The sequence below is a fragment of the Flavobacterium profundi genome, from assembly GCF_006491645.1.
Lineage (GTDB): Bacteria > Bacteroidota > Bacteroidia > Flavobacteriales > Flavobacteriaceae > Flavobacterium > Flavobacterium profundi.
On sequence record NZ_VDCZ01000001.1, the window covers coordinates 288,358 to 345,645 of the forward strand.

The 57,288-nt window shown below is 31.6% G+C and carries 65 protein-coding genes (2 of these 65 cut by a window edge); 35 read left to right on the top strand and 30 right to left on the bottom strand.

Annotation, left to right across the window (positions count from 1 at the left end):
* The 4 genes from FHG05_RS01450 to radC all read right to left on the bottom strand — a co-directional run.
* A protein-coding gene (locus FHG05_RS01450; RefSeq protein ID WP_140996225.1) for an ABC transporter ATP-binding protein crosses the window boundary here: on the bottom strand, positions 1-390 show its 5' portion. It extends 240 nt beyond the left edge of the window; 390 of the gene's 630 nt are visible here — the first part of the coding sequence; its start codon is at positions 388-390; its stop codon lies off the left edge, out of view.
* A 66-nt stretch (positions 391-456) separates the two neighbouring features.
* Positions 457-915 (bottom strand): RES family NAD+ phosphorylase, encoded by a 459-nt coding sequence (locus FHG05_RS01455; protein WP_140996226.1) that lies wholly within the window; start codon positions 913-915, stop codon positions 457-459.
* A complete protein-coding gene (parS, locus tag FHG05_RS01460) occupies positions 915-1,418 on the bottom strand; it encodes a type II RES/Xre toxin-antitoxin system antitoxin (RefSeq protein WP_140996227.1) in 504 nt (167 codons plus the stop codon). Before parS ends, FHG05_RS01455 begins: the two co-directional genes overlap by 1 nt.
* A 54-nt stretch (positions 1,419-1,472) precedes the next feature.
* Positions 1,473-2,156, bottom strand: coding sequence for a RadC family protein (radC, locus tag FHG05_RS01465; protein WP_140996482.1), 684 nt, complete (start codon positions 2,154-2,156; stop codon positions 1,473-1,475).
* Positions 2,157-2,262: 106 nt separating this feature from the next.
* On the opposite strand from radC, the gene FHG05_RS01470 reads away from it, so the two are divergent.
* Entirely contained in the window at positions 2,263-2,925 is a 663-nt protein-coding gene (locus FHG05_RS01470) for a DUF1287 domain-containing protein (protein WP_140996228.1), read from the top strand.
* Between the two features lie 61 nt (positions 2,926-2,986).
* Here FHG05_RS01470 and FHG05_RS01475 read toward each other — a convergent pair whose 3' ends face one another.
* Together FHG05_RS01475 and FHG05_RS01480 are read right to left on the bottom strand one after the other, a co-directional pair.
* Positions 2,987-4,342 (bottom strand): UDP-N-acetylmuramate--L-alanine ligase, encoded by a 1,356-nt coding sequence (locus FHG05_RS01475; protein ID WP_140996229.1) that lies wholly within the window; start codon positions 4,340-4,342, stop codon positions 2,987-2,989.
* A gap of 36 nt (positions 4,343-4,378) precedes the next feature.
* Positions 4,379-5,065 (bottom strand): tetratricopeptide repeat protein, encoded by a 687-nt coding sequence (locus tag FHG05_RS01480; RefSeq protein ID WP_140996230.1) that lies wholly within the window; start codon positions 5,063-5,065, stop codon positions 4,379-4,381.
* Positions 5,066-5,286: 221 nt separating this feature from the next.
* Here FHG05_RS01480 and lysM point away from each other — a divergent pair, with 221 nt between their 5' ends.
* Positions 5,287-5,757 (top strand): peptidoglycan-binding protein LysM, encoded by a 471-nt coding sequence (lysM, locus tag FHG05_RS01485; protein ID WP_140996231.1) that lies wholly within the window; start codon positions 5,287-5,289, stop codon positions 5,755-5,757.
* A gap of 28 nt (positions 5,758-5,785) precedes the next feature.
* On the opposite strand, the gene FHG05_RS01490 is transcribed toward lysM, so the two are convergent.
* Entirely contained in the window at positions 5,786-6,067 is a 282-nt protein-coding gene (locus FHG05_RS01490) for a hypothetical protein (RefSeq protein WP_140996232.1), read from the bottom strand.
* A 112-nt stretch (positions 6,068-6,179) separates the two neighbouring features.
* Here FHG05_RS01490 and FHG05_RS01495 point away from each other — a divergent pair, with 112 nt between their 5' ends.
* On the top strand, positions 6,180-6,503 hold the full coding sequence (locus FHG05_RS01495) for a roadblock/LC7 domain-containing protein (protein WP_140996233.1): 324 nt from the start codon (positions 6,180-6,182) through the stop codon (positions 6,501-6,503).
* Positions 6,504-6,528: 25 nt separating this feature from the next.
* Positions 6,529-6,903: a hypothetical protein gene (locus FHG05_RS01500; protein WP_140996234.1), complete on the top strand. Its 375-nt coding sequence runs from the start codon at positions 6,529-6,531 to the stop codon at positions 6,901-6,903.
* A 57-nt stretch (positions 6,904-6,960) separates the two neighbouring features.
* Here FHG05_RS01500 and obgE read toward each other — a convergent pair whose 3' ends face one another.
* Together obgE and FHG05_RS01510 are read right to left on the bottom strand one after the other, a co-directional pair.
* Positions 6,961-7,977, bottom strand: a complete 1,017-nt coding sequence (gene obgE, locus FHG05_RS01505; protein WP_140996235.1) for a GTPase ObgE — start codon at positions 7,975-7,977, stop codon at positions 6,961-6,963.
* 280 nt (positions 7,978-8,257) lie between these two features.
* Complete coding sequence (locus FHG05_RS01510; protein ID WP_394344893.1) at positions 8,258-9,379, bottom strand: adenylate kinase; 1,122 nt, start codon at positions 9,377-9,379, stop codon at positions 8,258-8,260.
* A 101-nt stretch (positions 9,380-9,480) separates the two neighbouring features.
* Between FHG05_RS01510 and FHG05_RS01515 the strand changes: the two genes are divergently transcribed.
* The 8 genes from FHG05_RS01515 to FHG05_RS01550 all read left to right on the top strand — a co-directional run bounded on the left by FHG05_RS01515 (position 9,481) and on the right by FHG05_RS01550 (position 16,975).
* The gene (locus FHG05_RS01515) at positions 9,481-10,017 is read left to right on the top strand and encodes a hypothetical protein (protein ID WP_140996237.1); all 537 of its coding nucleotides are present in this window, start codon (positions 9,481-9,483) and stop codon (positions 10,015-10,017) included.
* A 92-nt stretch (positions 10,018-10,109) separates the two neighbouring features.
* On the top strand, positions 10,110-11,267 hold the full coding sequence (locus tag FHG05_RS01520; RefSeq protein ID WP_140996483.1) for a 5-(carboxyamino)imidazole ribonucleotide synthase: 1,158 nt from the start codon (positions 10,110-10,112) through the stop codon (positions 11,265-11,267).
* A 9-nt stretch (positions 11,268-11,276) separates the two neighbouring features.
* Positions 11,277-11,678 (top strand): hypothetical protein, encoded by a 402-nt coding sequence (locus FHG05_RS01525; protein ID WP_140996238.1) that lies wholly within the window; start codon positions 11,277-11,279, stop codon positions 11,676-11,678.
* Positions 11,671-11,949, top strand: coding sequence for a hypothetical protein (locus FHG05_RS01530; RefSeq protein ID WP_140996239.1), 279 nt, complete (start codon positions 11,671-11,673; stop codon positions 11,947-11,949). The genes FHG05_RS01525 and FHG05_RS01530 overlap by 8 nt, the downstream gene beginning before the upstream one ends.
* A 41-nt stretch (positions 11,950-11,990) precedes the next feature.
* Positions 11,991-12,473: a 5-(carboxyamino)imidazole ribonucleotide mutase gene (gene purE / locus FHG05_RS01535; protein WP_140996240.1), complete on the top strand. Its 483-nt coding sequence runs from the start codon at positions 11,991-11,993 to the stop codon at positions 12,471-12,473.
* A gap of 574 nt (positions 12,474-13,047) precedes the next feature.
* Entirely contained in the window at positions 13,048-15,075 is a 2,028-nt protein-coding gene (locus FHG05_RS01540) for a M3 family metallopeptidase (protein WP_140996241.1), read from the top strand.
* A 42-nt stretch (positions 15,076-15,117) separates the two neighbouring features.
* Positions 15,118-16,356, top strand: coding sequence for a peptidase T (pepT, locus tag FHG05_RS01545; RefSeq protein ID WP_140996242.1), 1,239 nt, complete (start codon positions 15,118-15,120; stop codon positions 16,354-16,356).
* Between the two features lie 46 nt (positions 16,357-16,402).
* Positions 16,403-16,975 (top strand): YdeI/OmpD-associated family protein, encoded by a 573-nt coding sequence (locus FHG05_RS01550; RefSeq protein ID WP_140996243.1) that lies wholly within the window; start codon positions 16,403-16,405, stop codon positions 16,973-16,975.
* Between the two features lie 72 nt (positions 16,976-17,047).
* Here FHG05_RS01550 and yajC read toward each other — a convergent pair whose 3' ends face one another.
* The 4 genes from yajC to FHG05_RS01570 all read right to left on the bottom strand — a co-directional run bounded on the left by yajC (position 17,048) and on the right by FHG05_RS01570 (position 20,020).
* Positions 17,048-17,323 (bottom strand): preprotein translocase subunit YajC, encoded by a 276-nt coding sequence (gene yajC, locus FHG05_RS01555; RefSeq protein WP_140996244.1) that lies wholly within the window; start codon positions 17,321-17,323, stop codon positions 17,048-17,050.
* A 10-nt stretch (positions 17,324-17,333) separates the two neighbouring features.
* Positions 17,334-17,870, bottom strand: coding sequence for a DUF1573 domain-containing protein (locus FHG05_RS01560; RefSeq protein WP_140996245.1), 537 nt, complete (start codon positions 17,868-17,870; stop codon positions 17,334-17,336).
* Between the two features lie 20 nt (positions 17,871-17,890).
* Positions 17,891-18,835 carry a transcription antitermination factor NusB gene (nusB, locus tag FHG05_RS01565; RefSeq protein WP_181369127.1) on the bottom strand — a complete coding sequence of 315 codons (945 nt, stop codon included), beginning with the start codon at positions 18,833-18,835 and terminating at the stop codon, positions 17,891-17,893.
* Positions 18,836-18,913: 78 nt separating this feature from the next.
* On the bottom strand, positions 18,914-20,020 hold the full coding sequence (locus FHG05_RS01570; protein WP_140996246.1) for a Glu/Leu/Phe/Val dehydrogenase dimerization domain-containing protein: 1,107 nt from the start codon (positions 20,018-20,020) through the stop codon (positions 18,914-18,916).
* A 189-nt stretch (positions 20,021-20,209) separates the two neighbouring features.
* Between FHG05_RS01570 and FHG05_RS01575 the strand changes: the two genes are divergently transcribed.
* Entirely contained in the window at positions 20,210-21,958 is a 1,749-nt protein-coding gene (locus FHG05_RS01575) for an ABC transporter ATP-binding protein (RefSeq protein WP_140996247.1), read from the top strand.
* A 70-nt stretch (positions 21,959-22,028) separates the two neighbouring features.
* On the top strand, positions 22,029-22,403 hold the full coding sequence (locus FHG05_RS01580; RefSeq protein WP_140996485.1) for a PUR family DNA/RNA-binding protein: 375 nt from the start codon (positions 22,029-22,031) through the stop codon (positions 22,401-22,403).
* A gap of 49 nt (positions 22,404-22,452) precedes the next feature.
* Here FHG05_RS01580 and FHG05_RS01585 read toward each other — a convergent pair whose 3' ends face one another.
* Complete coding sequence (locus tag FHG05_RS01585; protein WP_140996248.1) at positions 22,453-22,797, bottom strand: tRNA-binding protein; 345 nt, start codon at positions 22,795-22,797, stop codon at positions 22,453-22,455.
* Positions 22,787-23,248, bottom strand: coding sequence for an Mpo1 family 2-hydroxy fatty acid dioxygenase (locus FHG05_RS01590; RefSeq protein WP_140996249.1), 462 nt, complete (start codon positions 23,246-23,248; stop codon positions 22,787-22,789). The genes FHG05_RS01585 and FHG05_RS01590 overlap by 11 nt, the downstream gene beginning before the upstream one ends.
* Positions 23,249-23,368: 120 nt before the next feature.
* On the opposite strand from FHG05_RS01590, the gene FHG05_RS01595 reads away from it, so the two are divergent.
* Positions 23,369-23,923 carry a thioredoxin family protein gene (locus FHG05_RS01595; RefSeq protein WP_140996250.1) on the top strand — a complete coding sequence of 185 codons (555 nt, stop codon included), beginning with the start codon at positions 23,369-23,371 and terminating at the stop codon, positions 23,921-23,923.
* Positions 23,924-24,013: 90 nt separating this feature from the next.
* A complete protein-coding gene (locus FHG05_RS01600; protein WP_140996251.1) occupies positions 24,014-24,883 on the top strand; it encodes a cation diffusion facilitator family transporter in 870 nt (289 codons plus the stop codon).
* Between the two features lie 15 nt (positions 24,884-24,898).
* Here the strand turns inward: FHG05_RS01600 and FHG05_RS01605 are convergent, their stop codons facing one another.
* From FHG05_RS01605 to FHG05_RS01625, 5 genes are all read right to left on the bottom strand, one after another.
* Positions 24,899-25,396 carry a hypothetical protein gene (locus FHG05_RS01605; RefSeq protein ID WP_140996252.1) on the bottom strand — a complete coding sequence of 166 codons (498 nt, stop codon included), beginning with the start codon at positions 25,394-25,396 and terminating at the stop codon, positions 24,899-24,901.
* A gap of 53 nt (positions 25,397-25,449) precedes the next feature.
* Positions 25,450-25,749, bottom strand: a complete 300-nt coding sequence (locus tag FHG05_RS01610; RefSeq protein ID WP_140996253.1) for a cytochrome c — start codon at positions 25,747-25,749, stop codon at positions 25,450-25,452.
* A gap of 95 nt (positions 25,750-25,844) precedes the next feature.
* The gene (locus FHG05_RS01615; RefSeq protein WP_140996254.1) at positions 25,845-26,705 is read right to left on the bottom strand and encodes an acyl-CoA thioester hydrolase/BAAT C-terminal domain-containing protein; all 861 of its coding nucleotides are present in this window, start codon (positions 26,703-26,705) and stop codon (positions 25,845-25,847) included.
* Positions 26,706-26,775: 70 nt separating this feature from the next.
* Positions 26,776-27,348, bottom strand: coding sequence for a Crp/Fnr family transcriptional regulator (locus tag FHG05_RS01620; protein ID WP_140996255.1), 573 nt, complete (start codon positions 27,346-27,348; stop codon positions 26,776-26,778).
* Between the two features lie 82 nt (positions 27,349-27,430).
* Positions 27,431-28,363, bottom strand: coding sequence for a peptidylprolyl isomerase (locus tag FHG05_RS01625; protein WP_140996256.1), 933 nt, complete (start codon positions 28,361-28,363; stop codon positions 27,431-27,433).
* 117 nt (positions 28,364-28,480) lie between these two features.
* Between FHG05_RS01625 and FHG05_RS01630 the strand changes: the two genes are divergently transcribed.
* The 10 genes from FHG05_RS01630 to FHG05_RS01675 all read left to right on the top strand — a co-directional run bounded on the left by FHG05_RS01630 (position 28,481) and on the right by FHG05_RS01675 (position 37,419).
* Complete coding sequence (locus tag FHG05_RS01630; RefSeq protein ID WP_140996257.1) at positions 28,481-28,939, top strand: GNAT family N-acetyltransferase; 459 nt, start codon at positions 28,481-28,483, stop codon at positions 28,937-28,939.
* Positions 28,940-29,055: 116 nt separating this feature from the next.
* Positions 29,056-29,775, top strand: coding sequence for a 3-ketoacyl-ACP reductase (locus FHG05_RS01635; RefSeq protein WP_140996258.1), 720 nt, complete (start codon positions 29,056-29,058; stop codon positions 29,773-29,775).
* Between the two features lie 154 nt (positions 29,776-29,929).
* Positions 29,930-30,445, top strand: coding sequence for a DUF2975 domain-containing protein (locus tag FHG05_RS01640; RefSeq protein WP_140996259.1), 516 nt, complete (start codon positions 29,930-29,932; stop codon positions 30,443-30,445).
* A gap of 2 nt (positions 30,446-30,447) precedes the next feature.
* A complete protein-coding gene (locus tag FHG05_RS01645; RefSeq protein WP_140996260.1) occupies positions 30,448-30,654 on the top strand; it encodes a helix-turn-helix domain-containing protein in 207 nt (68 codons plus the stop codon).
* Between the two features lie 99 nt (positions 30,655-30,753).
* Complete coding sequence (locus FHG05_RS01650; protein WP_140996261.1) at positions 30,754-31,626, top strand: ABC transporter ATP-binding protein; 873 nt, start codon at positions 30,754-30,756, stop codon at positions 31,624-31,626.
* 6 nt (positions 31,627-31,632) lie between these two features.
* Complete coding sequence (locus FHG05_RS01655) at positions 31,633-35,109, top strand: ABC transporter permease/M1 family aminopeptidase (RefSeq protein ID WP_140996262.1); 3,477 nt, start codon at positions 31,633-31,635, stop codon at positions 35,107-35,109.
* A 64-nt stretch (positions 35,110-35,173) separates the two neighbouring features.
* The gene (locus FHG05_RS01660; RefSeq protein ID WP_140996263.1) at positions 35,174-35,620 is read left to right on the top strand and encodes a DUF1569 domain-containing protein; all 447 of its coding nucleotides are present in this window, start codon (positions 35,174-35,176) and stop codon (positions 35,618-35,620) included.
* Positions 35,621-35,700: 80 nt separating this feature from the next.
* Positions 35,701-36,378, top strand: a complete 678-nt coding sequence (gene trmD, locus FHG05_RS01665; protein WP_140996264.1) for a tRNA (guanosine(37)-N1)-methyltransferase TrmD — start codon at positions 35,701-35,703, stop codon at positions 36,376-36,378.
* A gap of 175 nt (positions 36,379-36,553) precedes the next feature.
* The gene (gene rplS, locus FHG05_RS01670) at positions 36,554-36,907 is read left to right on the top strand and encodes a 50S ribosomal protein L19 (protein WP_140996265.1); all 354 of its coding nucleotides are present in this window, start codon (positions 36,554-36,556) and stop codon (positions 36,905-36,907) included.
* A 38-nt stretch (positions 36,908-36,945) separates the two neighbouring features.
* Positions 36,946-37,419, top strand: coding sequence for a DoxX family protein (locus tag FHG05_RS01675; protein WP_232338039.1), 474 nt, complete (start codon positions 36,946-36,948; stop codon positions 37,417-37,419).
* 64 nt (positions 37,420-37,483) lie between these two features.
* Here FHG05_RS01675 and lpdA read toward each other — a convergent pair whose 3' ends face one another.
* The 3 genes from lpdA to FHG05_RS01690 all read right to left on the bottom strand — a co-directional run bounded on the left by lpdA (position 37,484) and on the right by FHG05_RS01690 (position 39,740).
* Positions 37,484-38,887 (bottom strand): dihydrolipoyl dehydrogenase, encoded by a 1,404-nt coding sequence (lpdA, locus tag FHG05_RS01680; RefSeq protein WP_140996266.1) that lies wholly within the window; start codon positions 38,885-38,887, stop codon positions 37,484-37,486.
* Between the two features lie 141 nt (positions 38,888-39,028).
* Complete coding sequence (locus FHG05_RS01685) at positions 39,029-39,226, bottom strand: hypothetical protein (RefSeq protein ID WP_140996267.1); 198 nt, start codon at positions 39,224-39,226, stop codon at positions 39,029-39,031.
* 46 nt (positions 39,227-39,272) lie between these two features.
* A complete protein-coding gene (locus FHG05_RS01690; protein WP_140996268.1) occupies positions 39,273-39,740 on the bottom strand; it encodes an Lrp/AsnC family transcriptional regulator in 468 nt (155 codons plus the stop codon).
* A gap of 148 nt (positions 39,741-39,888) precedes the next feature.
* Between FHG05_RS01690 and FHG05_RS01695 the strand changes: the two genes are divergently transcribed.
* From FHG05_RS01695 to FHG05_RS01725, 7 genes are all read left to right on the top strand, one after another.
* Positions 39,889-41,091, top strand: a complete 1,203-nt coding sequence (locus FHG05_RS01695; RefSeq protein WP_140996269.1) for an aminotransferase class I/II-fold pyridoxal phosphate-dependent enzyme — start codon at positions 39,889-39,891, stop codon at positions 41,089-41,091.
* 82 nt (positions 41,092-41,173) lie between these two features.
* Positions 41,174-42,526: a M28 family peptidase gene (locus FHG05_RS01700; RefSeq protein ID WP_140996270.1), complete on the top strand. Its 1,353-nt coding sequence runs from the start codon at positions 41,174-41,176 to the stop codon at positions 42,524-42,526.
* Positions 42,527-42,637: 111 nt separating this feature from the next.
* Positions 42,638-44,095, top strand: coding sequence for a Na+/H+ antiporter NhaC (gene nhaC / locus FHG05_RS01705; RefSeq protein WP_140996271.1), 1,458 nt, complete (start codon positions 42,638-42,640; stop codon positions 44,093-44,095).
* Between the two features lie 150 nt (positions 44,096-44,245).
* The gene (gene katG / locus FHG05_RS01710; protein WP_140996272.1) at positions 44,246-46,429 is read left to right on the top strand and encodes a catalase/peroxidase HPI; all 2,184 of its coding nucleotides are present in this window, start codon (positions 44,246-44,248) and stop codon (positions 46,427-46,429) included.
* 239 nt (positions 46,430-46,668) lie between these two features.
* Positions 46,669-47,304 carry a peroxiredoxin gene (locus tag FHG05_RS01715; protein WP_140996273.1) on the top strand — a complete coding sequence of 212 codons (636 nt, stop codon included), beginning with the start codon at positions 46,669-46,671 and terminating at the stop codon, positions 47,302-47,304.
* Positions 47,305-47,387: 83 nt separating this feature from the next.
* Positions 47,388-47,696 (top strand): thioredoxin family protein, encoded by a 309-nt coding sequence (locus FHG05_RS01720; RefSeq protein WP_140996274.1) that lies wholly within the window; start codon positions 47,388-47,390, stop codon positions 47,694-47,696.
* A 59-nt stretch (positions 47,697-47,755) separates the two neighbouring features.
* Positions 47,756-48,016 carry a DUF6952 family protein gene (locus tag FHG05_RS01725; RefSeq protein ID WP_140996275.1) on the top strand — a complete coding sequence of 87 codons (261 nt, stop codon included), beginning with the start codon at positions 47,756-47,758 and terminating at the stop codon, positions 48,014-48,016.
* 117 nt (positions 48,017-48,133) lie between these two features.
* Here FHG05_RS01725 and FHG05_RS01730 read toward each other — a convergent pair whose 3' ends face one another.
* The 5 genes from FHG05_RS01730 to FHG05_RS01750 all read right to left on the bottom strand — a co-directional run bounded on the left by FHG05_RS01730 (position 48,134) and on the right by FHG05_RS01750 (position 53,555).
* Positions 48,134-50,959, bottom strand: a complete 2,826-nt coding sequence (locus FHG05_RS01730) for a T9SS type A sorting domain-containing protein (RefSeq protein ID WP_140996276.1) — start codon at positions 50,957-50,959, stop codon at positions 48,134-48,136.
* Positions 50,960-51,317: 358 nt separating this feature from the next.
* Entirely contained in the window at positions 51,318-51,962 is a 645-nt protein-coding gene (locus FHG05_RS01735) for an MIP/aquaporin family protein (RefSeq protein ID WP_181369128.1), read from the bottom strand.
* Complete coding sequence (locus FHG05_RS01740; protein WP_140996278.1) at positions 51,952-52,569, bottom strand: arsenate-mycothiol transferase ArsC; 618 nt, start codon at positions 52,567-52,569, stop codon at positions 51,952-51,954. The genes FHG05_RS01735 and FHG05_RS01740 overlap by 11 nt, the downstream gene beginning before the upstream one ends.
* A gap of 158 nt (positions 52,570-52,727) precedes the next feature.
* The gene (locus tag FHG05_RS01745) at positions 52,728-53,201 is read right to left on the bottom strand and encodes a DUF6428 family protein (RefSeq protein ID WP_140996279.1); all 474 of its coding nucleotides are present in this window, start codon (positions 53,199-53,201) and stop codon (positions 52,728-52,730) included.
* 30 nt (positions 53,202-53,231) lie between these two features.
* On the bottom strand, positions 53,232-53,555 hold the full coding sequence (locus FHG05_RS01750; protein ID WP_140996280.1) for an ArsR/SmtB family transcription factor: 324 nt from the start codon (positions 53,553-53,555) through the stop codon (positions 53,232-53,234).
* A gap of 279 nt (positions 53,556-53,834) precedes the next feature.
* On the opposite strand from FHG05_RS01750, the gene FHG05_RS01755 reads away from it, so the two are divergent.
* Complete coding sequence (locus tag FHG05_RS01755; protein WP_140996281.1) at positions 53,835-54,740, top strand: hypothetical protein; 906 nt, start codon at positions 53,835-53,837, stop codon at positions 54,738-54,740.
* A gap of 63 nt (positions 54,741-54,803) precedes the next feature.
* Here FHG05_RS01755 and rpsA read toward each other — a convergent pair whose 3' ends face one another.
* Positions 54,804-56,570 carry a 30S ribosomal protein S1 gene (rpsA, locus tag FHG05_RS01760; RefSeq protein WP_140996282.1) on the bottom strand — a complete coding sequence of 589 codons (1,767 nt, stop codon included), beginning with the start codon at positions 56,568-56,570 and terminating at the stop codon, positions 54,804-54,806.
* A gap of 259 nt (positions 56,571-56,829) precedes the next feature.
* Between rpsA and FHG05_RS01765 the strand changes: the two genes are divergently transcribed.
* Entirely contained in the window at positions 56,830-57,225 is a 396-nt protein-coding gene (locus FHG05_RS01765) for a VOC family protein (protein ID WP_140996283.1), read from the top strand.
* On the opposite strand, the gene cmk is transcribed toward FHG05_RS01765, so the two are convergent.
* On the bottom strand, positions 57,222-57,288 hold the 3' end of the coding sequence (gene cmk / locus FHG05_RS01770) for a (d)CMP kinase (protein WP_140996284.1). 623 nt of this gene lie beyond the right edge of the window; only the last 67 of its 690 coding nucleotides appear in the window; its start codon lies beyond the right edge, outside the window; it ends in the stop codon at positions 57,222-57,224. The genes FHG05_RS01765 and cmk overlap by 4 nt on opposite strands.

Below are 57,288 nucleotides of genomic sequence, written 5' to 3' on the forward strand. Positions count from 1 at the left end.
ATTACTTTGGTTTACAATATCTAATTGTTCTAATAATTTTTTCGCTCTTACTGAATTCTTTTTCCCAGTTGCTAGCCAGCTGGCCATCTCTAGATTTTCAAGAACTGTTAAAGCACTAACGAAATGAGATTTTTGGAAAACAATACCAATATTTTTTCCTCGAAATGCATCATTCTGACGCTCTGAAAGGGCAACAATATCTGTTGTATCGATTAGTATACTACCTGTTTTAGGTCGTAATAAACCTCCTAAAATATGTAAATACGTGGTTTTTCCTTTTCCAGAATCGCCTGTAATTAATATGGTACTTCCTGCATCACAATGCAAATCTGGTAAAATAAAAGCTTGCTCTTTAGTATAGGAAAATGTAATGTTTTTTGTGCTTATCATCTTTGATATGCTGTTTTTTTTATGAGTTGCAAGATAACAAAATTGAGAAGAAATATTTCTTAATCTTTATTTAAAAATTCGCTTATCAAACGGAAAATCTTCTTGATGAATAATTTTTATTCGTTTAAAATCATCATGAAAAGGATTTAGCAAATAATTATAATCTCCTTGTACAACAGCGGAAGGCACTTTCAAAACAGCAGCTCTTTTGCTTCTTAAAAATTCATCACCAATTTTTTGAGTTTCTATGAGTTCAGGAAAACTATTCCATCCTAAGGGAAGTTGTTTTACATCAATAGTTTCTATAGTTATATCATCCGGAATAAAAACAGTTAACATGACAAATCCAGCTGGCAAGGTAGCTAGTGTTACATGTACTACTACTTCAGCCATAGCCAAAGCCCTACTTTGCGCAGTATAAACTACTTCAAATCCTTTTGTATTCCATCTTGCACCCGTTATAGATGCACCTACACCCGAAAGTTCTATTGGATATTTTTTATTAGCTAGCCGAAATACTTCCATTACACAAATATTCCGTATTGAATTTTATTCAATTCATTCATTACCATTTCCTTCCCATAGGAATCTTTAAGCAATTCAAAAGGTTTTAAATTACCTAATGCAAAGTTAGGTGTGTTTAACCAAAGATAAAATTGCTCTTTCGTATCAAAAACTTCTTTTCCTAAAGCTGTCACTTCTGCTAATTCTAAAATTTTTTCAGTAGGAATGGGATCAAAAACAAAATCTTTTTTAGACTTATTGCGTTGCAGTGTTCGAAGTGACACCCCTAAAAACTGAGCCCAATCTTCTTCATTAAAAGGCGTGCGTTCTTTGATTAAATCATAAATCTCATAAGGCAAACCTCTTCTTATTGAATGCACAATTAGCATTCTATTCGAAAGAAATTTTTTATAGGTAATATCTTTATCAACCAAACTCAAATCTGCCTCCTTTTCAACTTTAGAAACATACATTCGTACTGCTTTATCAATTTTTACATCTGAATTAGCTACTAACTTTGTCATAATCACGTCATTTGTCTGTAAAATTACGACATTTGTCTAAAAAAAACAAGCTTATTACAAAATTCCTTCATCGGCAAAACTAAAATAATGATTTTCGGTAATTATAATATGATCTAATATTTGAATTTCTAGACTTTTACTTGCTTGTTGTAAATTTTTAGTTAAGGTAATATCCGCTTGACTCGCTTGCAATTTTCCAGAGGGATGGTTATGTAATAAAATAAGAGCTGTTGCATTATATTCAAAAGCAATTTTAAAAATCACTCTAGAATCTACAAGTGTTCCCGTAATTCCTCCTTTACTAATTTGTGACTTATAAATAATTTTATTGGCATTATTCAGATAAATAACCCAAAACTCTTCATGAGCCAATTCACCAATTATGGGTTGCATTAATTCAAAAACATCTTTACTGGAAGTAATTTTTTCCAAAACAACTGCCTCCTCTACTCTCCTTCTTCTTCCCAGTTCTAAAGCGGCAGCTATAGTAATTGCTTTTGCTTCTCCTATACCTTTAAATTGCATCAATTGTGCAATAGATAGCTTACTTAAAATAGTTAGGTTATGATTTGAAGATGCTAAAATGCGCTGACACAATTGAACCGCACTTTCATTTCGAGTTCCAGAACCAATTAGAATCGCTAGTAATTCTGAATCAGACAAAGCTGCTTTTCCTTTTAAGAGAAATTTTTCACGCGGGCGATCATCCTCAGCCCATTGATTGATTGGCATATACATCATTATTTTTTGGCTTTTATACAAACAAAATAAATTATTTTTTTATTACCGTCAAAATTTTTAAATTAGAATAAATATCTGATTCTTGTTTTATAAAAATTTAAAAATGATAAAAACTGTTTTCTTCTTTAGCCTTTCTATCTTTTTCATAAACTGTCAAAACAAGAATAAGACAAGTTTAGATTCTGTAGTTACTGAATTAACTGATACAAAACAAAACCAAGAAAGAACCACAATACAAGAACCAAAAACATTTGCTAAAAAACTATCTCAAGCAGCTATTTCTATTATAGATCCCGAAGTAATTTACACACCTAGTTATGTTAGTTTATCCTATCCAAATGGAGATGTTCCATCCAAAACTGGTGTTTGTACTGATGTTATAATTCGTGCTTACAGAAAATTAAATATCGATTTACAAAAAGAAGTTCATGAAGACATGAAAACTAATTTTTCTAAATATCCTAAAATTTGGGGACTAAAAACAACCGACAAGAATATTGATCATCGACGCGTACCTAATTTAGAAGTTTTTTTTGAAAGAAAAGGTAAAAAATTAACCATTAGCCAAAACCCAAAAGATTATAAAACAGGCGATCTCGTAACTTGGATGATAGGAGGTGAATTGCCTCATATAGGCATCGTAACCCATTTAAAATCGACAGACGGAAAACGCCCAATGATTGTACACAATGTAGGTAGTGGTCAAGTATTACAAGATTGTTTGTTTAGTTACACTATTGTGGGTCATTTTACCTATGGAAACTAATCGGTAAATTTAAAATGTATTAATTTACAATTTGAAAAATTTATTAAATATTGACAAATGACTAATCAATCAATCCTTTTACCTCATCAAAATTCAGTCCACCATAATTACCCGAACTCATTAAAAGCAAAGCGGTATTAGTAAAGTTTTGAGAAAAAAGAAAATCTTTAAATTCTACCGGATTTGTATAAATAATTAAGTCTTCCCGATTAAAAGAATTCGCAATTTGATCATACGAAACTGCTTCTAATTTTTTAATTTTTACTGCATCTGGTGAATAAAAAACCACCGCTATGTCGGCTTGATCTAAAGCACCTTGATATTCTTTTAGGAATGTAGCGTTCAAACTACTATAAGTGTGCAATTCCAAACAAGCGATTAATTTCCTATCAGGATATTGGTTTTTAACTGCTTTTGTGGTTGCTGCTACTTTACTTGGCGAATGTGCAAAATCTTTATAAGCTACTTTATCTTTACTTTCTGCAATTTTCTCTAATCGTTTGCTCGCTCCTTTGAAAGTTGCTATGGCTTCATAAAATTCAGCTTCGTCAACTCCCATGCATTGGCAAATCCATTTTGCACCTGCTAAATTACTTAAATTATGAGCTCCAAATACTTCAATTGGCATGGGACCTTCTGGTGTAGTCAACAAAGTTATTCCATTTTCAACTACATAATCAGGTGTTTGATACGCAATTTTACGAATAGGATTCTGCGCTTCTTCAGCTACTTGTTTTACAGTTGCATCTTCTTCATTGTATACCAAAATACCTCCATTGGTAATTTGATTGGTGAAAATTTTAAATTGGTCTACATAATTTTCAAAAGTCGGAAAAACATTAATATGATCCCAAGCAATACCAGATAACAAAGCAATATTTGGTTGGTATAAATGAAACTTTGGACGCAAATCGATTGGCGAAGACAAGTATTCATCTCCTTCCAAAACAATAAAATCATTTTTTTCTGTTAAATGCACCATGGTATCAAAACCTTCTAATTGAGCACCAACCATATAATCCACTTCAATATCATGAAAATGCATCACATGTAAAATCATGGAAGTTATTGTAGTTTTTCCATGTGAACCACCAATCACAACTCTTGTTTTATTTTTAGATTGCTCGTATAAAAATTCTGGATAAGAATAAATTTTCAACCCTAACTCTTTTGCTTTTAACAATTCCGGATTATCTGCTTTTGCATGCATCCCTAAGATAATTGCATCAATTTTTGAAGTAATTTTTTCAGGAAACCAACCCATTTCTACAGGCAATAATCCTTTTCGCTCTAATCTTGATTTAGATGGCTCAAATATAGCATCATCACTACCTGTAACTTGGTATCCTTTTTCATGTAAAGCTAAAGCTAAATTATGCATTGCCGCACCGCCAATGGCTATAAAATGTGTGTTCATTTAAAATAAATAATTAGAGATTAGTTGCCACTAATTTTAGTTATTGTATGTATCCGATTCTTCCTGAGCTATTTTAACTTTATGAGGAAGATTCATCTTTTTATATAAATTGATCAATCGCTGGTATGCTGTTTTAGAACGCGTTAATTGCACCCCTTTTAAATAATATTTTTCAGCGGAAGCATACCGTTCAAAATATTCATCGATATGTCCTTTCGCCATATAACCATCTATTTTAGAAATAGCCATTAGTTCGTCTGCATACAATTGTGCTTTTTTTTCACTTCCACCCACAATAGCAGGAAGTTCCAAATACAAAATAACAAGTGCCCATCTTGTATCGGTATGCTTAGGATCTAATTTGGCAGCTGTTTTAAAGGAGTCTTCAATCTCATCAATCATACCGAGCGCTTTGAACTTATTGCTCCCTTTCGCTTTCATTCCCATTGCACCTCCATATTTATAATGATAATTCGCATTATTTGGAAATCGGTCTCTAAGTGATTTATATTTAACCATAGCTTCATCCCATTTTTTATAATAACCAGCAATATCTCCTAAATACTCAATCGTTTTAGAATCATTAGGTTTTATCTTTAGATAAGCTTCAAAATAAACATTGGCTTCATCGTATTTTTTTTGATTGAATAAAGTTTCTCCTTTCTCAAAATTACTTTGCGAAAAAACAATCCAAGGCAAAAAAAGCACTACAAACTTATACATATCAGAATTTATGCACCAAAAATAATAAAATTGAGGCATACTAATAGAATCAAAATTTATTTATATTGTAATGAAATCAATTTTATTATTTAGAAACACTCATTTAAAATTAAATCGACAACTGTTAACAAGTCAAAAGTTACAAAATAATAACCTAAAACACTCCAATAATTACTTCATTTTTAGTATATTTGATATATAACAATAAACAACTTTAAATTATGGGATTATTTTCATTTGTAAAAAACGCAGGTGCTAAACTTTTTGGTAAAAAAGAAGAAGAAGCTCCGGTAGAAGAAAAAGCTGTATTAAAGGCGAGTGCACTATTAGAACATGTAAAAGCTCTTGGACTAAAGTATAAAAACATTAAAATTAGTCTAAGAGGTGATGATGTAGTAGTAGAAGGTGATGTAGAGCAGCAAGAAGATGCAGAAAGAATTGTATTAGCAATTGGTAATGTAGAAGGTGTGGACACTGTAGATAATCAAATGAAAGTTATTGCACCTGAACCAAAACCAGAAGCACAATTCCACACTGTTGAAAAAGGAGAATGGTTATCTAAGATTGCAAAAAAATATTATGGTGATGCAAACAAATATAATATTATTTTTGAAGCGAACCAACCTATGTTAGATCATCCAGATAAAATTTATCCTGGACAAGTACTTCGAATTCCAAAAATTGATTCATAAAAAAAGCGACTTCTATAAGTCGCTTTTTTTATCTTCTTCTTCTTCCGAAATAACTCGTTCCTAAATTTGTCAAATTCATAGCCGATTTATATTCTGGCTTTTTAAAGGATTGAGAAATAGAATCAAAATCGCTTTCTACTCCAACTAACTCTCCTTCTTCGGCTTCAATGGTATTAAAAACAACTTCGTCTTTTGTAATTTGTTGATTTTTAAATGATTCATCCGCATATCCAAAACGAATCTTATTAAAAGCCTCTAACTTTAAGCTCAAAGAATATCTAAGCGCTTCTAAATCTTTTTGGTTTTCCATCACTGATAATTTTAATCAAAGTTACAAAATAATTTAACATGAATTACAGAAAAACTGTAATATTTTTAACGTTAACAAAAAAAAACTGACTATCTTTGTTTGAAATAAACTCATGATAACAAATATGTTACAAAAATTAATCTCTAAAACCGCTATAGACGCAGCTTTACTCTTCGATAAAAAAGGTACCTTAATAGATTCAGAAAATTTAGACAATCCCGAAACACTTTCAGCCATGTCTGCAATTATTGTAGAAATGTGCCAAGGATTAATTGAAGAACTAGACCAAAGAGATTTGAGTCAAATTATTTTAAAAAGTGAATCGCTATTAATTATTGCTAATACTACAAACGAAGATCAGTTTTTAATAGCTGTTACAAAAGATATTACAAAACTGGGACTTTTAATGAAAGTCTTAGAAAACTTCGAAAACTAAATTATAATTTTTAACTATTAACCACATGTCAGATTTCTTATCTAAGTTCGGTGAGGACTTAAAAAACAATGTTTCTGGTTTTATCGCTGTAAGTATTACAGAAGTTAAAACAGGAATATCTTATTATTCATTATCTGCAAACTCATCTTTTGATCCTGAATTAGCTTCTGCTTATAACCTAGAAGTTGTTAAGGCTAAATTAAATGCCATTAAAGCTTTAGGGTTGGATCAAAAAATTGAAAATATAATGATTAATTTATCATCTCAAATTCACATTATTGACATTTCTGATGCAGGAGATTATTTTATCTATCTTGCAGTAGATGCTAATAAAGTGAATTTAGGAATGACTAAAGCACTTTTAAATAAATACAAACAAGATATTATTGGAAAAATTTAAAAAGGTGTTACACCATAAAAAAAGGAATGATAAAAATCATTCCTTTTTTTATGGTGTTTAGTCATTTTCATTTGTGGTGTTCAACATTTTCCACAACTTATCTTTTAATTCTTGCAAACCTTGTTGGGCTACCGAAGAAATAAACATATACTGAATTCCTTTAAATTCCTTATCCAATTGCGCTTTCATTTCAGATTTAAGTTCCTCGTCTAACATATCCGATTTTGAAACCACCACTAATCGGTCTTTATCTAACATTTCTGGATTGTACCTTCTTAATTCATCTAATAATATTTCATATTCCTTTTTAATATCATCTGTATCTGCAGGAATTAAAAATAATAAAGTCGAATTTCTTTCAATGTGTCGTAAGAAATAATGCCCCAATCCTTTTCCTTCTGCTGCTCCTTCAATAATTCCAGGAATATCTGCAATAACAAATGATTGAAAATCGCGATACGCTACAATACCTAAATTAGGTTTTAATGTCGTAAAAGGATAGTCCGCTATTTTAGGTTTAGCTGCTGTTAAAACCGACAATAAAGTGGATTTTCCAGCATTTGGAAATCCTACTAAACCAACGTCTGCTAATACTTTTAATTCCAAAATAATATCGAGCTCTTCACCTGGAAGACCCGGTTGAGAATAACGTGGGGTTTGATTGGTTGCACTTCTAAAATGCCAGTTTCCTAAACCTCCTTTACCTCCTTTTGCTATAATTTTAGACTCCCCATGTTCTGTTATTTCAAACAATACTTCGCCTGTTTCTTTATCTTTAACTACAGTTCCTAAAGGCACTTCAATTACTTTATCTTCTCCATCTGCTCCTGTACTTCTAGAACTCCCTCCATCTCCACCATGACCAGCTTTAACATGACGTAAAAATTTTAAATGAAACAGTGTCCACAACCCTTTGTTACCCACTAAAATTACGTGTCCGCCTCGACCACCATCTCCACCATCTGGACCTCCTTTTTCAATAAATTTCTCTCTATGTAAATGTGTAGAACCTTTACCTCCTTTACCAGAAGCCAAATAAATTTTTACATAATCTACAAAATTCCCTTCCGTCATAACAACTATTTCTATTAATTATATTTGTTTTTTACTTGAAACTTAATTCATTGTAAAAAAAGCATCCTTTATTTATTTTTTTGCAAATGTATAACTTAAAATTGAATTTATCGCTGGTTTTCATAGCCCAGATGAAAATGAAAAGCGTATATTACAACTAAAAGAGCAGGCTCATAAAAAAAGAGCAACTGGTAAGAAGCTCCTTTTTTTATGCTTGGCATGCCTTTTAGGTGTAGCATACCTTGTAATGAACAGCTGGAAAAAGCTCCAACTAAAAATTTTACAATAAACCGTCAATAACAATTGATAACCTTTCAGTTACCTCAGCAATTTGACCAATTCCATCTACTGGTTTGAATTTATTTTGTTTTTTATAATAATCCATTAAAGGAGCTGTTTTTTGATTGTACTCCTCATAACGGTTTCTAATTTTTTCTTCATCTTGATCGTCTGGTCTACCAGAAGTTTTTCCTCTTTCTAATAAGCGTTGCACTAAAATTTCGTCGTCTGCTTCTAAAGCAACGGTAGCGGTAACTTCTTGTCCTTTTGAACTTAAAAAAGCATCTAAAGCTTCAGCCTGAGCAATGGTTCTTGGGAACCCATCAAATAAAAAGCCTTTAGCTTGTGGGTTTTTATCTACTTCACTTTGTAACATTTGAATGGTTACTTCATCAGGAACTAGATCGCCCTTATCCATATAAGTTTTAGCCAATCTTCCTAAATCAGTATCATTTTTTATGTTATATCTAAAAATATCACCAGTTGATAGGTGTACTAAGTTGTATTTTTCTTTTAAAAAATCGGCTTGAGTACCTTTTCCAGCTCCTGGTTTTCCGAATAAAACTATATTAATCATTTGTGTGTTTATATTTTCTTTAGCTAATTGATATACATCGGGTAAATTTCTTCCTAAACCATCATAATCCAATCCAAAACCAACAATAAAACGATCTGGAATACGAATCCCTACATAATCTAATTTGATGTCTTTTTTGTAAGCATCTGGTTTAAAAAACAGGGTTGCAATTTTTAAATGCTTTACTTTTTTTTCTTTAAAAATTGCTTTCAATTCTTCAACTGTATTGCCTGTATCTACAATATCTTCAACAATTACAACTGTTTTTCCTTCTAAATCTTCATTGAGTCCAATTAACTGTTTTACTTGATTTGTAGATTGGGTTCCTTCGTAAGAAGCTAATTTTACAAAACTTACTTCACACATGCCTCTATAGTATTTCATTAAATCGGAAATAACTTTAAAAGAACCATTTAAAACACCAATAAAAACAGGAATTTCGTCAAAAAAATCATCATCCATTTGTTTGGCCATATTTTGAATCGCAAAGTCAATTTCATCTGAAGAAATGAACGGTTCAAAATGTTTATCATGTAGTTGAATCACAGGATTTAGTTTTAAAAATGAAGGAACAAATTTAAGAAAGTAATCAGTATTAACCATTACCAATTGAAATGTTTTTTTCTAATTTTTACTATTTTTATGAAATGAAATCTTCCTTTTATTTACAAATAGAAAACAGTACCGCTCATAGACATTCTAGAGACGAGCTTTGTGAAATAGCTTTATCTAGTACAAAAGCCCTTAAAGAACTTTTTTTATTTGCATTTGATATTGGAAACAAAAATCATTTTAAAGCCTGTTGGTCTTTAGAACTTGTTCTTGAAAAAGATATCACTTTATTGCTTCCTCATCTCGATACTTTTATAAGCAAAGTGAAATTATACCAACATGATTCTGCTTTACGCTCCATTTCAAAAATTTGTTTGTTTGTATCCAAAAGTAAAAAAATAAGGTTAAACGATGAACAAGAACAAGTGCTTGTTGAAGCCTGTTTGGACTGGTTGATCCAAGAAGAAAAAGTTGCTACAAAAGCCTATGCCATAAGAGCTTTGTATAATTTTAGCAAAAACCAACTATGGATAAAAGAAGAGTTACGTACTATTTTAGAACAAGATTACAGCGCGCATTCTGCTGCTTATAAAGCCGTTGCCAAAGAGGTTTTAAAAAAAATTAATAAGTAAGCAATTGTGTAATAGTAATTGTCTAAGTATCTTTGCAAAACTAACTACAAACAACAAAAAAGGAAACCTAAAAAATGGGTTCACACACAACAATGAATTATTTCTCATCAGACTTTAAACTAGGTATTTTAGGTGGTGGTCAATTAGGAAAAATGATGCTATATGACACCCGAAAATTTGACATTCAAACTTTTGTTTTAGATCCAAGCGAAGAAGCACCTTCTCGCTTCGGCTGTAATAATTTCTATCGCGGTAGCTTAATGGATTTTGATACCGTATATCAATTTGGAAAACTAGTGGATTTATTAACTATCGAAATTGAAAACGTTAATTTAGATGCCTTAGACAAATTAGAAGATGAAGGATTACCTATTTTTCCTTCTCCAAAAACGCTCCGTTTGATTCAAAATAAAGGAAAGCAAAAAGACTTGTATGTAAAGAACGAAATCCCAACATCTAAACATTTACGCTTTGTAGGGTTAGATGATTTGCGAGAGAGCATAGCCAAAGATGAATTGGATTTCCCTTTTGTTTGGAAGAGTGCCCAATTTGGTTATGATGGTAATGGGGTGAAAATTTGTCGTTCGGCTTTAGATTTGATGAAATTACCCGATGTTGAATGTTTGGCAGAAGATTTAGTACCCTTCAAAAATGAATTAGCAGTTATTGTTGCTCGAAGTTTTTCAGGTGAAATAAAAACATATCCTGTGGTTGAAATGGAATTTCATCCAGAAGCGAATCAGGTGGAATATGTGATTTGTCCTGCGAGAATAGCTGATGCCGTTGCCCAAAAAGCCAAAGAAGTAGCTTTAAAAGTTTCAGAGACCTTCAATCATGTAGGTTTATTAGCAGTAGAAATGTTTCAAACAGAAACAGATGAAATATTAGTCAATGAAGTAGCTCCAAGACCTCACAATTCTGGACATTACAGTATTGAAGCCAGTTACACTTCTCAATTTGAAAATCATTTGCGTGCCATTTTAAACTTACCTTTAGGGAATACCGAAAGCAAAGTTGCTGGTATTATGGTAAACTTGGTAGGAGAAGAAGGACACACGGGTCAAGTGTACTATGAAAATATAGATACAATCATGGCTATTGACGGAGTAACCCCTCATATTTATGGCAAAAGAGAAACCAGACCTTTTAGAAAAATGGGACATGTTACTATTGTGAATGAAAATATGGAAGAAGCTCGAAAGATTGCAGAGGAAGTAAAGAATAGTATTCGAGTGATAAGTATGACATAAATTACAGGTATGATGACAGAATTAATAAAAAAAGGAAGAAGAAGAACCCTACTTATATCTATAAGCATATTATTAATTTCTGTTCATACGATTTACATTTATCACAAAGTTCAACCAGAAATAGATGCTAAAAAACTAACACAGCAAATTATACGATTTATATTAACATTAGGTTTATTATATTTAATTTATATTGGTAAAAATTGGGCAAAAAATATTGCAATAGTGCTCTTCACTTTTGGAATCGTATTTTCAGGATATAATTTATGTACGCTCAAAATGCCTTTAATAGGTAAAATTTTAATTTTAGAAATGATTTTAATTTATGCATTAGCAGTATATCATTTTTTATTCTCCAATAGTTTTGCCGCATTTCAGGAATACCAAAACAATAAGAAATCAAATGTTTAAAACATTTTTCAAAATAAGTTTTTATACATTAGTAGCTTTTAGTACAACTTCATTTATAATGATTGTTTTGGAGCTATTATTGTATTCTCAGATTAAAGAATTACCTGAAATCCATATTGGGACACCATTAAATTTTTATATTTTATCACCAAATGAGGAAATGAATTATAGAACCTTTTTAGAATGGAAATATTTTCTATACGATTATATCATCTTTTGTATAATAGTATTTATTTATTTCCAACTGAAAAACAAAATTAAACCCAATTAAACCCTTAAATAATTTTAAACAACATAAAACTAAAATAAACAATGAGTAAAGTAGCCATAATCATGGGAAGCATTTCCGATATGCCAGTGATGCAAGAAGCAATTGATATTTTAAAAGAATTTAATATCGAAACTGAAGTTGATATAGTATCTGCGCATAGAACCCCTGAAAAACTTTTCGATTTTAGTCAAAATGCGCACAAAAGAGGTATCGCTGTTATTATTGCAGGTGCTGGTGGTGCCGCACACTTACCAGGAATGGTGGCTTCCATGTCTCCTTTACCTGTTATTGGTGTACCAGTAAAATCTAGTAATTCAATTGATGGTTGGGATTCGGTACTTTCTATTTTACAAATGCCAGGTGGTGTACCTGTTGCAACGGTAGCTTTAAATGGAGCCAAAAACGCTGGAATTTTAGCAACTCAAATTATAGGCAGTTCAAATTCAGACGTTTTACAAACTATAGTTTCTTATAAAGAAGGATTAAAAGAAGCCGTTCTTAAAGCCTCTAAAGGACTAAAATAAAAAAATCCCGACGCAAACAATAACATCGGGATAAAAATCTATTCACAATTAAGTGACAACTATAAAAAAAATTCTATTTTGGGAACAAAAAGGTGTTGGCAACATCTTTTTTGTTGCTACAAATATAATCAGTTAATCGAATAAAACAAACATTTTATCGGCAAATTTTAATCTTTTTAAAAAAAAAATAATTTGACCCTATTTTAAAAGTAAATTTCTTACGAATTTAATTTATTCAATCCTAAAAATACAGTAAAGTATATACCATTTTAAAACTCTAAAACTAGACTGTTAGATACTTTTAAATTCTAAAAAGATTCGTTATTTTTGAAATAAAAAAATCCCGACGCAAACAATAACATCGGGATAAAAATCTATTCACAATTAAGTGACAACTATAAAAAAAATTCTATTTTGAAAGCAATACGTTTATTAATTGTAAACTCATGCTTATACAAATATATACACTTTATCGAATAAAACAATCGTTTTATCGATAAAAAAACAAAAAGAAATAAAAATATTTTTCAAAATATTGATTATCAGTATTTTAACATTAAAAAATTAACTTATAATGAGCATTTTAACCACTCCTTTTACTACCAAATACAGCGCGGCTCCTTTTTCTAAAATTGAAAATAAAGAGTATAAAGATGCTTTTATTCAACTTATTAAGGATGCTAAAGAAGAAATCAATACAATAATAAATAATCCAGAACCACCTACTTTTGAAAATACCGTTGCCGCTTTAGATTTTTCAGGAAGTCAATTGGATCGTGTTTCGAGTATTTTTTTCAATTTAAATTCGGCAGAAACATCAGAAGAAATGCAAAAAATAGCACAAGAAGTTTCTCCTTTACTAACAGAATTTAGTAACGACATCACGTTGAATGAGGATTTATTTAAAAAAATAAAGTTAGTTTATGACAATCAAGACCAAGCTAATTTAACATTAGAACAAAAAACATTGTTGGATAAAAAATACAAAGGCTTTGTAAGAAATGGTGCCTTACTTGATGCACAACAAAAGACCAAATTAAGAGAAATTGATACCCAATTGGCCAAACTTAAATTAACTTTCGGTGAAAATGTATTAGCTGAAACAAATAATTACCAACTACATATTACTAACGAATCTGATTTAAAAGGCTTACCAGAAGGAGCCAAAGAAGCTGCGGCTGCATTAGCACAATCAAAATCACTAGAAGGTTGGGTTTTTACTTTAGATTTTCCAAGCTATTTACCTTTTGTAACCTATGTCGAAAATCGTGAGTTACGAAAAGAAATCAGTATTGCAGCCGGTAAAAAAGCTTTTCAAGACAATTCTTATAATAATCAAAACAACATAAAAGAAATTGTACGTTTAAGACACGAGAGAGCAAATCTTTTAGGATATGCAACTCATGCTCATTTTGTATTGGAAGAAAGAATGGCTCAAAATCCAGAAAAAGTAACTGCTTTTTTGAATGATATGTTAGAAAAAGCAAAACCAGCCGCAAGAAAAGAATTTGAAGAACTTACCCAATTTGCTAAAGATTTAGATGGAATTGATCACTTAGAAAAATGGGATGGTGCTTACTATTCAGAAAAGTTAAAACAAAAATTATTCAATCTCGACGACGAAAAATTAAAACCTTATTTTAAGTTAGAAAACGTATTACAAGGTGCTTTTACCATTGCCGAAAAATTATATGGGATCACTTTTAAAGAGGTTTTCGATATCGACAAATACCATCCAGATGTACAAACATTTGAAGTTTTGGATTTTGAAAATAATTTAGTCGCTTTATTTTACACCGATTTCTTTCCAAGAAAAGGAAAAAGAAATGGCGCATGGATGACCTCTTTTAAATCCCAATATATCAAAGATGGAGTAAACGAACGACCACATATTTCAAACGTTTGCAATTTTACACCTCCTACTCCAACCAAACCTTCCTTATTAACTTTTAACGAAGTAACGACTCTGTTTCACGAATTTGGGCATGGATTACATGGTATGTTAGCGAATACAACGTATCCTAGTCTATCTGGAACCTCTGTTTATTGGGATTTTGTGGAATTACCCAGTCAAATTATGGAAAATTGGTGTTATGAACCTGAAGCATTAGCTTTATTTGCAAAACATTATGAAACTGGAGCAATTATTCCTCAAGAATATGTTGAAAAAATTAAAGAAAGTGCAAGTTTTCTTGAAGGAATAGCTACTATGAGGCAATTAAGTTTTGGTTTATTAGACATGGCGTATCATGGTAAAGCTACTCCTTTAAATGATGTAAAAAGTTTTGAAGAAAAAGCTTTCGAAAGCACTAAATTATATCCTGATGTTGCAGAAAATTGCATGAGTACTTCTTTTTCACATATCTTCCAAGGAGGCTATTCTTCAGGATATTATAGTTACAAATGGGCAGAAGTGTTAGATGCAGATGCCTTTGCTTATTTTCAAGAAAAGGGAATATTCGATAAGGAAGTGGCTACAAAATTCAAAGAGAATGTTTTATCTAAAGGAGGAACAGAACATCCTATGATGTTGTATAAAAGATTTAGAGGTCAAGAACCTAAACCAGATGCTTTGTTAAAAAGAGCCGGTCTTATTGAATAAAAGGGAGTAAAAAAGTATATTTACATCAAATTTAAAAAAGAAATGCAACATATAATAGATCGTTTTATCAGTTATGTAACGGTTGATACCGAATCAGATCCAAATTCAAACACCACACCAAGTACAGCAAAACAATGGGATTTAGCCAATCAATTAGTTGAAGAATTAAAGCAAATTGGGCTACAAGAAGTAACCATTGACGAAAATGCTTACATAATGGCTACTTTACCAAGTAATGTAGATCATGAAGTGCCAACGATTGGTTTTGTTTCACATTTTGACACCACTCCAGATTTTACAGGTGCCAATGTTACACCTCAAATTATAGAAAATTACGACGGTAAAGATATTGTGTTAAATGCAGCGCAAAACATTATTTTATCTCCAACTTACTTTGAAGATTTGCTACTTTATAAAGGACAAACACTTATTACTACAGACGGTACAACGCTTTTAGGTGCTGATGATAAAGCAGGAATTACAGAAATTGTAAGTGCTATGGAATATTTAATCCAACATCCAGAAATTAAACATGGTAAAATTCGTGTTGGTTTTACACCAGACGAAGAAATTGGTCGTGGTGCTCATAAATTTGATGTAGAAAAATTCGGTTGTGATTGGGCGTACACTATGGATGGAAGTCAAATAGGCGAATTAGAATATGAAAATTTTAATGCAGCTGGAGCCAAAATTACTTTTAAAGGAAAAAGCGTACATCCTGGTTATGCAAAAGGAAAGATGATTAATTCCATGCTTTTAGCTAACGAATTTATCTCAGCGCTTCCTGAAAATGAAGTTCCTGAAAGAACTAGTGATTATGAAGGTTTTTTTCACGTGCATCATTTAAATGGAAGTATCGAAGAAACCGTTTTACAACTGATTATAAGAGATCATGATAAAGATCTTTTTGAAGCTAGAAAAGAATTAATTCATACCATAGCTACCAAAATAAATAATCAATATGCAAAACAATTTGGAGAAGACATTTGTATCGCAGAAGTAAAGGATCAATATTATAATATGCGTGAAAAAGTAGAACCTGTTTTTCATATTGTTGAAATTGCTGAAAAAGCGATGAAGGAAGTTGGGATTACCCCAATTATTAAACCCATTCGTGGAGGAACAGACGGTTCACAATTATCCTATAAAGGATTGCCTTGCCCAAATATATTTGCTGGAGGACACAATTTTCATGGTAAATATGAATATGTTCCTGTAGAAAGCATGGTAAAAGCAACAGAAGTTATCGTTAAAATTGCAGAATTAACGGCTCAAAAATAATACTATAAGAGGAAGCCTACTTCCTCTTTTTTTTATACACAACTCTATGTCAGAAAAAAAAGTTTGGGATAAGACCAATCAATGGACTGAAGAACTGGAAACTTTAAAATCCATTATCGAAAAAACCAATTTAGTTGAAACAACAAAATGGGGAACAGCCGTTTATACTCATAACAACAAAAACATTATAGGGATTGGTGGTTTTAAATCTTATTTTGGTTTGTGGTTTTTTAATGGTGTATTTTTAAAAGATGACAAAAATTTACTAGTGAATGCTCAGAAAGGCAAAACAAAATCGCAAAGACAAATGCGTTTTCAATCCAAAGAAGAAATAGATGAAAAAACGATTTTAAGTTATATAAAAGAAGCCATTGCAATTGAAGACAAAGGATTAAGTATAAAACCAGAAAAGCAAAACTTCCATTCGGAAGCATTAGAAAATGAATTAGAAGCCAACCCAGAATTAAAAAAAGCATTTCTTTTGTTTACCAAATACAAACAAAATGAATTCATAGAATATATTGCCACTGCGAAACAAGAAAAAACAAAACTAGCCCGTCTTGAAAAAATCAAACCGATGATACTAGCAAATATTGGTCTTAACGATAAGTATCGATAAAACAGTATCTCTATCATAAAAAAACCCAAATTACATGATGTAATTTGGGTTTTACTTTTATAAAAATAAAAACTATTTTTTCTCTTTTTCTGTAAGTTTAGCACTCATTTCTAAAGAAATAGCCGATTTTTCCATTTTGATTTTTCCAGCCATTGTTTCTACAACAACTGTAGTTTCAGATAATTCTGCTATTTTACCATGAATTCCAGCTTTAGTAATGATTTTATCTCCTACTTTCAAGCCTGTTTCAAAAGCTTTTTCTTTTTTTACTCTTCTTTGACCTGGTAAGATGATAAAGAAATAAAAAATGGCTATGATAGCTACTACCTGTATAATTATTGGATTCATATTTTTTTGCTTATTGTGTTATACCACTTCCTTCTTTTGGAAGCACATTTGCTTTTATGGTAAACATTTCTTTACCGGTTTCTGTATTTGTTGTTAAAGTAACTGTTTTACTTTGTTGCCCTGATTTACCAGTTGAGTCAAAACTAACTTTTATAGGCGCAGAATTTCCTGGTTTTATTGGTTCTTTTGGAGGGTTTGGCACTGTACATCCACAACTACCTTGTGCATCTAAAATAATTAAATCGCTCTCGCCAATATTTTTTACAATAAATTCAGTTTCTACTTTTTCACCTGCTTTAATGGTACCAAAATCATGCTCTAATTTATTAAATTGGATTTTAGGATATTTACCATCAACTGGTTTTGAAGGTTGGTTTTCACTAACGTTTTCACCTTGAGTCATTGATTGATTAGCAGTTGCACTTACTTTTTCAGATTCAAAAGATTTCATATCTTCCTCTGTAATTTTTGCGCTACCATTATCTTTACAAGCTGTAACAGATAATACTAAGGTTACCACGAATAGGCTTACTGTTTTTTTTAACATAACTAAAAAAAATTAATTGTTTATAATAATCCTCTTCCCGCTTTATTCAAACGGTTCTCTTTTTGAAAATCTTTAACTAAGTTATCAAGAATTCCGTTGATAAAAATACTACTTTTTGGGGTAGAATACTCTTTTGCTATCTCTAAATATTCGTTAATAGTCACTTTTACAGGAATCGAAGGAAATTTCAACAATTCACAAATGGCCATTTTTAAAATAATAGTATCAATTTCAGCAATTCGTTCTGCGTCCCAATTTGGAGTTTTGTCAATATATTCTTTAGATAATTCCATTTCATTTAGAACTGTTTTTCTAAACAAATTTTTCACATATTCTTTATCATCAATATCTTTATACAATTTAGATATTGTAAAATCTTCATCCTGCTCATTAATATGCTTTAATTGTTTTAAAATTAAAGTATTTACAGCAGGTAAATCATCTAACCATGTTAATTTATGCTCTTCTAAATAATCATATAATTTATCATTTGGAGCAATAACTTCTGTGAATAAAGTAGCGATAAACTCTCTATCTTCTATAAAGCTATTTTCTGTTGCATTTTGCATGTATTTTTCAAAATACACACTCTCTTTAATGGCTTCTAACAAAAACAAAACAATATCATCATTACGTTTCCAATTCGTAATTTTTCTATCATCTATAGCATTATTTAAAGACCTACTTTCTGAAAGCAGTTTTAAAACTTTATTATCTACAAATTTTTTACTGGGATTGCGTTCTTCTTTAGTTGCTAAATGTTTTTTAGAAGCTACTTCTAAATAGGACTCTTCTTTTTCGCGAATTTCTATCAATGCAGAAAGCATTAAAAGATATAAATCAAACATATTATCTATGCTTTGAAACAAGAATTTCTCTTCTTTATCAAGGTTTTCTCCTTGATGTTGATGCATGGCGTAAATGCTTTGCATCACTTTAACGCGGATATGTCTTCTATTTAACATACTAATTTAAGAACTTTTTAAAATTAAGAAAGCGAAAGAAACTCTTTCGCTTTGCAAAAATACAATATTATTTAAATATTATTTAGTCTGTAACTCTTTTTTTCGATCATCAATACGCTTTTGAGCAATTGATAAAGCGGCTTGATGTGTTGTAATATTATTCTTAGAAGAAAAGTCAAAAATTTCAAGTGCTGTATTATAAATATTTTCTGTTTTCTCCATTACTTGTGCTTTTGTTAAATGGGCTAATTCAGAATACACATTAATAACACCACCTGCATTGATTAAGAAATCAGGAGCATAAAGAATACCTTTTTCTTTTAAAATTTGACCGTGTACTACTTCATTTGCTAATTGATTATTCGCTGCACCAGCAATAATTTTAGCTTTTAATTTTACAATGGTATCGTCATTAATTGTTGCACCTAAAGCACAAGGTGCATAAATATCTACTTCTGATCCATATAAGTCATCACCTGTAAAAATTTTAGCTCCATATTTTGCTCCTACTTCATGCAATCTATCCTCATTAATATCCGAAATAGTTACCAAAGCACCAGATTTTGTCAAATGATCCACTAAAACCTCACCAACATGTCCAATTCCTTGTACCAATACTTTTTTACCTTCTAAGTTATCCGTACCAAATTGATATTTAGTTGCTGCTTTAATTCCCATAAAAACTCCATATGCAGTAATTGGAGAAGGGTTTCCTGAACCACCTTTACTTTCAGAAATACCAGAAACATATTGGGTTACTTCTCTTACCGTGTCCATATCTTTGGTTTCCATACCTACATCCTCAGCAGTAATATATTTCCCTGATAATGAATCGACAAATTGCCCAAAACGTCTCATTAATTCTGGAGTTTTTTGAGTTTTAGCATCACCAATAATAACTGCTTTTCCTCCACCCAAGTTAAGTCCTGAAATAGAATTTTTAAAAGTCATTCCTCTAGACAAACGCAAAACATCATTTAATGCTTCCCATTCGTTAGAATAATTCCACATTCTAGTACCTCCTAAAGCAGGTCCTAAAACTGTATTATGTATTCCTATAATTGCTTTTAATCCTGTATCTTTGTCATGGCAAAAAACAACTTGTTCATGTCCGTCAAATGAAACTTGACCAAAAACTGGATCAACTTTATGTAGCTCGTTTGCTTGTAATAGTTCTGTTGACATATGATAAATGTGTTGAAAATTATTCAATAATTAAAGACAATATTACGAAATATTTTAAAATAATTCAATATATTATCTTATTTTTAGGGATATGATAATTTTTTTGCCGATTTTTAAATTTTATTTTATGAAGAATAATTCATAAAAAAATGACTTTTTAATAAAAAAAAACCAAGTCTTAATACATATATGAAAGAATTACAATATTTAAATAAATATTTTATAAAATACAAATACCGTTTTTTACTAGGAATAGCAATCACAATAGCGGCTCAAATTTTTAAATTATTTATCCCAAAATTCTTTGGTGATTCCTTACGTGCACTTGACAATAATTCTATTTCTAAAGAACTCGCTTACAGCATTTTGGTAGATAATTTTATATACACTTTAGGAGCTGCATTAATTGGTGGTTTTTTGACATTTTTAATGCGTCAAACATTAATCGTTATGTCTAGACATATTGAATTTGATTTAAAAAATGAAATCTACAGTCATTACCAAGCCCTAAGTCAGAAATTTTACAAGCAAAACAGAACTGGTGATTTAATGAATCGAATTAGTGAAGACGTGAGCAAAGTAAGAATGTATGTTGGCCCTTCTGTAATGTATTCTGTTAACACGCTAATTATTTTTATTGTGGTCATTATTCAAATGGCTTTAATTTCACCAAAGCTTACGTTGTATTCGTTACTACCGCTTCCCTTGTTATCCTATGGCGTTTTTAAAATAAGTTCAAAAATTCATGAAAAAAGTGGTTTATTTCAACAAAATCTATCCACTTTATCTTCTTTTGTTCAAGAAATGTTCTCTGGTATTCGGGTTGTTAAAGCCTATGCAATTGAGGATCAAAAAACAAAAGAATTTACAGCGCTAACAAAAGACAGCAATGAAAAAGCTATGAGTTTAGCCAAAACCAACTCCTTATTTGGTCCACTAATGATTTTATTAATTGGGTTAAGCAACTTAGTTGTAATCTATGTGGGAGGCATGATGTATATTAATGGAACCATTCCAGATATTGGTGTAATTGCCCAATTTATTTTATATATCAACATGCTTACTTGGCCCGTTGCGTCTTTAGGATGGGTTTCATCTTTAGTGCAAGAAGCAGAAGCTTCTCAAAAAAGAATCAATGAATTTTTAAAAACCCAACCCGACATTTATAATTCCGTAGCAGAGCACACTAACATAGATGGAGAGATTTGTTTTGAAAATGTATCTTTTACATACGAAGACACAAACATACAAGCTTTAGAAAATATCAGTTTCACAGTAAAATCGGGTCAAACTTTAGCTATTTTAGGAAAAACTGGCTCAGGTAAATCTACAATTTTATCACTGATTAGCAGACTTTACGATGTAAGTTCAGGAACTGTATATGTTGATAACAAACCCATTCAAAAAGTAAATTTAGATGATCTTCGAAATAATATAGGTGTTGTTCCACAAGACGCCTTCTTGTTTTCAGACTCTATAAAAAACAATATAAAATTTGGTAAAGAAAACGCTACTGATGAAGAAGTAATTGAAGTGGCTAAAAAAGCATATGTACACCATAATATTGAAAATTTCACCAATAAGTATGACACTATTTTAGGCGAAAGAGGCATTACTTTATCTGGTGGACAAAAACAACGCGTATCTATTGCAAGAGCTTTAATCAAGGACGCACCTATCTTATTACTAGACGATTGCTTAAGCGCAGTAGACACTGAAACTGAAGAAGCAATTTTAAATAATCTAATGGATTTTTGTAAAAACAAAACCACAATATTAGTAAGTCATAGGGTTTCGTCTGCTAAAAATGCAGATATCATAATCATATTAGAAGATGGCAAAATCATTCAACAAGGCTCTCATAATCAATTAATAAATACAGAGGGTTATTATAAAGAATTATACAATAAACAGCTCTCAGAAAAAGAAATTGTATAAAATATTGCTTTATACAAATTTTTTTTAGACTTTTGGAAAACGATAAAACTAAAAATTGACAGTTAGGATTATGAGAGAAAATGACATGTTAGAAAAAGAAGATATCTTTTCTAAGGTATTAAGAGCCGGAAGAAGAACATATTTCTTCGATGTAAGAGCTACTAAAGCTGATGATTATTACATTACCATTACTGAAAGTAAAAAATTTACAGAAGAAGATGGTTCGTATCACTTTAAAAAACATAAAATCTATTTATATAAAGAAGATTTTGTAGCTTTTAAAGAAATTTTAGACGAAATGACCGAATTTGTTGTCTCTCAAAAAGGAGAAGAAGTTATCTCAGAAAGACATCAAAAAGATTTCAAAAAAGAAGTTTACTCAGAAGCAATTGCTGACAACCCTTCTACAGACAGTTTCACTAATATAGATTTTGATGATATTTAATCATTTTCTTTAGTAAAAAATAGAAGAGTCCGATTGTTTCGGACTTTTTTTATGCCATTTTTAAGCCATTAGGAACAGGGAAATTTGGAGATAACAAAACCACATCATTCCCTTCTCCAACCAATCCTAACACCAAACATTCACTCATAAAGTTACCAATTTGCTTTTTAGGAAAATTTACAACAGCAATAATTTGTTTTCCAATTAAATCTTCCTTTTGATAATGCGTTGTGATTTGTGCTGAAGATTTTTTAATTCCAATTTCAACACCAAAATCAATTTGCATTTGATAGGCTGGTTTTCTAGCTTCAGGAAAGTCGTTTACCGCAATAATAGTACCTACTCGTATGTCTATTTTCTCAAAATCATTCCAAGAAATTAAATTATTTTCCATTAAATAAAGAGTGTATTACCCAAGCTGGGCCGATTAATAAAAATTGCAAATCTTTTAAAAAAGACGGCTTTTTCCCTTCTATTTTATGTCCATAAAACTGCCCTATCCAAGCAATTATAAAAACACCCACAGAAAACCACAACAACGACACTTCACTAGCAATTAAATAATTACCTACTAAACAAAAAGCTGCAAAAATTGTCATTTTCAAACCCATAACTAATGACAATCTGTAATAAAAAAGCAATACCAACACTAAAATCACAAATGCCCAATTGGCTACAATAGGATGAAATTTCGTAGTCTTTAATAAAAAATCGTTTGGAATACTCAATACTAAACCAACAACCGAAAAAAAGATGGCTGGCACACATATATAATGAATTTTTTTGTTTGTCATATTTTGATGACTAACACTATATTCTTGAAACCAGTCGGATAACGTTTTCATGTTTTAAACACTAAAGATTCTATATAAAACTACTTATTTTGTAACTAATTCACAAATTAATACGTATAATAATTAAAGAAGAATGGTATTCTTTCTAAACTTTTAATTTCAATCATTATAATGGCACAAACTCCTTCCAATATGTTAGCTTTAGGAACAAAAGCTCCTGATTTTTTATTACCTGCAACTAACTTTAACACCAACTTTAATTTTGCCGAATGCAAAGGACATAAAGGCACAGTAGTACTTTTTATTTGTAATCATTGTCCATTTGTTTTACATGTTATTGATGAAATCGTGATGATTGCCAATGATTATCGAGTGCAAGGTATAGGTGTAGTGGCTATTTCAAGCAATGATATTGTAAAATACCCGCAAGACAGTCCCGAAAAAATGGCTGATTTCGCTTTAGAAAACAAAATAGACTTTCCTTATTTATTTGATGAAAGTCAAGCCGTTGCCAAAGCATATGATGCCGCTTGCACACCCGATTTTTATCTTTTTAATGCTGAAGACCGATTAATTTATAGAGGCCAACTGGATGATTCTCGTCCTGGAAACGGTATTCCTGTAAGTGGCAGTGATTTAAGAAATGCAATTGACAGTATTATTTACAATAGACATTTAAACGAAGTACAAAAACCAAGCATTGGATGTGGCATTAAATGGAAATAAAGTCTAGTTTTTTATTCAAAAAACATAGGTGTACTTTTTTAGAATACCTACCTTTGCTAAAAGACTTATAAAACTGCGAAATATCTAAAAATGACGAATCAAGAAACCGCCATTAAAGCCACCTACTTTAGTATTTTGGGAAATATCGGATTAGCAACTATAAAAGGATTAGCTGGATTTTTTGGAAATTCATATGCCCTTATTGCAGACGCTATTGAATCTACAGCGGATATTTTCTCCTCTTTTTTAGTCTTATTTGGAATAAAATATTCCAATCGACCAGCAGATGAAAACCATCCATATGGACATGGAAGAGCAGAACCTTTAATTACTTTTATTGTGGTGGGTTTCCTAATAACTTCAGCTACTATAATCGCCTACGAAAGCATTCAAAATATTGGTACACCGCATCAATTACCTAAATCTTGGACTTTGATTGTTCTTGCTATTATTATCATTTGGAAAGAATATTCCTTTCAAAAAGTGATGAAAAGAGCTATTCAAACCAATAGTTCTTCGCTAAAGGCAGATGCTTGGCATCATCGTAGTGACGCTGTTACTTCTATCGCAGCATTTTTAGGAATTTCTATTGCTTTATTTTTTGGAAAAGGGTACGAATCTGCCGATGATTGGGCTGCATTACTCGCCTCATTTTTCATCTTATACAACAGTTATTTAATTTTCAGACCTGCTTTGGGAGAAATTATGGACGAACATCGCTATCAGGATTTGGAACAAAACATAAGAACTATTTCTTTAAAAGTGGAAGGTATTTTAGGAACTGAAAAATGTTTTATCCGAAAAGCAGGAATGAAGTATCATGTTGATCTACACGCGATTGTAGATGCAAACATCTCTGTAAAAGAAGGGCATGATTTAGCGCATCAATTAAAAGACACGTTACGAAATGAAATTTTTGAATTGGGTCATGTTCTAATTCATGTGGAACCCAATGAATAAGTTAGACGGCTCTCCTTATTTTTCTAAAATAACTTCAACCGGATTATTTGTTCTTTTACCAAACATCTTTGCTTTTTCATTTTCAGAAGAACACAATACATATAAGTTAAAACTTTGCAAGGGAATAATTTGTATTTTATAAATACCTTTGGGATCTTCTATTTTAATGCTAAAATCTTCCGCTGGAAACGTATTGGTTACTGAAATAAAATAAGCATCCTTTGCATAAGGAAAAAAGTAGCGCTCTTTTTCACCATCTTTATTCACCAAATAGTTTTGAGCAAAAACCAAAGGTTCATTGCCTTTGTTCCAACTGTACATGTTGTTTATATTAATAACTTCTTTACCGTTTTCTGATACAATTGTAATTTTTAAATCTTTTGGATTTTCAATCACTCCATTTTCATGAACATTCACCACGATGTAAGAGGTAAAATCATACCCACAATGCTGAATTTGACCTATAGCAAGAAAGGAAAAAAGAAAAAAAAGAAAAGAAAAATGCGATTTCATACTAAATAAAGGCTCGTTATTTACTGTAGAAAAGCAAATAACGAGCCAAAAGTTTATTGATTCATTACTAAATAATTAAAAACTAAGTCACGTTGTTCATCTGTGATTCTTGCTTTTTTTTGCATTCTTAAAACAATAGGCTCCCATTGCTCTTTTGTAAATTTATCTGCGCTATACAAAGCATGACATTTTCCACAATTATTTTCATACAACATTTTCCCTTCAGCCTGTTCTGGAGAAAGAACAACTTCTTTCTTTTCTATCGCTTCAGTAGTTTCAATTGTCTTTTTACTTGACGAGCAAGCCACTAAAAGTAAACCCAAAATGAGTCCAGCACTTATTTTTATTTTCATAATTTAAATTAGTATTTGGGTAAAAATACAAAAATGAAGAAAATATAAAATCTATTATGGAAGTTTTTTCAATACATACTACTTATAAATAAAACCTATTCGTTTATAAAATGATTATCCAAAAAATCAAAGACTATATCAAAATGTTTTAAAGGCTCCGTATGACCTCCAGCAATAGGTATATGCTGATAATATTTTTTATAATTCTTTTCTCTTAATCTTTTTACAATCGATTCACTCATTTCCATGGAAGGCCATTCTTCATCTTGAGTTGCTGAAAGTAATAAAACAGAAGCATTCATATTTTCAACAGGAATTACTGCTTTTTTTACGGATTCTTCTTCAAGTAACATCATCTGAAAAGCGCCTAATCGGTCTCCATTTAACAAATAAGGTATAATGGCATATGGTGGCAAGATAAAAGGAACTTCTTTATCGTTGTAAGTCCAAGATGAAGTATTATTCATTACAGTTAAGGCTGGAAAAGTAACGTTACTTGCCACAATTGCTACTACTGCATCTATATCTGAATATAAGCTAGCCAAATTAAGTACTAACTCACCTCCTTTTGACCCACCAATAATCGCAATTTTGGAAGCGTCAATATGAGAATTTTTTGCTGCATTCCTAATACTATCGTGAATGGCATTCAAAGAAATTCGATCCAAATTTGAAGAAGTTGCTTTCCCTCCAAAATATTCAACAGCTAAAAAAGCGTATCCTCTTTTTAAAAATTCATCTCTAGTAGGTTTCCAATAATTGCTTTCCCATGGATTACCACCTTCTGAACCTCCAAAGCCTACTATTAAAGGTTGGTTTTCAGATTTACCAACATATAATGTACATCTTATTTTACCATGATTTTTATCTAATGGAGGTATATAATATTCTAAAAAGATATAAATCCCTATCACAAGTAGCAAAAGCATTGCTGCTATTTTTAAAACTTTTTTCATTTTTAACTCATTTTAATTACATCAAAGAAAACCTTAAAAAACAGCAAAACTTTTGATTTAAATCAAAAAATTATTTTCTAATTCTACTGAGTGTTTCTTGTGTAATTCCCAAATAGGAAGCCACCATTCCAAGAGGAATTCTATGATAAATATCTTTATAAACTTCACAAAAATGATTGTATTTTTCTTTTGCAGTAGTAAATCGTAAAATAGTTATGCGCTCTAATAAATGCCTCATTATGGCTCCCATAGAAAGTCTCGCGTATCTTTCCATCTCAGGAAAATGATCAAACAAATACCCCAAATCATTTATTTCCAACCAAAATACACTTGTATCTTCAATAGCATCAATGTCATAAATATCAACTTTTCTTTGCATAAAGCTTTTAGGAGAATTTACCCATTCATTTTCACAAGAAAAAAACTCAGTTATTTCTTTTCCATCTTTCAGAAAAAAACTTCTTACAAGTCCTTTTTGTATAAAATAACTTTTAGTACATACTTTATGACTTTGATGTAACAGTTCCCCTTTTTTAAATTCTTGATATTCAATCCTGTTGAACAATTCTATTTTTAAAGATTCGCTTATAGGAATAAATTTTTCAAAATGATGATATAAAATAGATTCTTTCTGAGTTTCCATATTCATTTAATTAAAAAATCCCGAAAAATATTCCGGGATTTTAGTATCATTTATTTCAATAAATAATTTTTAAAATTAAGGATTATTTTACATCCATTAATTCTACATCAAATACTAAAGTAGCGTCTGGTGGGATAACACCTCCAGCACCTCTCGATCCGTATCCTAGATAAGAAGGAATTACAAAACGGGCTTTATCACCAACTTGTAACAACGCAATTCCTTCATCCCAACCTTCAATAACTTGACCAACACCTAATTGAAAATCGATAGGTTGTTTTCTTTTGTAAGAAGAATCAAAAACTTGTCCATTATCTAAAGCTCCTTGATAGTGTACAGAAACTTTTTTTCCTTTTTCTGCTTGTTTACCATTTCCTTTTTGAATAATTTGATAACGTAAGCCACTTTCCGTTTTTTGGAAACCAGCAGCCAATTTCTCTAATGCTTCTTCTGCTAGTCTTTTTTGTTCTGCTAATCTTTTCTCGCGAGAACCTTCAAATGTTCTAAAAGCTTCAATTGCATTCCAGTTCTTAGCTTCTTCACCTACTCTAATTATTTCTACAGATTCCATTACATCGCCTTGAGCAATAGCATCCACTACATCTTGTCCTTCTACCACATGACCAAAAACAGAGTGTTTCCCATCTAACCACGGTGTAGGCACATGCGTTATAAAAAATTGAGAACCATTAGTTCCAGGTCCAGCATTTGCCATAGACAAAACTCCTGGTTTGTCATGTTTTAATTCGGGATGAAATTCATCATCAAATTTATAGCCCCCATCTCCAGTACCAGTTCCTAAAGGGCAACCACCTTGAATCATAAAATCTGGAATAACACGGTGAAACTTTAATCCGTTATAATATGGTGTTCCCATTGCTTTTGCTTTGTTATCTAACTGACCTTCAGCCAATCCTACAAAGTTCCCAACAGTTCCTGGTGTTTTATCGTGTGTTAATTTTACTAATATACTACCTTTAGGAGTAGTAAATTTTGCATAAATTCCGTCTTGCATTTCGTGTTTATTTAAATTTTAAGCTACAAATTTACTAATATTATATCTAAAACATTTATAAATAAACTATAAAATATCTTCTCCTTTATCTAATTTTGCCATTCTAATTTATTGCAAATGAAACCGCTTATCATTACCTATCAACCCGAGTATAAAAATCAATTTATCGATTTAAACAAAGCTTGGTTAGAAGAATTTTTTGTTGTAGAACCACATGACAATGATGTCTTTAATAATATTGAAAGTTATATTTTAGAACCTGGTGGAATGATTTTCTTTTGTATAGTTAATAATGAAGTAGCAGGCACGGTTGCTATGCAAAAAGTGAACAACACCACTTATGAATTAGCCAAACTGGCAGTAGCAAAAAAATTTCAAGGTCTTAAATTAAGTAATCTTTTAATGGATAGCTGTCTTGCTTTTGCAAAAGCAAAGAAAGCGGAAATGATTATGCTTTTATCCAATCGAAAGTTAGAAAACGCATTACGTTTATATGAAAAATATGGGTTTATTGAAGTTCCTATGCAAGAAAACGACTATACTCGAGCAAATATTCAAATGGAATTAAAGTTATAATTTTCATTTTATAAAACTCTGTTTATTCAAATTAAATTTACCTAAATTTCATACAAAATTGGCAAAATTTTAGCCTATAAACTCCTAATTTTGCCATCAAATTAAAACGAATAGACATGGCACATTTAAAAGGTAAAAAAGCGATTATTACTGGAGGCAGTAGAGGTTTAGGCAAGGCAACTGCGATTGCTTTTGCAAAAGAAGGAATAGACGTTGCCATTACCGGAAGAAACGAAAAGAGGCTACAAGAGACCGTTGAAGAATTACAACAATTTGGCGTAAAAGCAAGTTATGCTGTTTTTAACGTAGGCAATTATGATGAAGTAAAAAATGGCGTTAAAAGAATAATTGCAACTATAGGAGCAGTAGATATTTTGGTTAACAATGCAGGCATTGCTGCATTTGGATCTTTTAACGACATGGAGGTCAAACAATGGGAAGAAATTATCCAAACCAATGTTTTAGGGATGTATTATGTTACCAAAGAAGTACTGCCTTTTTTAATAGAAAAAAATGAAGGGGATATCATTAACGTTTCTTCTACTGCAGGCTTAAATGGAAATCCAAATACTTCTGCCTATTCTGCATCTAAATTTGCCGTAATTGGAATGTCGGAATCCCTAATGAAAGAAGTTCGTAAAAACAATATCAGAGTTTGCACTTTAACACCAAGCACTATAGTTTCTGATATGTCTATTGACTTAGGTATTGCAAGTAATGACACTCCAGATTCTGTGTTACAACCCGAAGATTTTGCAGCATTAATTGTAGCAGGATTAAAATTGCCAAGAAGAGCCATGTTGAAAGGAGCATCACTTTGGTCTACAAATCCTTAATGATTATAATTTAAAAAATGCATAATGGAGGTAAAAATCTATTATGCATTTTTTTGTATCTAGTCGCAGTAGAAAATAAATTATTTAATTTTTATAATAATTTATCGTAAAACAATAATTATTTATATATTTGCAATAATAATATATTTGTTTTATGAAGACAACCAGAATCATTTCAATCCTATTATTTTATTTTGTAAGAATAATTGCGTTCTTATATGGTCTAACTACAGTTTATGTAGCCATAGTAACAATTTTTAAAACTAATGCACTGAGAATACTAGAACAAAATCGTTTTGCAGTGTGTTATCCTTTTACAGATAAAAATTTCATCTTGGGTAGCGCCTATACTTTTCATTACATCACAGAAATGTTAGTTACTTTGGCTTTTTATAGTTTGTTTTTCTTTGGTTTAAGTAATGTATTTCAAACATTTAAACAAACGAAATTATTTACCGCTCGTGGTGTATTTCATTTAAAATTTTTTTACATAACAAATCTACTTATGGCACCCATTATTTTTAGTTGCATTAGTATTAATCCCACAGAAGATTTTCCCTATTTCGCAATGATTGTGGGACATGCAATTATTGGTATATTCGCATTCTTTATAGCAGCTATATTTCAACAAGGGTTACATTTACAAACTGATCAAGACTTAATTATTTAAATATGCCAATTATTGTTAACATAGATGTTATGCTTGCCAAACGCAAAATGCAAAGTAAAGAATTGGCTGAAAAGTTAGGTATAACCCAAGCCAATTTATCCATACTAAAAACAGGTAAAGCTAAAGGTATTCGTTTCGAAACTTTAGAAGCAATTTGTGATGCTTTACAATGTCAACCGGGTGACATTCTAGAATACGTTACGGAATAACATCTTTTCAAATACTACTCTTTTTTTCAGCTAAAATATAGTTGAGAGCAAGTCTGTTGTCTAAAAACAAAAATAATAATCATCAAAATCAATCTCAAAATGAACAGTTTAACAATTAAAAATCTCCAAAAGACGTATAAAAATGGAGTCGTAGCCATAAACGATATTTCGCTAGAAATTACTAATGGCATGTTTGGACTTTTAGGACCAAATGGTGCTGGAAAATCATCTTTAATGAAAACCATTGCTGGTTTGCAAAAGCCAGATAGCGGTACAGTTCTCTTTAATGGAATTAACTGTATTGACGACCCTTTTTTTATAAAAAAACAACTTGGTTTTTTACCTCAAGATTTTGGTGTATACCCAAAAATTTCAGCTTATGATTTACTAACTCACATTGCCATACTTAAAGGAATTATAAATACAAAAGAGCGTAAAGAACAAGTTAATTTCTTATTGGAAAAAGTTAATTTATACCAACACAGCAACAAAGAAGTCCATACTTTTTCTGGTGGAATGCGACAACGCTTTGGTATTGCGCAAGCGTTATTAGGTAACCCACAATTAGTTATAGTAGATGAACCCACAGCAGGTTTAGATCCTGAAGAAAGAAACCGGTTCAATAACCTACTTAATGAAATAAGCGAAGATATCATTATTATTCTTTCTACTCATTTGGTCGAAGATGTAAAAAATCTATGCAAAGAAATGGCCATCATTAACAACGGAACACTTTTAGCAAAAGGCAAACCAACTGATTTTATTGCTGAAATTACTGGAAAACTTTGGCAAAAAACCATAGACAAAAATCAAGTAATGCAATATGAAAAAGAATACAATGTTGTCCTAACTCAATTAAATATGGGAACCGTAACGATTCATGTACAATCGGAGGCACAACCAGACACTTCTTTTAGACCCATACTCCCTAACCTTGAAGATGTATATTTCTCTATTCTTAACCAAAAATAAACGACCATGAATACTTTATTAAAATTTGAATTGCAGTCTTATTTTAAAAAAATAAGATTCCACCTCCTTATGGTTTTTATTTTAAGCATAGGGGTTTTTGCTGGAACTAAATTCTCCATTTCTGTAGGCTCTGAAATCTATAAAAATGCGCCATATACCTTATTTTATATGATTGGCTTTCTAAGTCTTTTAAGTATTCTTTTCACCACACTTTTAGTTTCACAAATACTCTTTAAAGAGCAAGAAGCTCATTTTAATTTAATTCTATATACCACACCAATTACTAAAAAAATGTATTTAAAAAATCGATTCATTTTAGTTTTTGGTATTAGTTTTCTCTTTTTTTCTCTTCTTGTTTTAGGTTTTGGCTTTGGCCAACAAATAAGATGGAATCCTAGCGATTATACTTATTTTAATCTTTTAGCTTTTCTTGTTCCTCTTTTTCTCCTTGGCGGCATTAATACTTTCTTTTGTAGCGCAGTTATGTGCAGCATTAGTTGGCTAACTCAAAACAAATTAATGACCTATATTTCAGGCTTATTTATCTACATCTTGTACATGGTAGCTTTGCTTTTTTCCAATTCTCCATTTATGGCACAATCCATGCCTCAATCGGAAGAAGCAAGAAAAATAGCTGCACTTATTGATCCTTTTGGTCTTTCTGGCTTTTTCATGCAAACCAATACTTATTCCATCACTCAAAAAAACACCGAAATTATATTTCCTGAAGGTTATTTCCTTATTAACAGAGTTGTTGTTTTATTACTTTCTATTCTTTTTTTAGGAGGCACGTATCACTTTTTTTCATTTCAAATTAAAAGCAGAAAATCTCGTAAAAATAAAATTACAGATGCTATTAATAATAATTCAACGCTACCTATTAAAAAAACAAATCCTATTTTCAATTGGAAAACAGCATTTAAAAGTTTAAGTTTTTCAACTTATTTACATTTAAAATATATTGTAAAAAGTATTCCTTTTATTTTAATTTGTTTAGGGCTACTTTTTAGTGTAGGCATGGAAATCTATGGAGCTATCGAAAAAGGAATTAGGTTGCCTCAAAAATATGTAACTTCAGGAGTAACAACCAACGCTATCTTAGACACTTTTCCAATTCTTGGGCTTATAATTATTCTTTTTTATGGACATGAAATTATTTGGCGAAGTAAAACAAATCGTTTTCATCTCATTGAAAATGCCACACCTCAGAACGAATTGATAAAGCTACTTTCAAAATGGCTAAGTTTATCCATCATTAGTATAGGGTTAAGCACTCTACTATTACTTTTAGGTATACTATTTCAGGTTACTTACCATTATACTTTCATTGACTGGGAAGCCTATTTTGGCATCTATCTTTTTGCTAGTTGTCCTTTATTGCTTAGTGCCGGACTTATTTGCCTCATTCAAAATTGGATTCCAAACAAATATATGGGTTTAACCCTTTCATCCATTTTTATTTTGTTAACAGCTACTGCCATAGGAAAAAGTTTTTTAATTCATCCTTTACTACGTTTTCAAATCCCATTAAAAGCAGCATATAGCGACATGAATGGTTTTGGAATATACACTTATTCCTATACTTGGTTACTGTTCTTCGGTTTTTCTTTTGTAGGCTTGCTTTTATATATAACCACTCAAAGGTTAAGCGAACAAAAAAGATACCTTCATTTTACGATTATAACCGTATTGATTTTTATAAATGGAGTAAGCGGATTTCTATTTTCTAAAGATTTTCAATATAAAAATCCTGATGAAATACTAAAAAATCAAGCGCTATATGAAAAACAATATCGAAAATTTCAAAATAAACCACAACCCTCAATTACGAATGTTATTACTAATGTTGCTTTATTCCCTAGCCAAAATAGATATCATATTACAGGTGAATATCACATTCAAAACAAAACCAATAAACCTATTACAGAAATTTTAGTAAATTTTAGTACTGATTTCAACATAAAAAAAGCTATAATACAAACACAGAATGCTTCATATACAGTAACCAATCAATACGAAATTATCTCCTTACAAAAAGATTTATTACCGCAAGAAAAAGCTGTTTTTAATTTTGTTTTAGAATACCAATGGTTTCCTATAAACGGTCATCAATCCTTCAATACAATTGTAGCCAATGGTTCTTTCATGAGAATTAGCAGGTATTACCCTCAATTGGGTTACCAAGCCGATAGAGAAATAAGCAAAAAAGAACAAAGAGCAAATTTTCAGCTTGGTGATGCTACTATTATAAAAAAACTAGAAGCCCCAAAAACAAAAACAGATGATTTTATACATCTAAAAATGACAATCTCAACTGAAAATGATCAAACCGCCATTAGTGTAGGTGAATTAACAAACCAATGGAAAAAGAAAAACAGGAACTATTTTGTTTATGAAACCACAAGTCCTATCCCTTTTCGTTTTGCCATTTCATCCGCTCGTTATTCCTTAACAGAAACACTTTATAAAGGAAAAAAAATTGAAGTTTTTTATCATCCTAAACATAATGAAAATGTAGCGCATTTAATCCAAAACATTAAAAACACGCTAGACTATTGTCAAAATAATTTTAGTAAATACCCATTCAAAACCATCCGTTTTGCCGAAATTTCTTCATTCACAAAAGGTTTTGCGGCTACTGCTTATCCCAATACTATTTTCATGACAGAAAACACTATATTTCACAGCAATATCAAAGCGGATAAACAACAAGACGTTATTAATGAATTAGCAGGTCATGAATTATCTCATATTTGGTGGGGAAACAACCAAATTAATCCAGATGACAGAGAAGGTTATACAATGCTTACTGAAAGTTTTGCCATGTACACCGAACTTATGCTAGCAAAAAAAATGTACGGACAAAAAAGAGTATTGGAAAACGTGAATCTTCATACTGGAATTTATTTAAACGAACGAAACTTTGAAACTGAAAAACCTCTATATAAAGTTGATCATAATCAGACACATCTTAACTATTCTAAAGGTCTAGTAGCTATGTACCAATTAAGTGAACGAATAGGAGAAGCAAAAACAAATAAAGCATTGAAAAACTTTTTAAACAAAAATAAATATCCCAACCGCAACCCTACTACTACCGATTTTTTAAATGAATTGTACGCCATTACTGAGAAAAAAATGCATCCAAAAATAGATGATTTGTTTAAAAGAATTACACTTTACCATTTCCAAGCAAAAAATATGATTGTAAAAAAAAACAAAGATACTTTCGAATTACACTTGAATATAATAGCCCATAAATATTATGAAAATGGAAAAGGAAAAAAAACAAATGCTATTTTCAATGATTCTATTGAGATTACTATTGAATTTTCTGATGGAAGTAACAAAACAATACAAACCAAATTATTGAAAGATAATATTAGTATAAAAATTATTTTAGAGAAAAAACCAGTATATTTATACTTCGACCCCAATCAAAAATTTATCAAACAAAACAATGAACGTTTTTCTATACAATAAAACATAAAAAGTCCATAACACAGAATATATCGTTATTTACCTAATAATAAATAGTTATATACCTATGAAAAATATATTCCACCCAAAAGACAATCAAGAAATGATTGCTCGAATTCATAATTTAACTTTAGAGTCTAAAGCGCTCTGGGGTAAAATGACAGTAAACCAAATGTTATCCCATTGTATTGCTCCTATTAATGTAGCACTTGGAACAGAAAAAATAAACGTTCCAATTCCACTCAGAATCATGGGAAGACTAATGAAAAAATCATGGTTAGATGCTCCAGAATTTAAAAAAAACTACCATACAGCTAAAGAATTTATCCGCAAGGAAAATTATGATTTTGAAACCACAAAGAACGAATTAATAAAAAGTGTTGAAAAATTAAGTGAAGGTTTTCAGGTAGTACAATTAGAAATACATCCTTTTTGGGGTAAACTCACAGAAAAAGATTGGAACAATCTCCAATGGAAACATTTAGACCATCATTTAAGACAATTTGGAGTTTAATTATTTTTTGTATGAGTTTTAAGTTACTTACCTTTGCACACTTGTTTTTGAAAACAATGCAATTGAAATAAAGAAGTACCATGCGCATCGATATTATTACTGTTTTACCTGAATTGATTAAAAGTCCTTTTGAAGCTTCTATACTTAAGAGAGCCATCGAAAAAGGACTCGTTGAAGTTCACTTTCACAATTTGAGAGATTATACTACAAACAAACAGAAAAGTGTGGATGATTATCAATTTGGCGGCGGTGCCGGAATGGTAATGAGCATTCAGCCTATTGATGATTGTATAACAAAATTAAAAAGGGAACGCGCATACGATGAAGTAATATACATGACTCCAGATGGTGAAACATTACATCAAGGAATGGCTAACAGCATGTCGCTTTTAAAAAACATTATCATCCTTTGCGGCCATTATAAAGGTGTAGATCAAAGAGTTCGTGATCAATTCATAACCCGAGAAATTTCAATTGGAGATTATGTTTTATCAGGTGGCGAATTAGGTGCTGCCGTTTTATGCGACAGTATTATTCGATTAATTCCTGGTGTTTTAAGCAATGAAACTTCAGCTTTAACCGATAGTTTTCAAGACAATTTATTAGCTCCTCCCGTTTACACTCGACCAGCTGAATATAAAGGTTGGAAAGTTCCAGACATCTTACTAAGCGGAAATTTTCCAAAAATAGAAGAATGGAGAGAACAAAAAGCCTATGAACATACTAAAAACAGACGCCCTGATTTATTAAAAGAATAATTTTCAGAAACTTAACAATCTGAATAAAGTTTTCAAAAAGAAGCATTTCAATTAAAAATATTAGGTTTTGGAATTTGAAAATTGGTTTTTTTAATTATCTTTGCACCCACATTTGGACCAACCTCTAGCGAAAGACGTGTATGTTGCTCTGAATCAAACATTTATTTTATACAAAATGGCTAATTTAGTTGATTTCGTAAATAACGAATTCGTTGCAAAAAAAGATTTCCCAGATTTTAATTCTGGAGACACAATTACTGTGTACTATGAAATTAAAGAGGGTGAAAAAACAAGAACTCAGTTCTTCAAAGGTGTTGTAATCCAAAGAAGAGGTTCTGGTTTAACTGAAACTTTTACAATTCGTAAAATGTCTGGTGCTGTTGGTGTAGAGCGTATCTTCCCAGTAAACATGCCAGCATTACAAAAAATTGAAGTGAACCAAAGAGGTAAAGTTCGTAGAGCTCGTATTTTCTACTTCAGAGAACTTACTGGTAAAAAAGCAAAAATTAAAGAAAAAAGAAGAGGTTAATCTCTCATTTTCTGAAAATTATAAAAAAGTCGCAACAAATGTTGCGACTTTTTTTATTAGACACAAATCCATCTATAGCAACAAAACGAATACTTAATTTAGCTATATTTGATATACTAACCTTAAAAATCATTCATATGAGAATTGCAACGATTATTATTCGTATCCTTCTAGGATTATTTTTACTTTTTGCGTCCATCACCTATTTTTTTCCAATGGGAGAACAGCCTGCACCAACTGGAGATATGGCAACTGTTTTCGCAGGTTTTATGGCTACTAAATACTTAATGCCTTTAGCCAAATCTGTAGAGTTACTAGTTGGCCTTTCTTATGTGTCTGGAAAATTTGTACGTCTTTTCAATTTGGTTTTACTTCCTGTTTCACTCAACATTTTACTTTTAAATATATTCCCAACAAAAGAAGCCTTACCAGTTGCATTAATCTTATTTTTAGGAAACTTATTTCTAATTTATTCGCATTGGAACAGCTATAAAGATATTTTAAAAGCCTAATCCTTTTAAAAATAAAAAAGCCAAATTCAATGAATTTGGCTTTTTAAACAATATAATTTTTAACTTATACGTGTAAAGCCCTATTATCTGTTGCTGCTAAAGCCGCTTCTTTTACCGCTTCTGCAAATGTTGGATGTGCATGAGACATTCTAGAGATATCTTCTGCACTAGCTCTAAACTCCATAGCCGTAACCGCTTCTGCAATTAAATCCGCACAACGAGCACCAATCATATGAATACCCAAAACCTCATCCGTTTTGGCATCTGCTAATATTTTAACAAATCCATCCGTATCACCTCCAGCTCTAGCTCTACCTAATGCCTTAAATGGGAAGTTACCAGCCTTGTAAACTACACCAGCTTCTTTTAATTGCTCTTCTGTTTTACCAACAGCAGCTACTTCTGGCCAAGTATACACAACACCTGGAATTAGATTATAATCAATGTGTGGTTTTTGTCCTGCTAAATATTCTGCTACTAAAACACCTTCTTCTTCCGCTTTATGAGCTAACATAGCGCCACGAATTACATCACCAATCGCATAAATATTAGAAACATTGGTTTGCAAATGATCATTCACTTCCACCAGACCTCTCTCAGAAATTTTCACACCCGCTTTATCAGCATGTAAACCGTCTGTATAAGGTCGACGACCTACTGCCACTAAACAGTAATCTCCTTCTAAGACCAATTCTTTTCCTTTAGCATCATCTGCCTTTACAGTCACATTGTTTCCACTTCTTGCAACTTCTTTAACCTTATGAGATGTGTAAAATTTCATGCCTTGCTTTTTCAATACTTTTGTCAATTCTTTAGACAAAGAACTATCCATACCAGGAATAATGCGATCCATATATTCTACTACAGAAACTTGAGCTCCCAAACGCAAATACACTTGACCTAACTCAATACCTATTACTCCACCACCAATAATTACCAAATGCTTAGGTATTTCTGGCAACTTTAAAGCTTCAGTAGAAGTAATCACTCTTTCTTTATCAATTTGTATAAAAGGCAAGTTAGATGGTTTAGAACCTGTTGCAATAATTGTATTTTTTGACTCAATTACTTCTGAAGAACCATCTTTTTTCGAAATTTTTATATGAGTTGCATCTTCAAACGACCCAACGCCTTCAAAAACTGTAATTTTATTTTTATCCATTAAGAATTTTACACCACTACACGTTTGATCCACAACTGCTTGCTTGCGCTCAATCATCTTTTCTAGATTAATTTTAACATCGCCTGAAACCTCAATTCCATGATCAGCAAAATGTTGTAATTCCTCATAATGATGTGAAGAAGCTAACATAGCTTTAGACGGAATACACCCCACATTTAAACAAGTTCCTCCTAAAGTAGCATATTTTTCAATAATTGCAGTTTTGAATCCTAACTGAGCACATCGTATTGCTGATACGTACCCGCCTGGACCAGAACCTATAATGGTAACATCAAATTGACTCATAATATATTATTTCTTTGATTTAATTTAAAAATACAAAATTATGAAATATTAATCCTTTTTCTGCATTATTTACAGATATTTAAAAATAAAAAAGTCTGCCAATTATGACAGACTTTTAAATCATTTTTATTTTAAAGAAATTTAAATTTCTTCATGACATGTATATACTTGTGGGCAAGCAATGAATTTTTGGCAATAAAATGGACCTGTTACTGAACCACTACAAGAACACCCACATTTAGATAAATCATAGTTTCCACTAACTCCTCCAAAAATGTTTTTTTGATTTTCTTTTGTTAGTACTTGTGCTCCTTCAATGTTTAAAAATTTACTTTTCATGTTTTTTAAAATTTTATTTGTTAGTGAAGCTAATATACAAAAAAAATTAGTTGCCTTGCAATCTAAAAACCGTAGTATTTTTTACTTCACCAATCATAAAAGTACTATGCGTACTTCCAATATGCTGAATGGTAGTTAGTTTAGTAACCATAAATTCCCGATACGCTTCCATATCTTTAACATAAATTTTTAAAATATAATCATAATCACCACTCACATGAAAACATTCCAAAACTTCATCGAGTTTAACGACCTCTTTCTCAAATTGTGCAATCAAATCAATATTATGTTGTATCAACTTCACATGACAAAAAACCACAAAATTTTTCTCTATCTTTGATTTATCTAAAAGAGCCACATATTTTTGAATTACTTGCTCTCTTTCAAGCTTCTTAATTCGCTCATAAACAGCCGTAACGGATAAATTTAATTTTAAAGATAATTCTTTAGTCGTCTTTTTAGTATCTGTTTGTAATAATTCGAGTAACTTTTTATCTATACTATCTAGTTTCATTTTTTACAATTTTAATCAAAAATACAAAATAATAGCACAAAAAACTATTTTTTAAACTTTAAACAGTTATCTATTCTAAATAATTTGATTTATATTGAAAATTTAATTTGATTTATTCAATTTTGAATCAAATTAAAAATCATTCTTTATGAGCACATTCAATCCTGCTGACAAAATTCAAGACCTACAATATTTTGGAGAATTTGGAGGTGTTAACCCTTCCATCTCTGATAGTTCAACGTATACTTTCCTTTCTGCAAAAACTATGTTTGACACCTTTGAAGGGAATGCAGAAGGATGTTATTTATATTCTAGACACTCTTCTCCAAGTAATTTATATTTAGACAAAGCTTTAGCTGCTATGGAAGGAACGGAATCTGCAAATGTAGCAGCTTCTGGAATGGGGGCAATTACTCCTACTCTTTTACAATTATGTGGAAATGGTGATCACATCGTTTCAAGCCGAACCATTTACGGTGGCACCTATGCCTTTTTAAAGAATTTTGCCCCAAGAATGGGAGTTCAAACCTCTTTTGTAGACATTACAAAATTAGAAAGTGTCGAAGCTGCGATTACCTCAAACACAAAAGTAATCTATTGTGAAACTGTGAGCAATCCACTATTAGAAGTTGCAGATTTGTCGAGTTTATCAAAAATTGCAAAAAAACACAATTTAAAATTAGTGGTTGACAATACTTTTTCACCCCTTTCTGTTTCTCCAATTCAATTAGGCGCTGATATTGTAATTCATTCACTAACAAAATATATTAATGGTAGTAGCGATACAGTTGGAGGTGTAGTTTGTGCTTCACAAGAATTCATCAATGATTTAAAAAATGTAAATACAGGTGCAAGCATGCTTTTAGGCCCAACTATGGACAGTATGAGGAGTGCTAGTGTAATGAAAAATCTTAGAACTTTACATTTACGAATCAAACAACACAGCTATAATGCTGCTTACTTAGCTGAAAAATTTGAACAAGATGGTTTAAAAACAGTTTACCCAGGGCTAAAAAGTCATCCAAGTCATGAAATCTATAAAAACATGATTAATCCTGAATATGGTTTTGGAGGTATGATGACGATAGATGTTGGCTCTCTAGAAAAAGCAAATGAATTAATGGAATTAATGCAGGAAAGAAATTTAGGGTATTTAGCAGTAAGCTTAGGGTTTTACAAAACTTTATTCAGTGCTCCAGGAACTTCAACCTCATCAGAAATACCATTAGAAGAACAAAAAGAAATGGGATTAACAGATGGTTTAATTCGTTTTTCGATTGGTCTTGACAATGATATTGAAAGAACCTATCAAATGATGAAAGCATGTATGAAAGAATTAAACGTTTTATAATAAAATTTACCTAATATGTTATAAAATCCAATTACAAATACTGTAGTTGGATTTTTTTTATCTTTGAAAGAAAGTAACTACAATGAAAAAAATACTATTCTTTTTTTGTCTTCAATTTTCTGTATCCTTCTACGGACAAGACACCCGAATATATGACATCATTAATAATGTATCTGTAGAACGCATTAAAAATGACATTACCAGATTAACTGAATTCGGCACTCGAAACACCTTTAGCGATACTATTTCTAACAAAAGAGGAATTGGTGCGGCTCGCAGATGGATTAAATCAGAATTTGAAACCATTTCTAAAAACTGTAAAAATTGTTTAGAGGTATTTTACCAAAAAGATTTCGTTACAACGAATGATGGCGAACGTGTTCCCAAAGACACCTGGATTGTCAATGTTGTAGCCATACAAAAAGGAACAAAATATCCGAATCGATATATTATTATGAGTGGCGATATTGATAGCCGGAATTCAGATACCATGGATTACACGAACGATGCTCCTGGAGCCAATGATAATGCTTCTGGTATGGCTGGAACGATTGAAGCCGCAAGAGTTCTTTCTAAATATCAATTTGAAAATAGCATTATTTATGTAGGGCTATCAGGTGAAGAACAAGGATTGTTCGGTGGTAAAGGATTTGCGAATTACGCTCAAAAAAAAGAATGGGAAATTATAGGTGTACTCAACAATGATATGATTGGAAATATAGAAGGAGTAGATGGCGTAATTGACAACAGAACCTTTCGTATTTTTTCAGAGCCTACACCCGCAAATGAAAAGGAAAAAGAGCGCAACTTAAGGCGCTTTTATGGAGGAGAGGTTGACGGAAATTCAAGACAATTGGCACGTTATATCGAAAAAACTACCAAAACCTATATGCCAGAAATGAATCCTATGATGATTTATCGTTTAGATCGTTTTGGAAGAGGTGGTCATCATCGTCCTTTTAATGATTTAGGGTTTGCAGGTGTTAGAATTATGGAAGCACATGAAAATTATAACAGACAACATCAGAATATTAGAACTGAAAACGGTATTAAATATGGTGATGTTTTAGAAGGGGTTAATTTCGAATACGCTAAAAAATTAACTACAGTAAACGCTATAAATTTAGCTGCTTTAGCTTGGGCCCCACCTGCCCCAAAAAATGTTCAAATTGGAGGAATTGTTCAAGCTAATGTAAAATTAAAATGGGATAAAATAGAAGACGACATTATTTTTGGATATAAAATATATTGGAGACTAACCACCTCTTCACAATGGGAGTTTAGCAGGTTTGTAGGAAAAACAGATAATTTTGAACTAGAAGGCATTGTCATTGATAATTATTATTTTGGTGTTGCAACTGTTGGCAAAAATGGAAATGAAAGTCCTGTCGTATTTCCAAATGATATCATAAAAGAAACCTTTAGAAAAAGGTAATACTTTATTTGAAAAAATAGAAATCTAAAAATTAATAAGTAGCTATAGTTTTAACGATAATCTTTTGCTAATCGTAACACTTTGGCTATATTGCGACTTCAAAAAAAATAAATGGACACAAAAATTATAAAAAACAAAGAATTAAATATTTGGGAAGCTTTAATCCCTGTAGTAGCATTAGTAATAATGCTTGGTTATAATGTATATGTATTTGGAGACAGTGCTTTAGGTGGAAGCAATCAATTTATTCTACTACTTGGTGCAGCAGTAGCAGCTATAGTAGGTTTTTTCAACAAAGTTACGTATCAAAAAATGATTGATGAAGTAGCGGAAAATATTAAATCTACAGCGGGTGCCATTCTTATATTACTTATGGTAGGTGCTTTGGCGGGCACTTGGTTAGTTAGCGGTATCATACCTTCCATGATTTATTATGGATTACAAATTTTAAGCCCAGCTATCTTCTTACCTGCCACCTTAATTATTTGTTCCGTTATCTCAATCGCAACGGGTAGCTCTTGGACTACTTCAGCAACAGTAGGTATCGCATTAATTGGAATTGGTGGCACTTTAGGATTCCCATTAGGTATGGTTGCAGGAGCTGTAATTTCTGGAGCTTATTTTGGTGATAAGCTTTCACCAATGTCAGACACAACAAACTTAGCTCCAGCAATGGCAGGAACTGATTTATTTACACATATTAAATACATGACGCTTACAACCGTTCCAACCTATATTGTTTCTTTAATTCTTTTTATTATACTAGGATTAACAGTAGACACAACTGGAATAGCAGATTCATCTGTATTATTAGCAGATATTGAAAAAGCATTCCATATTACACCATGGCTGTTTATCGTTCCCTTCATTGTAATTGGTTTAATTGTTAAAAAAACAGAACCTTTAATTGCATTACTAATAGGAACTTTATTAGCGGGTATTTTTGCCATACTATTTCAACCAGAAATTGTTTTAATGCTTTCTGGAGGAAAAACATTAAATTTTGCAAATGCTTATAAAGGGGTTTTAAATGCCATCACAACTGATTCTGTTATCCCTACTGAAAACAGTACATTAACAGACCTATTCAAATCAGGAGGTATGCAAAAAATGTTAGGAACCATTTGGTTAATCCTTTGTGCTATGGTTTTTGGAGGTATAATGGATGCTATTGGAGCCTTATCTAGAATAAGTCAAGCATTATTAAATCTTGCCAAATCAACTTTTGGACTTTTTGCTTCAACCGTAGGAAGTTGTTTGGCCTTAAACATTACAGCATCTGATCAATATTTAGCTATTGTTGTTCCTGGAAAAATGTTTTCCAAAGCTTATGCAGATAAAGGTCTCGCTCCAGAAAATTTAAGTAGAACCTTAGAAGATTCGGGTACTGTTACTTCTGTATTAATCCCTTGGAATACGTGTGGTGCATATCAGTCTGGAACTTTAGGAGTAGAAACATTTGATTATCTTCCCTATGCATTTTTTAACTTGTTGAGTCCATTTATGACTTTATTATTTGCAGCATTTAACATCAAAATAAGACAATTAGTTTCGACTATTAAAAACTAAGAAAGCTATAGTTTAAATCTATTTTAAAATAAAAATTAACCATTACTTAAAAAGAGTAATGGTTTTTTTATTTGTAAATTTGAGATACTATCAATTATAACAAACAATTTGATACAAATTTCTCAATATTAATACAAAATCACTAAAACTATGGAACATTCTAATGATTTAAGCAAATGCCCTTTTCACAGTAAAGAAGATGTTACTAAAAAAGCAACCAACAATCAATATTGGTGGCCCGAAACACTTAACCTTGATATTTTACATCAGCACGATGTCAAAACTAATCCTTTAGGAGAAGATTTTGATTATGCAGAAGAGTTTAAAAAATTAGATTTAGAAGCTGTAAAAACAGATTTAAAAAACCTAATGACGGAAAGTCAGGATTGGTGGCCAGCAGATTGGGGTCATTATGGTGGTTTAATGATTCGTTTGGCTTGGCATTCTGCTGGAACCTATAGAATTTCTGATGGTAGGGGTGGTAGTAACACTGGAAATCAAAGATTTGCCCCACTAAATAGTTGGCCAGACAATGTAAGCTTAGACAAGGGTAGACGCTTGTTGTGGCCTATTAAGAAAAAATATGGAAATAAAATCTCTTGGGCTGATCTTATGATTTTAGCAGGAAACATGGCCTATGAATCTATGGGACTTAAGACTTTTGGGTTTGCAGGCGGAAGAAAAGATATTTGGCATCCTGAAAAAGATGTATATTGGGGCTCTGAAAAAGAATGGCTAGCAGCTACTAAAGAGCGTTATGATAATGATGAAAATCGAGAATCATTAGACAATCCTTTAGCAGCCGTTCAAATGGGATTAATATATGTGAATCCTGAAGGCGTTGATGGAAAACCAGACCCTTTACGAACAGCCATCGATGTACGAACTACATTTAAACGTATGGCAATGAATGATGAAGAAACGGTTGCTTTAACAGCGGGTGGCCATACTGTAGGGAAAGCACATGGTAATGGAGACGCATCCATATTAGGAAAAGAACCAGAAGCAGGTGAAATTGAAAGTCAAGGTTTTGGCTGGGGTAACCCAACAAGAACAGGTGTGGGAGCTGATGCTGTAACGAGTGGTATTGAAGGAGCATGGACAACACATCCAACACAATGGGACAATGGTTATTTCTATTTATTATTCACTTACGAATGGGAATTGAAAAAAAGTCCAGCTGGAGCTTGGCAATGGGAGCCTATCAATATTAAAGAAGAAGACAAACCTATAGACGCTTTTGACCCAACAAAAAGAAATAATCCTATCATGACCGATGCAGATATGGCTATGAAAATGGACCCTATTTATAGAGCAATTTCTGAAAAATTCTATAAAAATCCTGATTATTTCACAGAAGTTTTTGCAAGAGCATGGTTTAAATTAACCCATAGAGATTTAGGTCCAAAAGATCGTTATCTAGGACCAGATGTTCCAAAAGAAGATTTGATTTGGCAAGATCCAGTTCCAAAAGTAGATTATACCTTAAGTGATTTAGAAGTAAAAGAATTAAAAGAACAATTATTAAATTGTGGTCTATCAAAATCCGATTTAATAACAACAGCTTGGGACAGTGCCAGAACTTTTAGAGGTTCTGACTTTAGAGGAGGTGCAAATGGTGCTCGTATTCGATTGGCTCCACAAAAAGATTGGATAGGTAATGAACCGGAAAGATTACAAAAAGTATTGCAAAAACTTTCAGAAGTTCAAGCACAATATTCTAAAAAAATTAGCATTGCTGACCTTATTGTTTTAGGCGGTAGTGCTGCTGTTGAAAAAGCAGCTAAAGAAGCCGGATTTGATGTAGTTGTTCCTTTCTTACCAGGTAGAGGAGATGCAACAGCAGAAATGACCGATGCTGAATCTTTTGCAGACCTTGAGCCGACTCATGATGCTTTTAGAAATTGGTTAAAAAAGGATTATGCTGTAAAACCTGAAGAGTTAATGCTTGATAGAGCTCAATTAATGGGATTAACTGCTCCAGAAATGACGGTCTTGTTAGGTGGAATGCGCGTTTTAGGAACCAATTATGGCAATACAAAAGAGGGTGTTTTCACAGAAAATGTAGGTGTATTGACTAATGATTTCTTTGTGAATTTAACCGATATGAATTATAGTTGGAAACCTACTGGAAAAAATTCTTATGCCATAGTAAATAGAAAAACAGGAGTAACGCATTGGACCGCAACAAGAGTTGATTTAGTATTTGGATCCAATTCTATTCTAAGAGCCTATGCTGAAGTATATGCTCAAGACGATGCTAAAGAAAAATTCGTAAAAGATTTTATTAAAGCATGGGTTAAAGTCATGAATGCAGATCGATTTGACCAATAAATAATAAACTAACAAAAAACCAAAAGCACTTCTAAATATAGAAGTGCTTTTTTTATTTATTTAATAATTTTATTAATTCAATTTTATTAATTCAATAAATATTAAGTTAATTTTTTGTAAGAAATATTGGTATAATTATTCTCTATTATTCAATAAAAACAAACCATCAAAAGCTCCTTAAAATAGTCATGGATTTAGTAATTTTGCATCATTAAAATAACTCAAAAAATTAGTTAATTATGTCATTAGTAGGAAAAAAATTCCCAAACATTACAGTTGATGCTATCTCAGAAATGGGCGATAATTTAAGAATCAATGTATTAGAAGAAGCTACAAAAAACAACAAAAAAGTTTTATTATTTTGGTATCCAAAAGATTTTACTTTTGTATGTCCAACAGAATTACATGCTTTTCAAGCAGCTTTAGGAGAGTTTGAAAAAAGAAACACTATCGTAATTGGTGCTTCTTGTGACACTAATGAAGTTCACTTTGCTTGGTTAAACACTCCTAAAAACAATGGAGGAATTGAAGGTGTTACGTATCCTTTATTAGCAGATACAACAAGAAATTTAGCTGCTGCTTTAGATATTTTAGATGCAGAATGGGTTTATGATGAAAATTTAGACGAAGAAATCTTAGCAGGTTCAAATGTAACATTCAGAGCAACTTATTTAATTGATGAAGAGGGTAAAATTTTCCACGAAAGTGTAAATGATATGCCATTAGGAAGAAATGTCAATGAATATTTACGTTTAATTGATGCATACACTCACGTTCAAACTAAAGGTGAAGTATGTCCTGCAAACTGGGAAGAAGGGAAAGAAGCAATGAATGCAGATCGTTTAAGTACAGCAGCTTATTTAAGCCAAAACTAAAAATCAAAATTTATCTTATCATTTTCAATAGCAATGTTTTAAATTGCTATTGAATTTGATGAGATTATTAAAATTGAAATAAAATGTTTACAGAAATAGAACAAGATAATTTAGCAGAAATTATTAACTCTAACGACATTGTGGTCGTTCAATATTCTGCATCATGGTGTGGAAATTGCAGAATCATGAAGCCAAAATTTAAAAAATTAGCTTCTGAAAATGAAACTATTCCTTTTTTAGTTGTTGATGCTGAAAAATTTCCGGAATCAAGAAAACTAGCCAAAGTAGACAACTTACCTACGTTTGCTACTTTTAAAAATGGCGCTTTGGTCAACCAAACACAAACCAATAAAGCAGAGGTTTTAACGGAATTAGTAAACGAAGTAATATAACGAGTTGGTAAACTTTGGAAAAATTATTCTTTTAACGAATCCATTCAAAAATAAGAAACATGAAATTACCCGTTATCAAACAACTAACACAGTTTATTGAGGATAATGATGCTGATTATCTAGTAGAAACCATCGAAGTTTTAGAAAATTTAACTGAGGTTTCTTCTTTAAAAGATGAAGAGTTAGATGTAATTGGAGAACTAATATCCAATTTATACGGAGCTCTTGAAGTACATAAATTAATCAAAGAAGGCAAAGATAAAAAGACCGCTTTAAATGATTTTATGAAGCGTGTTCTAGGCTCAATTGACAAAGAATAGGAAATGCTAAAAGCTTTCCTGTTTTTTTCATTTCGACAAAAAAAATACAGCGTCGAAATCAATTCCAACACTGTATTTTGCATAAAAACTAATCCTCACAAATTAACTTGACAATCTTTATTGTTTAACAATCTTACAATTGCTTATTCCATTTTTACCAGATAATTGAACAAAATAAATTCCTGAATGAAAATCAGCTGTATTAATTGTTATTTTTTGCTGATTATTACATTTTTCTTTAAGTATTATTTGCCCAGTACTGTTCATAATCACTATATTTTCAAACAATCCTGCTGATTGCATTTCAATCGTTGCTTCATTCGTAACAGGGTTTGGATACACACTATATAAAGCATTTAAAACATTTTCATTTTTCCCCATTTCATTAGCCATTCTTGATGTACTAGCATTACAACTACCCATTACGAAATTCATTTTGTCATTAGCTGTATTGTTTTCTCCTCCAGTCGGCAAACTGTAGGTGTAATAAAAATAAATTGTTTGACCTGAAGTAGCGTTAATTTTAAAAGGAACATTCGGTTGTGCTAAATAACCTGGATACGTAGCATTTAAAGCAGTGCTGTAATATAAAATAAGGGTTGTATTTCCTATTCCTGTTCTATTAGGAACAAAAGTTAAGAAAGAACCTTCTGAATTATTGGTAATGGTAACATTAAAATCTCCATTCGCCGCTACTCTTGTACAAGACCCTACTGGAGGTGGCGGAGGAGTTTGAGAAGCTTCTGTAAATGTAAATTGCTCCCAAGTATCTTGAGAATCGGTACCAACTTGTTTTAAAACACCAGCACTATTCAATTGCAACCTTCTTAAATTGCTTTCTAAAGTAGTCAAATAAAATTTACCATTACCAGCTGGTGTAATTTGCCATCTTTCCCAAGTACCTGCATAACTACTAGGTTGCATGTCGGTAAAATCGGTATTATCAGAACGCAATCTCGGATTTCCTTGACCTCCAACACAATCAATGTAGTAACTATTATTGGGAGCAGCAGTAAACTTCCACTCTACTGTTGATCCTGTTGTTGTTATTGCTGCACTAAAAGGATCTTCTGAACCATTAGCACCAATTCTTTTATTATGAAAGGGATTCGCTATATAGTAGGTTTTATTTGGATCGGGAACAAAAGTTGAAACTGTAGTTACTGTTACATTAAATGTTACATTAGTTGTTGTTCCGCAAGCATTTGTAAAAGTAGCTGTATAATTTCCTGCTTGATTAGATTGTATATTTGAAATTGTTATTTCTCTAGTTGTTGCAGCAAAATTATTTGGCCCTGTCCATGACCAACTTCCGCCAGTCGTAGGTTGCGGTCCAAATGTAATGCTATTCCCAGACTGCAATGAAACAGTAGTATTTGAAGTCCAATTTTGTCCATTAATAGCATAATAAGGTGTAATTGCAGTAGGTTGACAAACTGTTGTATTTCCGTCTACCCAAACAATATCATCAATAGCAAATTGAAAATTGGAAGTAGGAATAGCACCATCGTTTCCTATTCTAAACATATACGACATATCTTGAAAAGCAACCAGACCTCCTAAATCGCTTATTGGAATTGTCACCTGACCCCATTCTCCATTACGCACTAAACCATATTTAGTTTGTCCTGCAGGAAAATTCACTTGAGCTGCATTCGTATAATTATCATTTACACCAATAAAAAAAGATACATTTGCTGGTATTTTAATTTTAAATTTCAATGAACCATTCGCTGTATAACTGGACATATTCTTACCAAATAAAGTAGTAATTCCAGCTCCAAACCAACCTTTAGAACTATCATTTGTAAACGATAACACATTTGCACCTTCAGCTGGTGCTATAGCATTATTTTCAATTAAGGTTTCACCAAAAATATAAAACTCTGAATCTGAACCAAAAGTTAGTTTTTTAGTTGTTGGTGTAGTATCCGTAAAAACACCAAAAGTTCCGTTTTCAGCAGGAATAGTTCCATCCGAAAGCGCAACACTTCCATATCCATTCCATTTGTGTACACGCACATAATCCACATACATTTTACCAGGAAGCGGTGCCGTTACTGCTCCATTAGAAGAAACACCTGGTAAAGTTCCACCTACTGCTAAATTCAGTAACATATAAAAAGGTCTTGTAAAAGGAGCTGTTACAGAATTATTAGCATCAATTGGAAAAGGATTTTCATATAAATCATATTCATTGGCACCATCTACAACCGTAAAACGAATTTGTGTGGGTTCCCAATAAATTCTATATTTTACAAATCGATCGTTTAAAGGAGCTGCTGCCACATAGGGTTTATTATAATTTACGTCAGAAGCAATATTCCCAACGCCACCAGGAACAGGAAAAAAAGTATTGGCACCTACATACGTATTCACGGTTGAAGACGTTGCACCTTGCTCATTTCTTGCTGCCTGACTAAATCCCATTTCCATCATATCAATTTCACCTTTTGCTGGCCAAGCTAAATTAGAAGTTCCCAGCATCCATACAGCTGGCCATAAACCTTGATTAAGATTAGGTACACGTACACGCACTTCTACCATACCATAATGAATGGCAACTTTATTATCGCTATTAATTTTACCTGAAGTAAAAACTCTTGAACCCGAAACTTGATTTTTAGCTTCTAATACTAATGCTTTATTTCCTGCTTCACCAGGAACATCTCCAATATAAACATTGTTCGCTTCATAAGACTGTAATTCTTGATTTCCCCAACCACACAATCCAATATTACAACCATCCCCAATATCTTTAGTCCATTGTGAAGTATTAAAAGTATTGAAATTATCTTCCCAAATAACAGGACCAATTTGAGAATACGAAGAAGCGGTTATCAATAAAAATCCAGTAATAAATAAACAGAATTTAATTTTAGATTCCCTTAGGACAGATAAAATACCTTTCCTTAAAAAGTAGTAAAAATCATTTTTTTTCATAATATATAGAGTTTGTTTTGTTTGCTATCATAAAATACAATCATAATCGCTATTAACCATACCTAAATTATGGTATCAAAAAAAAATAGCTTAATTTTTTATGATATTCCAAAAATAATGTTAAAAAAATAAGCAATAAATAAAATCAAGGCTATAAAAAATATACAACAACCATTTAACATCTTCTACATCTTAAAATGTTAAAATAAAAAGTATTTCATCGATTTTTTTATACACTTTAAAGAAAAAAGACTAATTATTGACCTTTTCAAATTAAACTTTAAAGTTTTTAAAATTAAAAATGTATAGGTAATGTTGAGTAAATCTTCTTTTACATAAAGCTATATTAAAAGAAGATTTACCTTTTTGAATTAAAGAAACGATATATCAAAAGAAAAAACAGCATCCCGGATGTTGGTGCTAAAAAATAGAGCCATAAAAAATTAATAGTACCCGAAATAATAGATGGGCCAAAACTTCTTGCGGGATTCATTGAAGCTCCACAAATAGGGCCTGCCAACCAGGCTTCTAAAAAAACGGTAAACCCAATTAAAAGAGGCGCCCATTTCTTTAAAGACATAACATTCGTTATCACAATAACACCCATTAAAATAAAGCTAATCCCAAATTCAAGAAAAAAAGATTCCCAAACACTTCCACTTGGAATAGTATTTCCTAATTTTTGATTGAATGGAAAAATATAATGAAGCAATAAACTAGCCAAGACCGCTCCAAACAATTGAAAAAAAATATAGAATAGTGTTTTTTTAATTTCAATGTTTTTATTAAAATAGAATGTTACCGTTACCGCAGGATTAATATGGCAGTCTGAAAACTTACCTAAAAAATGAACCAAAATCCATACAGTTACCCCAAAAACTACACCTATACCAAAAGCCTGAATAACACCATTATATTCTTCACTAATGATAATAGATCCAGTTCCAAAAAACACCAATAAAAACGTACCCAAAAACTCAGCCCAATAATTTTTATTTTCCATTTTTAATCTTTGAAAACACATACGCCATTTCAGTTGCTATTTCAATACTTTTATCCCAATAACCTTGTTGCATTTCATTCGTATTATCAAATTTTTTAGGGTCATCATATTGAACAGAAAAGCGTTTTTCAGCACCTGAGACAAAAGGACAAGCCTCATTAGCAGAAGAACATGTCATGATAGCTGCAAAATTTGAACTCGGATTGAATGTATGCTGTAAGGTTTTTGAAAAAGCAATAACAGCTGGTTCATTAACATTAAACTTTATAGCATAAATAGGATTTGTTCCTTCATCTAGCTTTTCAGATTCAAAACCTTGTTTTTTTAGCGTTTCTGCTATCATATAAAACAAAGCCGTAGCTTCTGTTCCTGCTGAATAACAAGTCACATTAGATATTTCATAGTAAAAAGCCATGGTTTGCGCCCAAATTTGAGACAAATGACTTCTACGTGAATTATGGGTGCAAATAAAATTAAGCCTAATTTTTTCCTGATGATTCACTTTCTCTTGAATATAATCAATTAAAGGTTGCAACACCTCTTTTCTATCTTTTGAAAGTGTATCAAATGACAAAGTCAGTAAGGTTTTTTCTAATTTTTCTAACATATTTTTTTATTTAGCCCAGACTGGAGTAACTATCCTTTAGCAGTTGAAAACGTAGTTTTTATCTTTTTTTAAAAGCGACAACAGAAGCTTTTAGAAAAGAGAATAAAACAGTTTGAAACCAAAAAGATAGTACAAAAGGCTGGATAAGCTTCTTATACTTAACAACAACCCGAACCAGGAGCACAGGAATTTTCTTTTGCTTTCCATTCTCCTATTTTTACTTTCTTTTTTTCCTGTGGAATTCCGCAAGAGTCACTTGCCAAACAAGTAGTTAATTTAGAGGTTAACAAGAAGTTATTGCCATCAAAATCTAGGCTAAATTTTCCAATAGTATCTGGCATTTGATATTCTACTTCAATTTCTAAATCTTCCATACCAATAATTTTTTCTGACAGTTCAATGATATGAATCAACTTTTCGGGATGCAAACGATGATCATAATCATTCGCTTCCCATAATTGAAAATTTACTACCTCTTCTTTTCGAACCGTTCCCCCACAATCGATAAAATATTTCGATACTTTTCCCACCTCAGTAACATGAAAATGAGAAGGAACTAATTGACCATTAGGCAATTGAAAAGCAATTACAGACAAGTCTTTTAAAGCGTTTTTTATTTCTGATAATTTCATAATAGTATTATTTTGAGTAATAAATTAAGTTTAGCAACATTTATTTTGCAACTGATTTATGAGTCGGTTAAAGTAGTCTTCAATCATTTTTAGCGTATCTGGATTTAAGCAATAACAAATGGCTGTACCTTCTATGGTACCTTTTATAATATTGGCATTTTTCAATTCTTTTAGATGTTGAGAAACGGTTGGTTGAGCTAAAGGCAATTCGTTCACAATGTCGCCACAAATACAACTATCCACTTGTAGTAAATACTGGATAATTGCAATTCTTGCAGGATGTGACATGGCTTTAAAAAGCGTTGCCAATTGATTTTGCTGCTCGGTAAAAAATTCTGATTTAGAAACTCCCATGAGTATTTAAATTTATTTTTTGGTATAATTTAAAAACGATTCTCGATACAATTTTACAAGTAAAAATTAGCATTTTTACTTTATAAAATCACTCGAATTGACGTTTTATAATCATTATCAATTATTATATTGCAATATTACGATATAATAATATATAAAACAATAAATGAATCAATTTTAACACTTAAGATACATATTTACAAGGAGTTGTTACATGAATAGGCATATCTTGAAAAACAATACTATAATTTTACTATTCAAACATTTAAAACAAAAAATATGAAAAAATTAAGCCTTTGTATTAGCAGCTTATTTTGCTTGCTAACACTATCTTGTCAAGATGATTTCAAGGAAATTGAAACCACACAAAAAGAAGTAAAAAAAACCACTTCCGAAGAAAGGCCAACAGCTTGCCCATCGTTATTTGCATTAGTATCACCTGCAAACGGAACTGGAAGTCCGATTTTACCAAATATCCAATCTTTTATTTTTAAAATAGATTTAGGTACGAGTCCTGTAGGTTACACATTTGTCTCTCAGATAAAAATCGGAGGAAAACCTGTTACTTGCGTTACAGGAATCACAGATATGTCAGGCACAACCGATTTTGCTTGGGCTGTAACAGGAATAAATTCCAATTTTCCCAAAAAATTATTAAAGGTTCATATTCCAACAGGCAACTCTAGTATCGCTTATACTACAACCGATTATCTTCAGGATATTGAAAATTTAGATCCAACAACATTAGTTGGTATAAAAGAAGGTAGTTCACAAATCTTAAAATTAGACCTGTCTTCTGGCTCTTGTTCCCCTTTTGCTCCAAGTGGTTTTCCTTCTCAATACAATGGTTTAACCATAGCAAGTGGAAAATTATATGCCATCTCTGGCAATACGAACTTTATTTGCCCATCTAGAAGAGGTGATATTTTTGAATACGAATTAACAGGAGGTGATTACATAAACAAATATTCTTATAAGTCTTCCGTAGCCAGTTATACTATGAAAGAATTGGGACTTCATTTCGATTTTTGCTATGGTAAAGGGTGTGTTATAGGTAGTGCGCAAGCTATAATATCTAACAATACTAATATAAAACCTTGTATTACACCTTATCCTAGTTTTTTATTGAACACGGTTACCACACATCAAAATTATCATGGTATCTATGATTTTATGACCAAGTAATAGCCATAAAAAAACTCCCAATATTATATTGGGAGTTTTCATTATTATAAAGAAAAAGAATTATTATTTTTCTCCTTTTTCCATTTTAGCTTTTAATTCAGCTAATGCATCAATATCACCTAAAGTTGATTTCTCAACATTATTTGATGAAGAAACATTTGTTTCAACAGCTTTAGCTGCTTTTTCTTCTTCTTCACGGAAGATAGCTGTATGAGAAGCCACTACTCTTTTGAATTCTTTATTGAACTCAATAACTTTAAAGTCTGCAGTATCTCCTTTTTTCAATTTTTTACCATCTTCTTTCTCTAAATGACGTGTTGGAATGAAAGCCACTACATCATCACCGAAATCTACAGTTGCACCTTTGTCAACGATTTCTCCGATAGTTCCATTATGAATAGTACCTACAGCAAAAGCATCTTCATGTTTATCCCATGGGTTTTCAGTAGTTTGTTTGTGACCTAAAGATAATTTACGTCCTTCCACATCCAACTCTAAAACAACCACTTCCATTTTGTCACCTACGTTTACAAATTCAGATGGGTGTTTAATTTTCTTAGTCCAAGATAAATCAGAGATATATACTAAACCATCGATTCCTTCTTCTAACTCTACGAAAATACCAAAGTTTGTGAAGTTTCTAACGATACCTGTATGTTTAGAACCTACTGGGTATTTAGCAGTGATATCAGTCCATGGATCTTGCGTCATTTGCTTGATACCTAAAGACATTTTTCTTTCTTCTCTATCTAAAGTTAAGATAACTGCTTCTACTTCATCACCAATTTTCATGAAATCTTGTGCACTTCTTAAGTGAGTTGACCAAGACATTTCAGAAACGTGGATTAAACCTTCAACACCTTCAGCTACTTCAATGAAAGCACCGTAATCTGCTAAAACAACAACTTTACCTTTAACTTTATCACCAACATTTAAATCAGCACTTAAAGCATCCCAAGGGTGCGCGTTTAATTGTTTTAAACCTAATTGAATTCTTGTTTTCTCATCATCGAAATCAAGGATTACAACGTTTAATTTTTGATCTAACTCAAGAACTTCGCTTGGGTGATTGATTCTAGACCAAGATAAGTCTGTAATATGGATTAATCCATCTACACCACCTAAGTCAATGAACACACCGTAAGAAGTAATGTTTTTAACCACACCTTCTAAAACTTGTCCTTTTTCTAATTGACCAATAATTTCTTTCTTTTGCTCTTCGATATCTGCCTCGATAAGTGCTTTGTGAGAAACAACTACGTTTTTGAACTCATGGTTAATTTTTACCACTTTAAATTCCATAGTTTTGTTCACATACTGATCGTAATCACGGATTGGTTTTACGTCAATTTGAGAACCTGGTAAGAATGCTTCAATTCCGAAAACATCTACAATCATACCACCTTTAGTTCTGCATTTTACAAAACCATTCACGATTTCTCCAGACTCATGAGCAGCAATAACTCTATCCCAAGCTTTGATAGTTCTTGCTTTTCTGTGAGACAATACTAATTGACCTGTTTTATCCTCACGAATATCAATAAGTACTTCTACTTTATCACCAACTTTTAAGTTAGGATTGTAACGAAATTCGTTTAAAGAGATAACACCTTCAGATTTAGCATTGATATCAACAATAGCGTCTCTATCAGTAATTCTAACTACAGTACCTACTACTACTTCCTCATCCTTAGTATCGATAAAAGTTTTAGATACTAGGTCTTCAAATTCTTGTAAGTTTTTCTCATCTACTACATCAATACCTTCTTGGTAGTTGTGCCAGTTAAAATTTGCTAAAAACTCTTCTTGTGTTTTGTTAATTTCAGACATATGCTGATTTAAAAATTTGTATGTTGTGCTCTTACGGGTTTTTTTATACAGATTAAAAACAACAACAGTGTTTGTATAAATTATTGATTCCTAATGAAAACCCAATTCTGTCAAAAGGTGTGCAAAATTACAAATAATTTATTAATTAACAAACATTTAGAACAAGAAAACTACATGTAATTGACATGAAAAATTATTTCGTAGGAAACCAATAAAAAACTGATGCTAAAAAATGTATTTTTATAACCAAAAAAATCATATGCATCAACATATCGCACACATTACTTTAGTTGTAAAAGATTATGATGAAGCGCTTGCTTTTTACACAAAAAAGTTACATTTTGAAATCATAGAAGACACTTTTATCAGTGCTGAAAAAAGGTGGGTTCGTATCGCTCCCAAAAACAGCAAAGCGTGTTGTCTTTTACTTGCCAAAGCAGCAAATGAAACACAAAAAGAATACATTGGCAACCAAACAGGCGGTCGAGTGTTTTTATTTCTGTATACCAATAACTTTTGGGAGGATTACCAACAAATGAAACGCAATGATATTCATTTTTTAGAAGAACCTAGAAAAGAACCGTACGGAACTGTTGTAGTTTTCCAAGATTTATATGGCAATAAATGGGATTTGATTGAACCTAATATTTCTTAAACGGACAACTTTTCAGCTACCAATTGCATCACCAATTCAAACTGCTCTTTTTTACTCATAGCT

Bases quoted from the DNA above. Each gene is read 5' to 3' on its own strand.
- FHG05_RS01685 (WP_140996267.1), bottom strand. From the start codon at position 39,226: ATGAAAAGTAAATTTTTAAACATTGAAGGAGCACAAGTACTAACAAAA.
- FHG05_RS01525 (WP_140996238.1), top strand. From the start codon at position 11,277: ATGATGACAGAATTAATAAAAAAAGGAAGAAGAAGAACCCTACTTATA.
- FHG05_RS01695 (WP_140996269.1), top strand. From the start codon at position 39,889: ATGAGCACATTCAATCCTGCTGACAAAATTCAAGACCTACAATATTTT.
- FHG05_RS01600 (WP_140996251.1), top strand. From the start codon at position 24,014: ATGACGAATCAAGAAACCGCCATTAAAGCCACCTACTTTAGTATTTTG.
- yajC (WP_140996244.1), bottom strand. From the start codon at position 17,323: ATGAATCCAATAATTATACAGGTAGTAGCTATCATAGCCATTTTTTAT.
- FHG05_RS01585 (WP_140996248.1), bottom strand. From the start codon at position 22,797: ATGGAAAATAATTTAATTTCTTGGAATGATTTTGAGAAAATAGACATA.
- FHG05_RS01765 (WP_140996283.1), top strand. From the start codon at position 56,830: ATGCATCAACATATCGCACACATTACTTTAGTTGTAAAAGATTATGAT.
- FHG05_RS01740 (WP_140996278.1), bottom strand. From the start codon at position 52,569: ATGTTAGAAAAATTAGAAAAAACCTTACTGACTTTGTCATTTGATACA.
- FHG05_RS01750 (WP_140996280.1), bottom strand. From the start codon at position 53,555: ATGGGAGTTTCTAAATCAGAATTTTTTACCGAGCAGCAAAATCAATTG.
- FHG05_RS01715 (WP_140996273.1), top strand. From the start codon at position 46,669: ATGTCATTAGTAGGAAAAAAATTCCCAAACATTACAGTTGATGCTATC.
- FHG05_RS01475 (WP_140996229.1), bottom strand. From the start codon at position 4,342: ATGAACACACATTTTATAGCCATTGGCGGTGCGGCAATGCATAATTTA.
- FHG05_RS01745 (WP_140996279.1), bottom strand. From the start codon at position 53,201: ATGAAATTATCAGAAATAAAAAACGCTTTAAAAGACTTGTCTGTAATT.
- FHG05_RS01470 (WP_140996228.1), top strand. From the start codon at position 2,263: ATGATAAAAACTGTTTTCTTCTTTAGCCTTTCTATCTTTTTCATAAAC.
- FHG05_RS01660 (WP_140996263.1), top strand. From the start codon at position 35,174: ATGAAAAATATATTCCACCCAAAAGACAATCAAGAAATGATTGCTCGA.
- parS (WP_140996227.1), bottom strand. From the start codon at position 1,418: ATGACAAAGTTAGTAGCTAATTCAGATGTAAAAATTGATAAAGCAGTA.
- FHG05_RS01560 (WP_140996245.1), bottom strand. From the start codon at position 17,870: ATGTTAAAAAAAACAGTAAGCCTATTCGTGGTAACCTTAGTATTATCT.
- FHG05_RS01675 (WP_232338039.1), top strand. From the start codon at position 36,946: ATGTTGCGACTTTTTTTATTAGACACAAATCCATCTATAGCAACAAAA.
- FHG05_RS01690 (WP_140996268.1), bottom strand. From the start codon at position 39,740: ATGAAACTAGATAGTATAGATAAAAAGTTACTCGAATTATTACAAACA.
- FHG05_RS01595 (WP_140996250.1), top strand. From the start codon at position 23,369: ATGGCACAAACTCCTTCCAATATGTTAGCTTTAGGAACAAAAGCTCCT.
- FHG05_RS01530 (WP_140996239.1), top strand. From the start codon at position 11,671: ATGTTTAAAACATTTTTCAAAATAAGTTTTTATACATTAGTAGCTTTT.
- FHG05_RS01540 (WP_140996241.1), top strand. From the start codon at position 13,048: ATGAGCATTTTAACCACTCCTTTTACTACCAAATACAGCGCGGCTCCT.
- FHG05_RS01515 (WP_140996237.1), top strand. From the start codon at position 9,481: ATGAAATCTTCCTTTTATTTACAAATAGAAAACAGTACCGCTCATAGA.
- FHG05_RS01605 (WP_140996252.1), bottom strand. From the start codon at position 25,396: ATGAAATCGCATTTTTCTTTTCTTTTTTTTCTTTTTTCCTTTCTTGCT.
- FHG05_RS01720 (WP_140996274.1), top strand. From the start codon at position 47,388: ATGTTTACAGAAATAGAACAAGATAATTTAGCAGAAATTATTAACTCT.
- FHG05_RS01490 (WP_140996232.1), bottom strand. From the start codon at position 6,067: ATGGAAAACCAAAAAGATTTAGAAGCGCTTAGATATTCTTTGAGCTTA.
- FHG05_RS01575 (WP_140996247.1), top strand. From the start codon at position 20,210: ATGAAAGAATTACAATATTTAAATAAATATTTTATAAAATACAAATAC.
- FHG05_RS01615 (WP_140996254.1), bottom strand. From the start codon at position 26,705: ATGAAAAAAGTTTTAAAAATAGCAGCAATGCTTTTGCTACTTGTGATA.
- katG (WP_140996272.1), top strand. From the start codon at position 44,246: ATGGAACATTCTAATGATTTAAGCAAATGCCCTTTTCACAGTAAAGAA.
- FHG05_RS01755 (WP_140996281.1), top strand. From the start codon at position 53,835: ATGAAAAAATTAAGCCTTTGTATTAGCAGCTTATTTTGCTTGCTAACA.
- FHG05_RS01495 (WP_140996233.1), top strand. From the start codon at position 6,180: ATGATAACAAATATGTTACAAAAATTAATCTCTAAAACCGCTATAGAC.
- obgE (WP_140996235.1), bottom strand. From the start codon at position 7,977: ATGACGGAAGGGAATTTTGTAGATTATGTAAAAATTTATTTGGCTTCT.
- FHG05_RS01630 (WP_140996257.1), top strand. From the start codon at position 28,481: ATGAAACCGCTTATCATTACCTATCAACCCGAGTATAAAAATCAATTT.
- nhaC (WP_140996271.1), top strand. From the start codon at position 42,638: ATGGACACAAAAATTATAAAAAACAAAGAATTAAATATTTGGGAAGCT.
- lpdA (WP_140996266.1), bottom strand. From the start codon at position 38,887: ATGAGTCAATTTGATGTTACCATTATAGGTTCTGGTCCAGGCGGGTAC.
- FHG05_RS01500 (WP_140996234.1), top strand. From the start codon at position 6,529: ATGTCAGATTTCTTATCTAAGTTCGGTGAGGACTTAAAAAACAATGTT.
- FHG05_RS01655 (WP_140996262.1), top strand. From the start codon at position 31,633: ATGAATACTTTATTAAAATTTGAATTGCAGTCTTATTTTAAAAAAATA.
- nusB (WP_181369127.1), bottom strand. From the start codon at position 18,835: ATGTTAAATAGAAGACATATCCGCGTTAAAGTGATGCAAAGCATTTAC.
- FHG05_RS01570 (WP_140996246.1), bottom strand. From the start codon at position 20,020: ATGTCAACAGAACTATTACAAGCAAACGAGCTACATAAAGTTGATCCA.
- FHG05_RS01645 (WP_140996260.1), top strand. From the start codon at position 30,448: ATGCCAATTATTGTTAACATAGATGTTATGCTTGCCAAACGCAAAATG.
- FHG05_RS01650 (WP_140996261.1), top strand. From the start codon at position 30,754: ATGAACAGTTTAACAATTAAAAATCTCCAAAAGACGTATAAAAATGGA.
- FHG05_RS01635 (WP_140996258.1), top strand. From the start codon at position 29,056: ATGGCACATTTAAAAGGTAAAAAAGCGATTATTACTGGAGGCAGTAGA.
- FHG05_RS01625 (WP_140996256.1), bottom strand. From the start codon at position 28,363: ATGCAAGACGGAATTTATGCAAAATTTACTACTCCTAAAGGTAGTATA.
- FHG05_RS01620 (WP_140996255.1), bottom strand. From the start codon at position 27,348: ATGGAAACTCAGAAAGAATCTATTTTATATCATCATTTTGAAAAATTT.
- FHG05_RS01520 (WP_140996483.1), top strand. From the start codon at position 10,110: ATGAATTATTTCTCATCAGACTTTAAACTAGGTATTTTAGGTGGTGGT.
- FHG05_RS01580 (WP_140996485.1), top strand. From the start codon at position 22,029: ATGAGAGAAAATGACATGTTAGAAAAAGAAGATATCTTTTCTAAGGTA.
- rplS (WP_140996265.1), top strand. From the start codon at position 36,554: ATGGCTAATTTAGTTGATTTCGTAAATAACGAATTCGTTGCAAAAAAA.
- radC (WP_140996482.1), bottom strand. From the start codon at position 2,156: ATGTATATGCCAATCAATCAATGGGCTGAGGATGATCGCCCGCGTGAA.
- FHG05_RS01590 (WP_140996249.1), bottom strand. From the start codon at position 23,248: ATGAAAACGTTATCCGACTGGTTTCAAGAATATAGTGTTAGTCATCAA.
- FHG05_RS01700 (WP_140996270.1), top strand. From the start codon at position 41,174: ATGAAAAAAATACTATTCTTTTTTTGTCTTCAATTTTCTGTATCCTTC.
- FHG05_RS01610 (WP_140996253.1), bottom strand. From the start codon at position 25,749: ATGAAAATAAAAATAAGTGCTGGACTCATTTTGGGTTTACTTTTAGTG.
- FHG05_RS01550 (WP_140996243.1), top strand. From the start codon at position 16,403: ATGTCAGAAAAAAAAGTTTGGGATAAGACCAATCAATGGACTGAAGAA.
- purE (WP_140996240.1), top strand. From the start codon at position 11,991: ATGAGTAAAGTAGCCATAATCATGGGAAGCATTTCCGATATGCCAGTG.
- lysM (WP_140996231.1), top strand. From the start codon at position 5,287: ATGGGATTATTTTCATTTGTAAAAAACGCAGGTGCTAAACTTTTTGGT.
- FHG05_RS01480 (WP_140996230.1), bottom strand. From the start codon at position 5,065: ATGTATAAGTTTGTAGTGCTTTTTTTGCCTTGGATTGTTTTTTCGCAA.
- FHG05_RS01640 (WP_140996259.1), top strand. From the start codon at position 29,930: ATGAAGACAACCAGAATCATTTCAATCCTATTATTTTATTTTGTAAGA.
- FHG05_RS01455 (WP_140996226.1), bottom strand. From the start codon at position 915: ATGGAAGTATTTCGGCTAGCTAATAAAAAATATCCAATAGAACTTTCG.
- pepT (WP_140996242.1), top strand. From the start codon at position 15,118: ATGCAACATATAATAGATCGTTTTATCAGTTATGTAACGGTTGATACC.
- FHG05_RS01735 (WP_181369128.1), bottom strand. From the start codon at position 51,962: ATGGAAAATAAAAATTATTGGGCTGAGTTTTTGGGTACGTTTTTATTG.
- FHG05_RS01725 (WP_140996275.1), top strand. From the start codon at position 47,756: ATGAAATTACCCGTTATCAAACAACTAACACAGTTTATTGAGGATAAT.
- rpsA (WP_140996282.1), bottom strand. From the start codon at position 56,570: ATGTCTGAAATTAACAAAACACAAGAAGAGTTTTTAGCAAATTTTAAC.
- FHG05_RS01730 (WP_140996276.1), bottom strand. From the start codon at position 50,959: ATGAAAAAAAATGATTTTTACTACTTTTTAAGGAAAGGTATTTTATCT.
- trmD (WP_140996264.1), top strand. From the start codon at position 35,701: ATGCGCATCGATATTATTACTGTTTTACCTGAATTGATTAAAAGTCCT.